Here is a 56,847-nt window from a genome sequence, read left to right on the forward strand (position 1 = left end):
CGGCCAGGAGCCCGTGCGGCACGCGCGGTTCGGACCCGAGCCGTGGAAACCGGCGGGCGGGCAGAGCCGGGGGGACGAGGAGGCGGAAGGGGCGCAGGGCAGCGGCTTCACCGCCGGCGGCATCGAGGCGGTGCCCGGCCGGCTGCGCGGCTCGGCGGGCCCGTTCAGCTGGGATCTGACCGAACAGCCGGACGGCGAACCGCTGTTCACCTTCCCGCGCTGGTCGTGGCGGCGCCCCCTGCTGCCGGCCGCGCAGATCGTCCCCGCTCCCCAGGCCACGTACAGCGGCAGCTTCACGCACGACGGCGGCGAGCTGCGGCTCGACGACGCTCCGGGCGCGACGGCCAGGATCTACGGGCACGGCAACGCGCGCCGCTGGGCCTGGCTCCACGCGCACCTGGGCGGCGGCGACGTGCTGGAGATCGTCGCGGCCGTCTCGATGCGTCCCGTCTTGCGCAGGCTGCCGCCTCTGGTCTTCCTGCGGCTGCGGAAGGACGGCCGCACGTGGCCGCGGCGCGTGGAGCGCGCCGCCGTCGGGTGGGCGGGCGTGGGGCGCTTCCGCGCCGACATCGGCCTGCCCGTGTGGACCGTCACCGGCCACTCCGGGATGCGCCGCGTCAAGGTCGTCGTCACCCAGCCCGAGGAGCGCACCCTCGCCCTGGACTACACCGACCCCGACGGCAGCGGCGCCGTGTGCCGCAACAGCGAGACGGCCGACGCGCACATCCTGCTGGAGCGGTGGTGGGGCCGGTGGCGCAAGGAGGCCGAGTGGCTTCTGGACGGTACGGCACACGCGGAGGTGGGCGGCCGATGAGCTACCGACTCGACGGCCTGGTGGGCGCGTTGCTCGCTGACGACGGCAGCGAGGCATGGCCCGGCGCCGTACCGGCGCGCGTGGAGAACGTGCTCGGCTCGATGCCGCGCGCCGCCCGCGCCGGAGTGCGGGCGGCGGCCGCGGCCGTCGACGCCTACGCGCTGCTGCGCGCCGGACGCGGCATGGGCAGGCTCACCCCCCAGGAGCGGGAGACCGTCCTGTCCTCGCTCGCCGCACGCCCCGCGCTGCTGCCGGTGCTGGATGCCCTGAAGGTGCCGGTGATGCTCGCGGCGGGCACCGAGCGGATGCTCCACAAGGAACCCGCCGCCCGTCCCGCACTCCCCCCGCCCGCCGATCCCCCGCTGGACTGCGTCCCGTCCACGGAGTGGCCGGCACGCGCCACCGCCGACGCGGTCGTCATCGGGTCCGGAGCGGGCGGAGCCGTCGCGGCGCGCACGCTGGCCCGGGCGGGCATGCGCGTCCTCGTCCTGGAGGAGGGACGCCACCACACCACCGAGGATTTCGGGCGCCGCGCCCCTCTCGACAGGTTCACGGAGCTCTACCGGGACGGCGGCGGCACCATCGCCCTCGGCAACCCGCCGGTGGTGCTGCCGGTGGGCCGCGCCGTCGGCGGCACCACGGTCGTCAACTCCGGTACGTGCTACCGCACTCCGGACCACGTGCTGGAGCGGTGGCGCGACACGTTCGGGCTGCCGCTCGCGGACGCGGACGCCTTCGGCGCGTGCCTCGACGAGGCCGAGCGCACCCTCCAGGTCGCCACGCAGCCCATGGACGTCCTCGGGCGCAACGGCCGTACGGCACTGCTCGGTGCGGAGCGGCTGGGCTGGGAGGCCGGGCCGCTGCGCCGCAACGCCCCCGGCTGCAAGGGCTCCTGCCAGTGCGTGGTCGGATGCCCCACCGGGGCCAAGCAGAGCGTCCAGCTGTCGGTGCTGCCCGACGCGTGCGGCGCGGGCGCACGCATCGTCACCGGGGCGTACGTGCGGCGCGTCCTCGTCGAGCGGGACCGGCCGGGCGGGCCGCGGGCGTGCGGTGTGGCCGTACGGCGGCCGGACGGCAGCGAGCTCGAGATCCTCAGCCCGCTGGTCGTCGTGGCGGCCGGGGCTCTCAACTCCCCTCCTCTGTTGCGGCGTTCGGGGCTCGGGGGCCACCCCCGGCTGGGCCGCAACCTGGCCGTCCACCCCGCGGCGAGCGTCGCGGGCCGGTTCGCGGAGCCGGTGACGGCGTGGCAGGGCGTGCTGCAGAGCGTCGGCGTGGAGGAGCTGCACGGCGACGGCATACTCATCGAGGCGACGGCGGGCCCGCCGGGGATGGGCTCGTTCGTGCTGCCCGGCGTGGGCCGCGGCCTGCGGGCCGAACTCGACGGCGCGAACTCCCTCGCGACGGTCGGCGCGATGATCGCCGACCTGCCCTCGGGCAGGGTGCTGGGCGCCCGCCACCCGCTGCTGCGCTACGATCTCGCTCCGCGCGACGGACGCAGGCTCATGCGCGCGGTGACGGCGATGGGCGAACTGCTCTTCGCGGCGGGGGCGGAGGAGGTCCTGACCGGCATCGCCGCCGCACCCAGTGCGCGTACGCAAGCCGAACTGGAGGAGAAGCTGAGCCGCCTGAGCGCCCGTCAGCTCCATCTGTCGGCCTTCCACCCGACGGGGACCGTCGCGCTCGGCGCCGATCCGCAGACCGCGCCCGCGGACGAGCACGGCAGGCTGCGGGGCGTACGGGGGGTGCTCGTGGCAGACGGTTCCGCGCTGCCGAGCTGCCCGGAGGTCAACCCCCAACTGACCATCATGGCCACCGCGTTGGCGGTCTCAAATGGATCACTCTAAGCCGAAAGAGCGGCACCCGGTGCCGTTTTGACCCCGAACATGCATGACCTGCCCGGAGGTTGGCAGTATGGAATTGTGCGCCGTGCCGTGACGATACGGGGAGAATGATGAAGAAGAAGAGACTGGCGGTGCGTCTCGCCGCGCCCGCCGCCATAGCCGTCGCCGCGATAGCGATACCGTCGCTGAGCGGGACGGCCCAGGCGGGGGCGATCTGCGCCGTGGTGAGCGACGGCACCCCGCTGTACGCCGAGGACAGCGTGGAGGCCAGGGTGCTCGGCACGATGGACTCCGGCGAGGAGGTGGCCGCCACCGGCCCGTTCGACCTGTGGCAGGTCTCCCGCGCCGACAACGGCGAGTTCCTCGGCTACATGCGCCAGGCGGACGTCAGCTGCAGCGGCGGCTGAGGCAGCGGCCGCTCGCATCACCCCGCCCGCCCAGGTCCCGGGCCCGTTCCGGCCCCCGCGAGCCGACGCTCCCGGGCGGGATCCGCGAGCCTCGGCCAGAGGAGAGCGCCGGGGAGGAGACCGGCCTACCCGCCCCGGAGATGCGCCAGTTGGGCCGCACCGCTGCGGGGCGAGGTGAGTACCGGGACGCCCAGCTCCCCCTCGGGGAGCTTCCCGACAGCGCCCGCCATCGATGCCTGGGCCAGCACCAGCACGTCGTGCTCCGCGGCCAGCCGCTTCGCCTCCGCGGCGATCAGCCGGTCGTGCTCCTCCCCCTCCCCCGCCTGCCGTGCCTCGTACGCGCCCGGGCATGCCGAGGTGGTGACGGTGATCCGCACGCCCTCCTCGGCCGCCCGGCGGCGGACGAGTTCCTCCGTGGGGACGAGGGTCGACTCCAGGGTCGCCAGCACGCCGATGCGCGGCCCGCGGCACACGGCTTCGGAGGCCATCGGGTCGTCCACCCGCAGTACGGGGATCCCGGCGAGCGCGCGTACCTCCTCAGCGGCGGGGCCGATGGACGAGCAGGTGACGAGCACGGCGGCCGCGCCCGCCGCCTCGGCGTGGCTCACGTACGCGGCGAGCCTGGCCGTGGTGCGGGGCAGCGGGCCGTGCTCGACGGTGTCCGCCAGCAGGCTCTCGTCCACCACGTTGTAGGCGCGCACGTGCGGGGCCGACTCCCGCAGCAGGGGCTCGAACACGGCGGGGAGCGCGGCGACCGTGTGCAGGACGCACACTCTCGGGCGGGGACCGCTGCCCGCCTCCGTGCCGGGCTCAGCCGTGTTCCGGGGGTCGGTCTCCGCGTCCGTCATGCCGCTCCCTCCTCGCCTGCCGCGTCCGCCGCGTCCCGTCCTTCCGGGGACGGTCCCGCGCCGGCGCCCGCTGCGGGCGCGTCCCACCAGGGCCTTCCGTAGGCGTCGACGGTCTCCCCCAGGCGCCGCAGCCGCTCAAGGCACGGTCCGCCGAGCCGGGCGTCCCGGTCGTGGGCGTCGAGCGCGTCGGTCCACAGGGCACGTCCGGCGAGGAATCCGGAGGCCCCCGCCCGGCACGCGGCCTCGACCGCGCGCGGGAAGGCGGACGGCTCGACGCCCTGCGAGAGCACGACCCAGGGCACCTCCACGGCCCGGTCGATCCGCTCCGCCTGGGCGGCCGTCCCGGCCACGGTGCCCGTCCCGCCGTCGGGGACCTGGCACTTGTACAACGACGGCCGCAGCGGGGCCAGTTCGCGCGCCGCCTCCACGATGGCGTCGTTCAGCCGGAAGGTGTTCGCGCTCTCCTCCTCGCGGGTGGGACGTGCCACGGGTTCGAGGACGGAGGCGAGTCCCGCGGCGCGGCACAACTCGACGAACCGGGCGGCGAGTTCGACGCGCCTCTCGCGATGGGCGTCCCTGCGCCAGACGACCAGCAGCTTCAGGCCCCGGGTTCCCTCGGCAGCGGCGGCGGCCGGATCGGCGCGCTCGTCGAGACCCGTGTCCTCGACCGGCCCGCCGGGCCGCTGATCGAGGGTGTCGACGGCGAGGATCGGTGCGCACGTCCCGGGGAGCACGGCCTCGTCCATCAGCGCGCGGTAGCCGTAGTCCCTGTCGATGAGCAGCGCGGAGGCGGCGGGGCCGAGACTGCGGGCGACCGCGAGCTTGAACTCGGTGAGCGCGGAGTCGGGCACCGCCGCCCCCGCCTCCCCGCGCCCGTCCGTCCCGGGGAGGCGCGCCGCCATCATCGTGCGAAGGGAGTCGCGCTGGTCCATGGCGACCATGGCGAAGGTGCCGGACGGCCGGGCGAGCGCGGCCGGGGCCCTCGAACCGCCTTCCAGAAGTCCTGAGGCGGGCGAGGCCCCGGCAGGGGCCGGAGCGGGGGGCGTGGTACGGGCGGGCGGCATGGCCTTCTCCTTCGTCGGTGCGGCTTGTCCGGAGGACGGTCAGCTGTCGGGGGGCGGCGGGAGGACGTGCGGCAGGAAGCGCTCCCGGTAGGCGGTCTTGTGCGCGGCGGCGCTGGAGTCGTCGACGTGGAGGGTCCGGCTGGGCGGCGTGATGCCGGCGGGGTCGAGGCCGATGGCGGCGCCGCCCCATGCGGCCGCGCCGAGGCAGGGCGCTTCCGCCTCGGTGCACACCTCGGTGGTCCAGGGGCTCACGGCGGCCTTGAGCGCCGTCCATGTGCGCTGCCGCGTCGACCCTCCGAGGAGGGTCACCGTCCGCGGGACGGCACCCGCCAACTCGGCCTGCACCTCGGCCATCCAGCGTGCGTGGTAGGAGGCGCCCTCCAGCAGCGCCAGCGCCAGGTCCGCGGGCCCGTGCCGCGAGGCCATGCCGTGCACGGCGAGCCGGGCGGCGGGGTCGGGACGGGGAGCGCTGCGTCCCTGCAGGTAGGGCTCGACGGTGATGCCGGTGGGAGGGGCGGGCAACTGCCCCTCCGCCACCGCGCTCTGCTCGACGAGACGCGCGAAGTCCCGGTAGCGGGCGGTCCGTTCGTCCGGTGAGGGAGCGCCGCCGGCAGGCCCGGCGGCGCCGCCCCCGGAGTGTGCCCGGCCGTTGTCGGCCGCCGGGGCCGCGCCCGCGGGGTGGAGGAAGCGGTCGCAGAACCATTCGACCAGCGCCCCCGAGGCCGACATGCCGGCGAGCGTCACCCAGTGGGTTCCGTCGACGTGACGGCCCCACGACATGCCCTCCGCCGCGGCACGGGCCGGATCCGGCGGCACGTCCGAGACGGTGAGGACGGCCTCGGCCGTACCCATCGAGTCGGCCGCACGGCCCGCCCCGCGCGCCCCGCTGATCCAGGCGCCGACGAGATGGTCGTGCCCGGCGACCACCACGTGCGCGCCCGCCCGCAGGCCGAGGCGGCGGGCGACGGCCCTGGTGACGGCGCCCACCGGGCGTCCCGGACCGTGGACGTGCGGCATCTGCGCGGGCGTCAGCCCGGCTTCCGCGAGAAGCTCGGCGTTCCAGCGGCCGGATGCCGTGCCCGACCCGTGCTCCCAGGCCATCGTCCGCTGCGCGAAGGTGACTTCGGTGCCGACGCGGCCCGTCAGCGACCGGGCGACGAGCTCCGCGGCCCCCGCCCACTGCCGCATGCGGCTCAGGCGCTCCGGGTGGTGCTCCCTCAGCCAGCACCAGCGCGCCAGCGGGACCTTGGCGCTGGGAAGCACGCCCGTCCGGGCGTGCAGCTCCGCCGCGCCATGGGTACGCGCGAGGCGTTCGGCATGCGGCGCGGGCGCCGGGTCGGACCACGCGAGCACGGGGCCTATCGGTGCTCCGTGCCTGTCGAGCGGCACGCCCGTCTCGGCCATGCCGGTCAGCCCTATGGTGTCGGGGGCACGTCCTGCCGCGCGTACGCAGTCCGTGAGCGCACCGATCGCGGCACTGGTCAACTCAGCGGCGTCGTAGGAGAGTCCGTCGGCGTTCCTGGGGGTCGGACGCTGGGCCCGGGCGACGACCGAGCCGGTGGGCGTGCACAGCAGGGCCTTGCAGTGGGTGCTGCCGATGTCTATGCCCGCGAGCAGCGGCTGACGGGATCTTCCGGCCGGGCGGGCGGTTCCCGACCGGGTCTCCCTGGCTCCGTCTCTTCCCCCGCCCCGTCCCGTCCCCGTGGTGTTCGCTCCGCCCGCCGTCGTTCCACCGGTGGCCGCGTTCGTCTTGCTGGTCATGGCACCTCCTCCCCGTCCTTACCCGTGCGGCGGGCCGCTGTTACCGCGACTTCCGCCACTGCGGCCCGGGCCCCGGGGCCCCACACCGGCACCCACCGGGACGTCCTACGGCATTGCGGGCACCTCACCGCTCCGGGCCACGCGGGCGTACCAGAGGCCGCTGTCCTTCACCGTCCGGCGCCGGCTGTCGCGGTCGAGATGGACGAGCCCGAAGCGCGGCCGGTAGCCCATCGCCCATTCGAAGTTGTCGATGAGCGACCAGTGGTAGTACCCCTCCACGGGTGCTCCGGCCTCCAACGCCCGGTGCACGGCGAGCAGATGGCCGTGGAGGAAGCGGACCCGGCGCTCGTCGTGCACGGCGCCGTCCGGTCCGGGGACGTCGTCGAAGACGCCGCCGTTCTCCGTGACCATCAGCGGGACTCCCGGGTAGTCCTCGTGCAACCGCAGCAGCAGCGCGGTGAGTTCGCCGGGAACGATCTCCCAGCCGAGGTCGGTGCGGGGCACTCCCGCCCTGCCCGGCTCCACCTTCCAGGGCCACGGGCCGTCCCCCGGCCCGCCGGCGGCGCTGACGACGCGGCGCGTGTAGTAGTTGACGCCGATGAAGTCGCTTCCCGCGGCGATCCTCTCCTGATCGCCGTCCCGTACGAAGTCCAGCGGCCCCGCCGCGGCCTCCCAGTGCCGCCGCATGTCCGCCGGGTAGCCGCGGCCGTGGACGGGGTCGAGGAACCAGCGGTTGACGTATCCGTCGGAGGCGTGGGCCGCCTCGCGGTCGGCGGCGCTGGCGGGGTCGGCGGGCTGATGGGGGAAGAGGCTGTAGGCGATGCCCGCACGCGCCGTGCCGCCGTGGCGGGAGGCGCGCAGCGCGGTGGCGGCGAGCCCGTGCGCGAGCAGCAGGTGGTGCATCGCCTCCACCGAGCCCCGCAGGTCCTTCTCCCCCGGTGCGTGGAGGCCGAGTTGGTGGCCGAGCAGGCCCGCGATCCAGGGCTCGTTGACGGTCACCCAGTCCTCGACGCGGTCGCCGAACGCCTCGAAGCAGACAGCTGCGTACTCGGCGAAGGCCTCCGCGGTCTCCCGTGCGCGCCAGCCGCCCCGGTCCTGGAGCGGCTGCGGCAGATCCCAGTGGTAGAGCGTGACCAGCGGTTTGATTCCCCGCTCCAGAAGTCCGTCGACGAAGCGGTCGTAGTGGGCGATGCCGCGCGGTTCCACGCGGCCCGTGCCCTCGGGGACGATGCGGGGCCACGCGAGGGAGAAGCGGTGGGCGCCGGTGCCCAGCCGGGCCATCAGGTCCAGATCGGCGGCGCCGTGCTGGAGGCGCGCGTAGAAGTCGCATGCCTCGTCGCCCGTGTCGCCGTTCTCGACGGCGCCCGGAACGCGGCAGAAGCGGTCCCAGATCGACTCCCCGCGTCCGTCGGCGGCGGTCGAGCCCTCGACCTGGAAGGCCGAAGTGGCCGTGCCCCAGCGGAATCCGGGAGGGAAGCGCACGTCGCCGGACGCCGCTCCCGCCGTCGTGCGGGCGTCGCGCTCGTTCACATCTCCTCCTGGAATTCGGGGAGTTCGCGGGCCGTCTCGCACGCGTACAGCAGCACCCCGGCCGACCAGGCGTGGGACAGGGTGAGCAGCATGCCCTTCGCCTGGAAGCACTCGGTCTGGTAGAAGCGTTCGCTGACCATGCCCCGGTAGGCGTTGAAGTCGCCGTCCGCGCGGGCGACGAACTGCCGGAAGCAGTCGAGGTTCTCGCGGGCGGAGCGCAGGTAGTACGGATCGCCGAGGTGGCGTGCCAGCCGTACGGTCTCGGGCAGGCAGATCAGCCCGAAGGCGTGCAGGTGCTGGTTGGAGGGGGACGCCTGGTCGGCTCCGCGGGTGCGGAACCCGTACTGCCCGAGGAGCGTGTGCGGGCCGAAGTGGACGTCGTACGTGTAGCGGAAGGTGAGGGTCCAGTCGGCGGCGCGACGGGCGAGGTCCAGCCAGCGGGGGTCGCCGGGGTCGGCCTCGTGGAGAAGCGTGTAGGCGATGAGGGCGTTGTAGCCGTCCTCGGAGGTGGGGGCGAGGGAGACGTCCTCCGGGGCGCCGCACAGGAACTCGGCCCGTACGTCGGCGGCGTAGTGCGCCGCGGCCCGCCGGGCGGCGTCGAGCAGGGCGGGCTCCCGGAAGACCCCGGCGGCTTCGACGAGGGCGGGTATCCAGGACAGCCCGGCTCCGCCCTCGTGGCCGAGGGGGGCGGCGGTCTCGCTGTCGTGCGCGGCGGGCAGCCGTCCGGTCTCCGGGTCCTGGCCCGCGGTCGCGGCGGCGAGATTCGAGCGCACCGCGTGCTCCCAGTCGGGGTGCTCGGCTCCACGGGCCCGTTCGGCGGTGAGCGCGCGGAGCAGGAAGAGAGTGGCGTCGCCGAGCGTGCGGGCGTGCAGCCGGCGCCTGTCCGGGTGCCAGCCCACGTTCCAGCCGCCGCGGCGGGTCCACTGGCCCCAGAACGTGCCGCCGGGTGTGAGGTTGCGCGCGATGTGGTCGAGGACGCCGGTCGCCGCGGCGGCCCGGTCCGCGTTCCCGGTGCGGCGGGCGTGCAGCAGCAGCGCGTGCGCGTAGGGGACGCCGCTGATCCACGACACGTGCATGGCCTGCCGGTCGCCTGCCTCTCCGAGCGCTTCGCGGTCGAACGCCGCGGTCTCCAGCAGGACGGGCGGGTCCGGCCGGTAGTGCCACTCGTGCAGCCCGTGGGCGGACAGCTCCGCGGCCTCGTCCAGGCCGACCCAGGCCGCGGGCCCGCGGTCGCCGGGCGCCGCCTCGTGCAGGGTGCGCAGGACCGGGGCGTACGCGTGCGGGTCCCCGTCGAGAAGGTGCAGGGTGAAGGGGAGGGTGTGCGTCTCGTCCCGCTGCCACACGTGGGCGGGTGTCTCGGCGGGACGGGGGACGTCGCTCCCGTAGTAGCTGAGCGGCTCCTCGCGGTACGGGGCGTGGAGCCGCAGCGCGGGCCGCCCGCCGGGCAGGAGCGCGAAGCCCACGCCGCTCTCGCCGAGCGCCGTACGTTCGCCGGTGAGGGCGAGGGCGGCGCCGCCCCGGCCGTCGCGAGCGAAGACGGCGGGGGTGGCGCACCGGTCCGCGCGGAACGACCAGGCGTCGGACGTCATGCTCGCCACGTCGCGGGTGCCGGGCTGGTAACGGGGGTAGGGGCGGGTGCAGTCGGGGAGCCGGTTCTCCCCGTAGAACAGGCCGGGTATCAGCCAGCCCGGTGCCTGGCCCTCGTCCAGGGGGCCGAGTCGCAGTTCGACGCGTATCCCGGCGCTCGCGGGTCCGGGCGCGACGCGGCGGACCGTCACCGATCCGTCCCACGCGGCGTGTGCGGTGGCGGTGGCGGTGGCGGTGGCGGTGGCGGTGGCGGTGGAAGAGTCCCCTTCCGGCGGCCCCGGCGCGGTGAGCCGCAGTGCCGCTTCGAAGCCGTGGGCCGTGCCGTGGGCGCACACGCCGCCGTCGGCGTGCCGTTCGACGGTGCGGGCGGGGACGGGCAGGTGCTCGCCGTCCTCCGTCAGCAGCGTGACGACGGCGGTCAGTTCGGCGGCACCCTCGGCAGGACCGCGCAGCAGCAGGCTCCCCCGCGCGCCCCGCACGAGCAGCGGACCCTCTCCGGGCGGCGTGCCGTCGGGGGGAGGCGCGAACTCGCCGTGGGTATCAGACGAGTTGTCGGTCACGGACGTTCCAGCCTTCCAGTCGTACGGTCCGGTCCTCCGGGGGCGCCGCCCGCCAGGCCACCTCCACCTCGGCGCACTCCCCAGGCGCCAGATCGAGCATGTTGTCCGAGAAGACGGCCCAGCCCTCGGACTCGTACGGCCGGGCATCGGCCAGATACAGCCCCAGAGCGGCCGGACCGCCCATGTGCCGGAACCGCACCAGCCCGGCGCGCTCGCGGGCGACGGTCTCCAGCCGGGCCTCCACGTGTGCTTCGGGCAGATCGATCAGCGGGGAGAGGTCGGCGGTGCGGCTGTGCAGCCAGCGTGAGCGGGCGAGCACGCGGTCTCCGCGTCCCCGCAGCTCCAGGTCCAGCAGGAAGAGCGGGCCCGGCAGGGCGGCGAGCGAGGCGGTGAAGTCGCCTGCCCGCGCGGCCGGTACGGAGGTGGGAGGACCGTCCCCGGCGGGTTCGCCCGCGGGCAGCACCTCCTCGGCGTGGACCGTGCCGCCGGTGTCCAGCAGGCGGACGGTGACGGTGCTGCCCTCCTGGCTCGGCGCCTCCTGCTGCCAGGACCACACCTCGGCCTCGAACCGCTCCCGCCCCTGCCAGACCTGCGTGTCGAACCGGGCGCAGACGTGGGCGGGCCTGTAGGCGCGGCGCACCGCGTGGTACCCGGACTTGGGGTCGCCGCGGTGGTCGACGGCCGCCGTGCACCAGGCGTTGGGGAAGGGCTCGTTGAACTGCCACGGGATGCTCCCGGCAGCGCGCGGCGCCCGGCGCAGCGTGGCCTCGACGGCGTACCGCAGCCCGTCGTACTGGAGTTGCCGGCTCGCCCGTCTCATCGTGGCGACGTCCGCGGGCCGTTCGCCGAAGGCGGCGCGCACGAGCGGGGTGTTGTTCCACCACGCGCCGAGGTGTTCCATGACGAAGTTGTCGCGGCCCGTGGGCCATTGCGCGTCCGGCGGTACGACGTGCTCCCAGGTGCGGGCGTTCGCCATGCCCTCCACGCCGAACTCGCTGTGGAGCAGGCAGGTCTGGGCGTCGTAGAGCTCCTGCTGGGCGCCGGGCCCCTGGTGCTCCCAGGGGCCGTGCACGTCGTGCTGCGCGTCGGGGCCGCCAGGGCCGCGCTCGCCCCGCGCGGGCCGGTACAGGAAGTCGCGTCCGGAGGGCGATCCCGGCAACCAGGCGCGGGACGGGTCGACTTCGGCCACCGCTGCCGCCAGTGCCGCGATGGCGGGGCTGTCGCGTTCCGCCAGCGGACGGGCCGTGGCCGTCTCGTGGAGCTCGTTGCCCGGCCCCCACACCGCGAGTGCAGGGTGGTGCCGCAGCGGCGGCAGCAGGGCGCGCGCCTCACGCTCCAGCAGCCGCACGTAGGACGCGTCGTCGCCGGGGACGCTGTCGATGCCGGAGCTGGAGAGGCTGAACTCCTGCCACACCAGGATGCCGAGGCGGTCGCAGAGCCGGTAGAAGTCCTCGCTCTCGACGAGCCCGCCGCCCCAGACGCGCAGCAGCGTCACGTGGGCGTCGGCGGCGAGGCGGAGCAGATGCCCGAGGCGCTGCGGGCGCGGCACCCCGTACTGGGCGTCCACCGGAACCCAGTTCCATCCCTTGGTGTGGATGCGGCGGCCGTTGACCTCCAGGGTGTAGGGCAGCGCGCCGGCGGGACCGCCCGGGTTGGGCACGAGCCGCAGCCGCCGGAAGCCCGTCGCGGCGCGGTGCGTCCCGGCGACACCGCCCTCCTCGTCGAGAAGCGTCAACTCAACGCTGTACAGGGGCTGTTCACCGTGCCCGTTCGGCCACCACAGGGCCGGTCCCGGGACGCTCAGCTCCACGCCGGTGCGGGCGCTCCCCCCGTCCGTCGTCCGCCGTCCCTGCGCGACGACCGCTCCCGACGGGTCCCGCACGGTCGCCGTCAGCGTGCCGGGGCCCCCGTCGGTGACGGCGTCGGCTCGTACGAGACCGGCCCCGCCCTCGTCGACGCTCGCGCCGACGGCGGCGGAGACGAGCCGCAGCGGGCCGGCGACCTCGAGGGTGACGGGACGCCAGATCCCCTGGTGGACCATCCGGGGGCAGAAGTCCCAGCCGTAGCCCATGCGGGCCTTGTGCTCGCGGACGCGGTCCGTGCGCCCCACCTGCGGCTCGGACGGCGGAGCCGGGTGGACGGCGACGGCGAGCAAGTGTGTGCCGGCGTCCGCGAGTTGCTCCGTCACGTCCACGTCGAAGGCGAGGAACATGCCTTTGTGCACGGCGACTTCACGTCCGTCGAGCAGGACGGTGCACTCGTGGTCGACGCCGCCGAAGCGCAGCAGGGCACGCTCGCCGTCTTCGAGCGGGGCCGGCAGCCGCAGCTCGCGGCGGTAGAGCCAGGTGCGCTGCGGAACCCATTCGCAGGCGAGGCTCTGCGTGCCCCGGTACGGGTCGGGCACCTGCCCCGCCCGGTGCAGGTCGTCCAGCACCGAGCCGGGAACACGGGCCTCGAACCAGCCTGGTTCGCCCGGCGGGCGGCCTGGGCCGCACTGCCAGCGCCATACGTCGCCGAGGCAGCCGCGCAGCTGCCAGCCGTCCGTGAGCGGCACGGTGTGCCTCATCCGCCTGCCGCTCCGCCGTCCCGTTCCTTGCCGGAGGCGCTGTCCTGGCCCGCGCCGGAGGCACCGTCCTGGTCCGGCCCGCCCGCGGGCGGGCCGGCCGGGGGCTCCGGGTCCTCCTGCGTGTCCTCTTCGAGCGGCAGCTCCAGCAAGTCCGTCTCGGTGACCGGCAGTCGCGGATCCCGGGGGACGCGGAACGTCTTGATCTCGCAGGGCCCGAAGGCGGCTTCGAAGGACCGCTCCCCGAGCATGGGCAGCGCGATGCGCGCGGTCGCGGCCCGTCCCGCAGACTCGCAGGCGCGCACGACGACGTCGCCGGTTCCGTCCTCGTCCCCCTTGACCACGGTGACGAGCACGCTGCCGCCGCCGTCGTCGGCGTACGCCGCACGCTGCGGCAGCGGCCCCTCGTGGAAGGTCTCCAGCAGGGCGAACGCGGGCTGGTTGAGCTCCGCCGCCCGGCGTACGGGGTCGGCCGCCCGCCAGTCCTCACCGTGCGGGATCAGCAGCATGCGGAACTCCTGCCGCCCCTGGTCGAGATACTCGTAGACGCCGTCGGGGTCGAGCTGCTGCGGCTCGTGCCAGGCGTAGACGGGGCTGCGCAGCGCGGTCATGCCGATCTCGCCGCCGTGCACGTCGTGCCCGTACTTGCCGTCGTTGGCGACGGCGAGTCCCGCCCGGCGCCCGTCGGGCAGGGTGCCGGTCACGTCCACCCAGGCCTGCGCCGGCTCCTCCGTGCCGTCCGGAGTGCGCTCCAGATGCCCGTAGGGGATCTCGTGGGTGGCGGTGACGTCCGAAAGGGCCGTCGGGAAGCGGAGCTTGAGCAGCTTGAGCTTCTCCTGCCAGTCGACCGTGGTCCGCACCTCCACGTGCCGGGAACCGGCGGAGAGGACGAACTCCTCGGCCAGCAGCGAACGCCGGTAGCTGCTCTCCACCCGCAGCACGGCCCGCACCGGCCCGCTCTCGACGAGCCGCACGCGCGTGCAGCCGAAGGCGCCTTCGGCCTTGTCGTACGCGCGCACCCGGTGCCCCCAGGTGTCGGAGGGGTCGTCGACGACGACGGCGTGCGGTCCGGGACGTTCGGGCAGCAGCTCCGTCCCCGCGTCCTTGTCGTACAGCGAGCTGAGCCACCCCGTCGACGGGTCGATCTCCAGCCGCAGATGCGCGTTCTCCAGTCCCGTACCGGTGGCGTGCACCGGAGCGCACCCGGCCGCGGGGTCCTGCCGGCTGCCGGGCAGCAGGTGGTACACGCGGTGGCCCAGCGGAGGGACGGTCGCCGGGAAGGTGATGCGGGCGCGGCTGCCGGCCATGGCGACCTCGGAGCGCGTGTGCTGCACGGGTACGGGGGTGCCCTCGTCGTCGGTGAGGGCGGCGCCGGCGGCGTGCAGGTACTCCGCCTCGATGTCGGCGCGCAGCTCCCACGGGTGGGGGTTGAAGACCACCAGCGGCTGCGTCCGCTCGCGGAGCGGGATGTCGATACGGCGGGCGACGGCCTGGACGGAGCGGTTGAAGACCTCGGCGGCGATGGAGCGGGCACGGCCGTAGTCGTCGCGGGCGTCCTCGTAGGCGGAGCGGATCGAGGTGCCGGCCAGGATGTCGTGGAACTGGTTGAAGAGCACCAGCTTCCAGGCTTCCGCGAACTTCTCCAGGGGATACGCCTCGCCCGTCACGGTTCCCGCCACGGCCGCCCACTTCTCGGCGCGCTGCAGCTCGTTCTCGGCGCGGCGGTTCCACTGCTTGACGCCCGAGTGCGAGGAGTAGCAGCCGGGACCGTGGTGCTGGAGCTCTCCCGCGTGCACGGGTACGTCCTCCCGGCCGCGGATGCGCTCGAAGTACGCCTCGGGGTGGCTGAGCCGCAGAGCGGGGAGCCCGCCGAGCGCGTCCAGCCTGCGGATGCTCTCGATGTTGGCCTTCGTCGGGCCTCCGCCGTGGTTGCCGACGCCGTAGAAGACCATCAGCTCCGGCTCGTCGGGCGGCATCAGGGCCAGCGACTTGTCGAGGTGGCCGCCGATGTCCTGCCCGGGGCTGCAGTACTCGTTCGGCAGGCGGTAGGCCAGCACGCGGGAGCCGTCCGGGGCCTCCCAGTGGAAGAACTGCCCCGGCAGCACCTGCTCGTGAGGTCCGGGACGCAGGAACATGTAGCCGTCCATGCCGGCTTTCCGCAGGAGCTGGGGCAGCATCGCGTTGTGACCGAAGGGGTCGAGGTTGCAGCCCACGGTCGAGGCGGTGCCGAACTTCTCCAGCAGGTACCGCTGCCCGTACAGCGCCTGCCGCACGAACGACTCGCCCGACGGGATGTTGCAGTCCGGCTCGATCCACCAGCCGCCGACGACCTGCCAGCGCCCCTCCGCGACGCGCTTCCTGATGGTGGAGAACAGCTGCGGGTCGTGGCGCTCGATCCACTCCAGGTACATCACGGAGTCGCAGGTGAAGACGAAGTCGGGGTACTCGTCCATGCGGTCGGCTGCGGACTGGAAGGTGGCGCGGATCTCCTGAAGCCCCTCCGGCCAGCGCCACAGCCACACGGGGTCGATGTGGGCGTTGCCCACCATGTGCAGGGTCCGGGAGCGGGAGGCGGGACGGGACGCGGTCATGCTGAGGTCTCCAGCCGGTCGGTGTCGTCGGCCGCGGCGTCCGCGGCCCGGTCCGCGCGGGGGGTGGCGGCTGCGCCGGCGCCGGCCGCCCAGGCGTCCACCTGCTCGCTGAGCAGGTGGAGCAGCGTCAGATGCATCTCCTGGATGCGGGCGGTGGCCGTCGCCGGTACGACGAGGCTGTGGTCGGCGTGTTCGGCGGCGGGCATGCCGTGCTGCTCTCCCCCGCAGAACAGCACGGTCGCGGCTCCCGCCGTCCGCGCCTCGGCCAGGCCGCGCACCACGTTGGGCGAGCGTCCGGAGGTGGTGAAGCCGATCACCATGTCGCCCGGACGTGCCAGGGCCCGCACCTGCCGGGCGAACAGCTCCTCGAAGGAGTAGTCGTTGGCGATGCAGGAGACCACGGAGGAGTCGGTCGTCAGGGCCACCGCGGGCAGCGGCCGGCGTTCGCGGAGGTAGCGGCCGATGAGTTCGGCCGCCAAGTGCTGGGCGTCCGCGGCGCTTCCGCCGTTGCCGAACGTCCAGAGGCGGCCGCCCGAGCGGAACACCTCGATCAACTCGCCGGCGACGGCGTGCAGTCGAGGCATCAGTTCGCGGGTGCGTTGGGCCACGGCGAGGTGGTCGTCGAGCTGCTGGGCCGGCGTTTCTGGCATCTTGCGGTATCGCTCCAGGTCAGGGCGTGCACGGGTCTGCTCGTACGCGTCGCGGGTCATGCGGGTGCCTTCGAGGACGGGGCGAGCGTGCCGTCCTCCGGGCGGGCCCCGGGCGCCGGCAGCCGCTCGAAGCCGATGGCGGCGGCGCCCAGAACGCCCGCCCGCTCCTCCCCCGCAGCGGTGACGACGCGCGCGGCGCCGGCCGCGGGCCCCATCGCGAGGCGGGCGACGTTCTCACGGACGGGAGGCAGCAGCAGATCGGCGGAGCGCGTCACGCCGCCTCCCAGCACGACCAACTCGGGTTCGTAGAGGTTGACGATGGTGGTGAGGCCGCTGCTCAGGGCGTCGGTCGTCTCGTCCCAGACCCTGCGGGCGAGCGGGTCGCCCTCGCGGGCCGCGGCGGCGACGTCCTCGGCGGTCAGTGGATCGGCTTCCCCGAGCAGCGTCGGCTCGCCCTCCCGGTGCGCGCGCGCCACCGCTTCGCGGGCCCGCTCGGCGATGGACGTGCCCGAGGCGTACGCCTCCAGGCAGCCCGCACGCCCGCATCCCGCGCAGCGGCGTCCGTCCGGGCGGACGGTGACGTGGCCGGGCTCCCCGCCGTTGCCGGCGGCGCCCCGGTACGTGCGGCCGTCGATGACCATGCCGCCCCCGATGCCGGTGGAGACCGTCAGGTACAGCAGGTGGCGGGTGCCGCGTCCGGCGCCGAAGCGCCACTGCCCGGCCGCGCCGGCTGTGCCGTCGTTGTCCAGGACGGCGGGCAGCCCGTACGCCTCCTCGGCCAGCCGCGTGACGGGCACGTCGCGCCAGCCGGGCAGGTGGGGCGGTGCGATCAGCGTGCCCTCGGACGAGTCGAGCGGGCCGCCGCAGCCGATGCCGGTGCCCAGCAGCCGCACGGACTCGCTCTCCGCCGCGGCCAGGACGCCCCGGCCCAGCTCCAGCAGCCGCTCCAGCCCGGCCCAGGCGCCGTCCGCCACGCCGGTGGGGCACGTGTCGTAGGAGAGCACGGTCCCGTCGGCGCGTACGACGCCGGCGGCGAGTTTGGTGCCGCCGATGTCCAGGGCGAGTACGGCATCGTCCGTGCCCTGCCCGTCGGTTCCGGCGTGGTCGTCCGGTCTCATCAGCCTTTCCGTCCTTGGGTCGCGATGCCTTCCACGAAGTGCTTCTGGCAGAGGAAGAACGCGATGATCATGGGAACGGTGACGATGACGCTCGCGGCCGCGACGATCTCCCAGCGCATCTCGCCGCCCTCGCCGAACTGGTCCAGCACCGCCTTCAGCCCGCGGGGGACGGTGTAGAGCTCCGGATCGCGCAGGTACACCAGCGGCCGCACCAGGTCCGTCCACGAGGCGTGCACCTCGAAGATGAAGGTCACCACGAGCGCCGGCCGGCACAGGGGTACGGCGATCCTCCAGAACATTCCCCAGTAGCTGGCCCCGTCGATGCGCGCCGCCTCGAAGAGTTCACGCGGCAGCCCGAGGAAGAACTGGCGCAGCAGGAAGATGTAGAAGGCGCTGCCGAACAGGTTCGGCGCCCACAGCGGTATCTGGCTGCTGGCCAGGTGGAGTTCGTTCCACACCAGGTACTGCGGGATCATCAGGACCACCGCGGGCAGCATCATCGTGGAGATGACGAGGGCGAACAGCGCGTTCCTGCCGGGGAACCGGAAGTAGGCGAAGCCGAAGGCCACGATCGCGCTGCTGACCGTGACGGCCACAGCGGCGGCCAGGGTGACCACGGCGCTGTTCCACACCCAGGTCAGCAGCGGGACCTCGCCCCAGATGTCGGCGTAGTTCCCCCACTGGACGGCCTTCGGGATCAGCGCGTTGTCGAAGACGTCCTCCGACGGCTTCAGGGAGGCGCTGACCAGCCACAGGAACGGATAGATGAAGATGACGGAGGTCGCGGTGAGCGCGGCGATCCGCAGCGCCCTGCCCAGCGGTCCGGCCTTCTCCCGCGGGTGCCGCAGCTGCTTGGTCCGTACGGGCGCCCCTCCGGGCTGACGGGCGGGCGTGGGCTCCGGTGCCGGCGGACCGGCGGGCGGCGTCGTCAGCTGAGTCATGGCTGGTCACCCTCGTAGTAGACGAACCGCTTGCTGAACTTCGCCTGGAGCAGGGTGATCACGAGGATCACGAGGAAGAGCAGCCAGGCGAGTGCGGAGGCGTATCCGAGGTGCATGTACTGGAACGCCTGCTGGAAGAGGTGGACGACGTAGAACAGCGCGGCGTCGTTGCTGTAGGTCTGGGAGTTGGCCGACCCGAAGAAGGCCGTGTACGCCTCGGTGAAGGTCTGGAGCGAGGCGATGGTGTTGACGATGAGGGTGAAGAAGAGCGCTCCGGAGATCTGCGGCAGCGTCACGTGGACGAACGCCTGCCAGCGGCCCACGCCGTCGATCTCCGCCGCCTCGTACAGGTCCTGCGGGACGTTCTTCAGCGCGGCCAGGTAGATGATGACCGTCGAGCCCACCGACCAGAGCTGGGTGAGGACGAGTCCCGGTTTGATCCAGTCCCCGTCGGTCGTCCAGCTCGGACCGTCGATGCCGACGGAGCCCAGGACGGTGTTGATCAGACCGACGTTGCCGTTGAACAGCAGCAGGAACAGGATGCCGACGGCGACCGACGGCGTCATCACCGGCAGGTAGAAGAGGGTGCGGAAGAGGCCCGTCGCCCGCCCCACCCTCACCAGCAGCACGGCGAGGGCCAGCGCGATCGCCATGGAGAGCGGCACCCTCAGCACCGTGAACAGCAGCGTGTTCATCAGGGACTTGGCGACGGCCGGGTCCTCGAAGAGCTGCTGGTAGTTCGCGGTGCCCACGCCCTGCGGGGCGGTGATGCCGTCGTAGTTGGTGAAGGAGAGGTAGAGGGTGGCGAGCATCGGCCCCGCGGTGAGCACGACGAAGCCGAAGATCCACGGCGAGAGGAAACCGTAGGCGGCGCGCGTCTCGCGGCGGCGCCAGGACGCGCGCCAGCGGCGGGCGCGCTCGCGCCGGCCGGCGGCCCGGTCCGCAGCCGGGCGGGCGTGCGGCGTGCGCTCCGTTCCGGGGGCCTTCGCCGTGCCGTGGCCGGCTGCGGCCGGCTCCGCGCCTGAGGGCGGGCTCGCGGTCTTGTCGGGCACAGCCATCACTTCCGCCCCTGGTTGGCGATGTCGAGGGCGCTCTGCGCCTCCCGCTGGGCCTGTTCGAGCGCCTGCCCGGGCGTCTGCTCGCCCGAGAGGACCCGGTTGCAGGCGTCCTGCCACGCCTGCTTGAACTCGGTGCCGGCGGCGTTGGCGGGGACGGCGAAGCCGGACTCCTGGATGTCGTAGAGGCGGCGGGTCGCCTCGTCGAAGGACTTCTCACCCGTCGGCTTCCACACCTCGGACTCGATGATCCTGTCCGCCTCGCGGTTCCCGCTGAAGTCGCCCGTGTAGTAGGCGTCGCGGCCGCGGGTCTCCTTCGCCTTGGCCTTCGCCGCCTTCACCCAGGAACGCGTCGACGTCATCGACTTGATGAAGGTGCAGGCCTCCTCCACGTGCCTGCTGCCCTTGGGGATGGCCCAGCCCGTTCCGGAGACGTAGTTGACGGGTTCGCCGTCGCGGTCCTTGAAGTAGCCGCTGCCCAGGTCGACTTCGGGCGAGGTGTCGCCGAGGACGGAGAGGTACCAGTCCTCCATGGGGTAGGCGCCCACCTGGTGCTCGGCGATCTGGTTGGCCCGGCCGAACTGGTCGAAGGAGTCGCGCAGCGCCTTGAACTTCCCCCAGCCGCCCTGCACGTCGATCAGCCCGGACGTGTAGGTCAGGGCTTCGACGACGCGGGGGCTGTCGAGACGAGCCGTCCGCCCGTCGTCGCTGATGAGGGAGCCGCCGTTGGCCTTCACCCACAGCGGGAAGAACTCGGGGATCTTCGGGTCGAAGCCGATCCGGGTGAGCTTCCGCCCCTGGCGCTCCTGGAGTTCGGCGGTGAGGCGGCGCAGCCCCTTCCAGTCGGAGGTGTCCACGTCGGACGGGCTGTGGCCGGCCTTCTTCAGCACCGAGGCGTCCATGAGCAGGATGCGGTTGTCGAAGCTGTCGGGCATGGCGTAGACGGCGCCGTCCAGCGTCGCCTCCTCGATCGCGGAGGGCTGGTACTTGTCCAGGTCGATGTCCTCCCGGCGCAGGCAGTCGGTCAGCGGCAGCAGCGCCCCGCGTGCCGCGTAGCCGCCGATGAGCGTGCGGTCCATGTTGACCACGTCGGGAGGGTCCCCGGCGGCGACCGCGGAGAGGAACTGCTGCTCGTCGAAGGCGCCCTCGTTGACCTGGAGTTCGACTCCGCCGAGCGCCTTGCGCGCATCGTCGACGCGGGACGTGGCGATGGCGTCGCCGAGTCCGAAGCCCATGGTGATGAAGGTGTCGGAGGAGCCGCCGGCGACGCTCACACCGCCGCACGCGCTGACCGGCAGCAGCCCGAGGACGGCGGCGAGTGTGCACGCGGCGCGGCGTGTTCGCCCTGGTGGTGCCGCCATATCTCTCTCCTTCGGGCAACTGGCCGACACGGCACGGTGGTTGGGGAGGCGGAGCGGCACGGACGCGCTGCGGATGGCCCGGGGGACCCCGTCCAGGCATGTGGCATCGATGCCATGTGAGAACGTAACCACACGGGGTGGAGGCGTCAATGCATCGGACGCACTCCCTTGACCGGCTCCCCGGCCCGGCCCTCGCGGCCGCTTCCCGGCGCGGGACGTGCCCGCCCGCACACACGTCGGGGGCGGCCGGACGGCCGCCCCCAGTGACCCCCGCGCTCAGCCTCGGTCGCCGCTCCCGCCGGCGAGAAGCCGCCAGGTCACGTCGATTCCCGTCTCGGCGGGGGCCGTCGGCCCTCCCTGGACCGGCGCCCGTCCCGCCTCGGTGAAGCCCAGACGGCGCGGGACGGCCGCGCTGGCGGTGTTCGCGGCGTCGTGGTGGATCTCCACACGGTCGATGCCGGGCAGTTCGAACGCCCAGCGGACGAGGGCCGCCGCGGACGTCGTGGCCAGGCCGCGTCCCGTCCAGGCGGGGTGGAGCCAGTAGCCGATGTCCAGTCCGCCGGGACCGATGCGGCGCATCAGCCCGCAGCTGCCGGCCAGTTCACCGTCGCGGAGGATGGCGTACTCGTACGCCTCGCCGCTCCGCCAGCTCTCCTCGCTCGCGGCCAGGAAGGCGGCCGTTCCCGCCAGGTCCTGCCCGGAGGCCCACGGCATCCAGGGCGCGAGATGCTCGCGCGCATCGTCGACGACCGCGTACAGGACGGCGGCGTCGTCCACGCGGAGGCGACGCAGTTCTACCTGTCCGGAAATCCCGCTCTCAGGTGGCTGCTCCATGCACAGATGCTGGCGCGGGCCCTGCGGGAGCGCCACGCAATTTCGGTCCGGACGGGCCGTGGCGGGGCGTCAACCGCGCCCTGCGGGCCGGGACGTCGACCCCCGTACGACGAGTTCCGGCTGGAGGATCAGCGTCTCGGCCCTGCCACTGCCCCGCCGCAGGCGGTCCAGCAGCAGCGCCGCCGCCCTGCTGCCCATCTCGAAGACGGGCTGGCGTACCGCGGTCAGCTGGGGCTCGACCATCCGCATCCACGTCTCGTCGTCGAAGGAGACCACCGAGCAGTCGCCCGGCACCGTCAGGCCCCGCCGGCTCAGTTCCTGCCAGACGAGTTCTGCGACGACGTTGTTGGCGGCGAAGACCGCTGTCGTCCCGGGGTTGGCGTCCAGCAGCGCGGGCAGCGCACCCCCCGCAGCGCTGTCCCGGCCGCGCAGCCCCAGGTCCAGCACCCGGCGGCGCGCGTACGGGACGCCCGCGTGCCGCAGCGCCGCGCGGTAGCCCTTCACCCGGTCCTTGCCCGTCGCCCACTCCGTCTCGTCGACGACCACGGCGATCTCCCGGTGGCCCAGGCCGAGCAGGTGCTCGACGGCGTCGCGTGCGCCGCTCCCGCTGTCGATCGCCACGGCGTCGCAGCCGCGCACACCGGAGCGCCGGTCGACCTCGACGACGGGAGTCCCGTGCTCGGCGAGGAGTTCGGTCGCCGTACGCCCCACCGGCGCCAGGAGCACCCCGTCCGCGCGCATCGCCACGAACGCCCGCGCCCCGTCGGCCGCCCGCTCCTCGCTGCCGTGGTCGTCGACGAGGACGACCTGGTAGCCGGCGTCGGAGAGGGTCTGCTCCACGCCGGCGGCGAGCTGTGCGTAGAACTGGTTGCGCAGGTCGGAGACGAGCAGCCCGATCACCTTGCTGGAGCGGCCCTTGAGCGTGCGGGCGGAGACGTCCGGCACGTATCCGAGCCGGTCGGCGGCCTGGCGCACGCGCTCCTTGATGTGGCCGGCCACGTAGCCGTGGCCGCCGAGCGCGCGCGAAGCCGTCGAACGCGACGTGCCCGCCTCCTGGGCGACCTCGTGCAGCGTGACGCGGGCACGCCTGCCCCTGGACGCACCGCCGCCGCTCCCGGCGGCCCCCTGCTTGGCCATGTGCTCTTCTCTCGTCAGGCGTCGTGCGCCGCTCCGTGGCGGGCGTCCGGCCGGTCAGCCGCGCGGGCCGCCCCGGCCTCCCGGGAGGTCGCCGCCCCCGCACGCCTCCCGCCAGCGGGCCCAGGACGCGCCCACCGCCGCGTAGTCGGCCTCCTCCAGGGGCTCGCCCGTACGGTCCAGGTGCGTCGCCACGTACAGGGCCGGAACTCCCAGCTCGTGCTTCACGGCGCAGTATTCCCGCCACTGCTCGCGGTCCGGTGCGCACCAGTCGTCGGTGTCGAGCAGCAGCCCGGGGCAGGACGCCCTTGCGACGGCGGCTCGTTGACGCATCTGGGGCACGACGGGGGCGTACGGATCCGGGTCGTCGAGGCGCAGCATGTCGTTCAGCCGGATCATATCGGTCACGTCCGCGAACGCCGGATGGGGCGTGTGGGTGATGACCAGGGCGTCCGGCTTCGCTTCCTTGGCCGCGGCGTGAATGATCGCCAACTGCCGGTGCAGGAGGGCGATTCCCCAGTGGGGGCCGTGCGAGGTGAGGCAGGCGCCCGACGGGGTGTCGGCGGTGAAGTCGATCTTCAGGCCGTCCGCGTCGAGACCTTTCGGGCCGAGCATGCGGGCGATGTTGTCCGCCAGCAGGGCCTGCGCTCCGGGGTGGTCGGGGTCGAGGGCCACGGGCCTTCCGTCCGGGGTCCGCACGCACATCTCGTCCGGCACGCCCTCGGTGGCCCAGGCACGCCACCACAGCAGCACCTTCCGGCCGTCGGCGTGACGCTCGTCGATCCAGCCCCGCAGATCGGGCCACTTGACGGTGTCCGGTTCCCAACTGCCGTAGGCGCGCTGCCACTTGTCGTCGATGACGACCGTGCCCGGCCTGAGTCCGTACTCCGCGAGACGGGCGAGGTAGGCGTCGTAGTTCGCGGCGGTGCTCAGCTCCGGCGCGGAGGCCGCCGTCCCGGCCGCGTCGGCGCTCTGCGCGCCCCAGCCGCAGAACATCGGCTCGGACCACCAGCCGGGCCGGGAGGGGTGAGCGTCGGACGGGCCCGACCGGCCAGGTCGGCCAGGCTGATCTGGCCGACCGGACACACCCTCTCCGGCGCTCCAGCCGCGTGCCGTGAGCCAGCGGCGGTGTGCCCGCAGCCCCTCGTACGGGTCCGGGTGGCCGGGCGAGACGAGCAGCGCCGGAGTGGTGAAGGAGCCCTCCACACGGGTGTGGCCCTCGTAGTCCAGCCGCAGGTGGAAGCCGCCTTCGGACGGCACGTACGCCATCTCGGCGAAGCTCATCTCGCGTACGGGCGCGCCCGCTCCGAGCGTCCACCAGCCGTGCTGCGCGTGCCCGGCTGCGGGGTCGGCGCCGTCCGGCAGCCCGTCCTGGGTGAGTGCGAGGCACAGGGGCGCGGGCGTGAAGAACCAGTGCCCGCGGCCCGGACGGGCGTCCCCCGAAGCGCCGATGACGGCACTCTCCCCCGCGCCGCGGGAAAGCCTGCGCGGGGGCCCGGGGTTGGGCGTGAAGAGCGTCCGCCAGGCGTGGCCGCTGGGGCGCAGCCCGCCGCCCCTTCCGCCGAGGGCGGCGCGCGCCGCGAACGGCAGGACGGCCGTCAACGCACCGCTGCCGGCGGCCTCCCAGTGGAACTGCGGCCCCTCGGGCGTGCACTCGATGCGCGTACGGGCCTGCTCCCACGCGGTGCTGCGGCGCTCGACGGTCACGAGGGGACGGCCCTCGGGGCCGGTGCCCAGTCGTGGCACCGAGACCGAGAGCGTCTCGTCGGGGACTTCCGAGCGGTCCAGGGCGCCGGGAAGCTGGAGCAGCACGGGATGGTGGACGGCGCCGTGCGGCGTATCGGGGCGGGCACCGCCGGAGCCGGATTCATGGTGGCGCAGTACCGCGGTGAGCCCGTCGGCGCCGACCGTCATCCGGTAGCGCGCCGCGGTGACTTCGATCGCGCCGTCCGGCGTCCGGCGGGCCTCCGGTGCTCCCGCCGCTGCCGCCCCGGTGTCGCTCGTCGGATCGCTCGTCGGATCGCTCATCGGACGCTCACCAGCGCCTCGGCCTGCTGCCCGAACCGCATCCGGCCCACCGTCACGTCGACGGCCAGGCGCAGCCGTTCGGCCGGGGCCGTGCCGGGCGGCACATGCAGCTCGAACGCCGCGGTCCCCTCACCGTGCCCGGCGATGTCCACGCGCCGCAGGGCGGGTTCGGCGATCCAGCCCCGCGGCGCGCACAGGGTGACCTCGGCCGTCTCCCGCGACGGGAACGGGTTGAGGACGGCCGCCTCGATCCGCAGCCGTCCGCCCGGGCGGACGGCGCTGCGGTACGGGTCGATGCGCGCGGCGAAGCCCTCGGCGCCGAAGTCCACCTCGCGCGGCAGCAGTTCGCGGTGGAGCCGGGCCAGCCTCCGGCCCTCCTCCAGGAGCATGTCCAGGTAGGCGTCCGTGACGTCGAAGGGCTGCCAGTGCCCGCTGATCATCAACTCCGGCCGCACCGCCCGGTACAGCTCGGCGCTCGCGGTGAAGTCGTCGACGCGGAATCGGTTGCGGTACTGGTAGTTGAGCAGCTCCGGGGTGATGCCCGGTTCCCACGCGGTGTCCTGCTGGTCCCCGGTGGCCATGACGGCCCGGCCGTCCACGGTGAAGGAGTAGGCGGCGGCGTAGAGCGTGTGGCCCGGAAGTTCGTGGACCCCGATCTCGTACTCGCGCCACCGCACCGGTTCTCCGGCCGGCAGCTCCCGGTCGACGGGGATCGGGTCGTACCACAGGCACGGCAGGTCCCAGCGTTCGGGCGAGTGCAGCACCGGTGCGATGTGGGAGGGCGACCACACCTCGGTGCCGTACACCTCGCGCAGCAGGTTGAACCCCGCCACGTGATCGTCGTGGTAGTGGGTGGGCAGGGCCACCTCGACGCGGTCCACGCCGTGCTCGCGGCGCAGCGCCTCGACGGAGGCGAGCAGCGGCCTGCGGGAGGAGCGGTCGTGTCCGCCGGGCAGGCCGGTGGACAGGTCGTAGCCGAAGTCGAGGAGCAGCGCCGTGCCGTGGTCGGAGAGCAGGGCGTAGGTGTTGGCCATGCTGGTGGTGTTGCGCAGCAGGTGCGGAGTGATCTCGCGCCACGGCCGGTAGAGCTTCTCCTCGGGCTCCCACGGCGTGCGGCGGCGCATGTCCAGCAGCTCCTGGAGGGCGGAGCGTACGCGCGCGACCGCGGCCGGCGGGTCGGTGACGATCTCCCCGTGCGAGGGAAGCAGCAGGTCGGGGCCGCGGTCGAGGACCTGCATGCAGGACAGGACGGTCGCGGCGACGCCCTCCATACCGGCCGTCTCGTGGAATCCGGTGTAGGCCCACTGGGTGGCGGCGAGCGACCACACGCGGCCTTCGCCGTGCACGAGGTCGCCGGTGAAGGCGAGGCGGCGCCCCGAGACGTCGGCGAAATAGCCGACGGAGCCCACGGTGTGGCCGGGGAGAGGGTGCGTGTAGACGTCGTACGCGCCGTAGCGGCGTGTGCGGTACTCCTCGACGGTGCCGGCCACGGGCACCTGCTCCAGCAGCGAGTAGCGGTCCTGGCGCACGTCGTAGTCGTTGTCGAGGGGACGGGTGCGCCAGTGCTCGTCGACGCGGGCGATCAGGTCGTGCTCGACCGGCGGCACCCAGATCCGGGCCCCCGCGGCCGCGGCACGGGCGAGACCCTGGACCTGGTCGCGGTGGTGGTGGGTCACCAGCACGTCGGTGACCTCGTCGACGCCGTACTCCTCCAGGTGGTCGAGAACGTCGCCGCTGCCGAAGTCGACGAGGACGGCGGCTCTGCGCCCGGGGTCCCTCAGGACGTAGACGTGGCAGGTGTCGGCGTGCAGGAAGACGTCGTCACAGATGCGCACCGGGTGTCCCCTTCCGGGCCTGCGTCGTCATGGCATCGATCCCATGTGGGAACGATGCCACCCGCCGCGAAACAGCGTCAACAGGCCCGGCGCGGAGGCCGGGGACCGACGGCCGGGCTCCGGGTCCGGCCGGTCGGCCGGGCCCCCGGGCGCCGGTACGGCCGGGGCGCCGGTCAGATCACGCGGGGGTCCAGTCGGGCCGCCGGCCGCCCAGGCCCACCGCACGGTCGAGCAGCGGCGCGTCCGGCGGAACCTCCACGACGGGGCCGAAGATCGAGTCGCGCTGCTCCAGCGCGGCCGGGTCCGAGAGCATCTCCACCGAGACCCGCAGGCTGCCGGGGTCGCCGGAGTAGGGCTGCCCCGTCGCCCGCGCCAAGTCCCAGCCGTGCAGCACCAGTTCGTTCAGGGCGACCGTCCCCGCGACGGCGCCGGGCAGCGTGATGCCCCCTGCCTGCGTCTCCCCCTCCCACGCGTCCTCGCTGCGCCACGCGGCGGCGAGCTCGTCCAGCTGCCGTGCGAGCCGGTTGCGCCAGTCGGCGGGCAGCCGCGGGGTGCCTTCCTGCGGGGGCGTGCCGGTCGCGGGGCCCGGCTCCTTGCGCGCGGCGTCCCGGAAGGCCGCGGTCAGGCCCAGCATGTGGACCAGCAGGTCGGCCACCGCGTAGGACTCGCACGGTGTCGGGAGGCCGAGCTGCCCGTCCGAGACTCCGTCCAGCAGAGCCCTCACGTGGCGGGCCTGCGGTTCGAGATCGATCATGGTCGTCACTGCATACACCTCGTCCTTCTGGGTCCTCGGTCCTTCCACGGGCGGCGGCGGCCGGTTCCGGTCCTCCGCGGCCGTCCGCCCACCTGTAGGGACTGCCGGGGCGCGGGGAAGTCATCGCGGGACCGGGCGGAACAACAGCCGGTCAGGGTGCGTTGTGGTGACATCGGCTGACGAAGAACGGGAGATTTCGCATGAGCGGCCTTCTCAGAGGATTGAGACCCCTGGCCTTCGGCGCCGAGCCGGCGGGCGAAAGGCTCGCACGCATCGAGCGCTCGCCGCACTACGACAAGGAGGCCGGCCAGTTCCGCAATCCGGTGGCGGCCTCGATCCGCCCCCGGCCCACCCACGGCCGGAGCGCCCTGATGCGCGCCCTGCTGCGCAGCGAGGGCCGCAAGCCCGCCGGTGCCGTCCCGCTGGCGCGCCCCGATCTCGGCTCGCCGCCAGCGTCCGGGCTGCGCCTGACCTGGCTGGGGCACTCCACGGTGCTGGCCGAAGTGGACGGCAGGCGCGTGCTGTTCGACCCGGTGTGGGGCATGCGCTGCTCGCCCTTCTCCTTCGCCGGGCCGCGACGGCTGCATCCGGCTCCCGTCCCGCTGGAGGCGCTGGGCAGGCTCGACGCGGTGGTCGTCTCGCACGACCACTACGACCACCTCGACATGCCCACCATCCGCGAACTGGCCGCGAGCGACGCGCACTTCGCGGTGCCCCTTGGGGTCGGCGCGCATCTGGAGCGGTGGGGCGTCGAGCCGGCGCGCTTCAGCGAGCTGGACTGGCACGAGACGGCCGAGGTCGCGGGTCTGCGCCTCACGGCGACGCCCGCACGCCACTTCTGCGGCCGCGGCCTGCGCAACAAGCAGCGCACCCTGTGGGCCTCCTGGGTGGTGGCAGGCCCCGAGCACCGGGTCTTCCACAGCGGCGACACGGGGTACTTCCCCGGCTTCGCCGAAATCGGCGCGCAGCACGGACCGTTCGACGCGACGATGATCCAGATCGGCGCCTACAGCGAGTTCTGGCCGGACATCCACATGACGCCGGAGGAGGGCCTGCGGGCGCATCTGGATCTCACGGGCACCTCGGGGGCGCTCCTGCCGATCCACTGGGGGACCTTCAACCTCGCGCCGCATCCGTGGGCGGAGCCGGGCGAGCGCACCCTCACGGCCGCGAAGGAGGCAGGCGTACGGGCGGCGGTCCCGGTTCCGGGCGGCTCCTTCGAGCCGTCCGCGGAGGACCTCCCCGGCCACCCCTGGTGGCGCGAGCCGGGCACGCGGCCGCCTGAGGCGGACACCCCGCCCGAGGCCGCGCCGGGGCCCCTGAAGCTGGACAGGGCCTGACGGCCGGACGCCGGGAACGTCGCCGCCGCGGCGGTTCCGGCGTACCGCCGGAGCGGGTCAGGAGTACTGCATCTCCTCGAGCATGCCGAGCAGGAGGGAGCGCGTCTGCCGCGCCGGCGCGGCGTCCGTCACGAGACGGTCGACGACGTGCCGGTAGTGGTCGACCTCCTCCCGCTCGGCGGGGTAGGTGGCGCCGATCAGCTGCTCCAGGTAGATCAGGTCTGGCAGCTCGCGCTCGGGCATCCGGATGAGCGTGACCGGGCCTCCGGCGGCGGCGTGACCGCCGGCTTCGAACGGCATCAAGTGCACGGTGACGTGCGGGAGATCGCACATCGCGACGAGGTGCTGGATCTGGCCGCGCATCGTCTCGGGGCCCCCGACGGGCCGCCGCAGCGCCGCCTCGTCGATCACGGCCCACAGGTGCGGCGGCTGCTTGCTGTGCAGCACGCGCTGCCGCTGCATGCGCAGTTCGACGCGGCGGCTGATCCGCGCGCCGGGAGCGCCGGGGTGGCCGAGAGCGATCACCGCGCGGGCGTACTGCGGGGTCTGGAGCAGCCCGGGGACGAACTGCACCTCGTAGGTGCGGATGACGTCGGCGGCCTGTTCCAGCCCCAGGTACGTGCGGAACCAGTCGGGCACCGCGTCGCTGTAGGCGTTCCACCAGCCGGGCTGGTTGCTCTGCGCGGCCAGAACCTGCATGGTGGCGCGTTCCGCCTCGTCGGAGACGCCGTAGATGGTGAGCAGGTCGGCGACGTCCCGCTCCGTGAACCCCCTGTGGCCGCCCTCGAGTTGGGCGATGTTCTCGTCGGAGACGCGTATGGCGTCCCCCGCCTCGCGCCTGGAGATGTACTGCGCCTCGCGCAGCTTTCGCAACCGCTCGCCCAGCACGAGCCTGGGCACTGCGGGTCCGCTGGGACGGTCCGGGATTCTGCGGTCGGGCGGCCCGCCCGACACCTCAGTGATGCGCATGATGAAGCTCCCCGTGCAGTGACCGGGTCGGTCTCGCCACAGTGAATACGTCTCCGCTCAGGTCCACCCCGCCTCGCCCGCAGCGAGGCGCGAAATGCCACGACACTGCTCGTCCTCATTCCCGCACATGCCCCTGTCCAGTCTCCGCCACCATGACCATCGGGCCGGGACTGTTGCGCAAGTTGCACAAGGGACGGAATGTACGGCCTGTGGCGCCAATCGGCCAATGCCAGGGGCCGAAAATACTCCCTCACAACGGAGGGTGGCGCAACCTGCGGGTTTCCAGGCGCATATTAGGCTCGTACGCGTCCCCCCGAAGGTCCTGATCCCCACGTTCCCGCAGGCACCGCAAGCCTCCACCTCTCAGGAGCGCCCATGACCACCTCCGGCGCACCGGCGAAGAACTGGGCGGGCAACACCGTCTTCCACGCCCGCCGCACCCACCGTCCCTCCTCCGTCGAGGAGTTGCGGGACATCGTCGCCTCGGCGGACCGGATACGGGCGCTGGGCAGCGGCCACTCCTTCAACCGGATCGCCGACACCGACGGCGACCTGGTGCGGCTCGACGGACTCCCCCCTCTCGTGGAGCCCGGGACCACGGCCGGAGAGGGGCGCACGGTCACCGTGGGCGCCGGAATGCGGTACGGCGAGGTGGCCGGCGTGCTGCACGAGGCGGGACTCGCTCTGGCCAACCTCGCGTCCCTGCCGCACATTTCGGTCGCCGGCTGCTGCGCGACCGCGACGCACGGATCGGGTGACTCCGAGAAGTGCCTCGCCGCGGCGGTGACAGCGCTGGAGTACGTCGGCCCGGGAGGCGAGTTGGTCGAGGTCCGCCGCGGCAGCGACCCGGAGACCTTCCCCGGCATGGTCGTCTCCCTCGGCGCCCTCGGCATCGTCACCCGGCTGACCCTGTCGGTGGAGCCCTCCTTCGAGGTCTCCCAGCACGTCTTCACGGGCGTTCCGCTAGCGCGGCTCGCCTCGGACTTCGACGAGATCTTCGGATGCGCCTACAGCGTCAGCGCGTTCACCGGCTACGCCGACGGCCTGGCGCGAGTGTGGGTCAAGCGCCGCGTCACGGAACGGGACGCCGGTACGCGCCGCTCCGGCTGGGAGGGCACGACCCCCGCGGACTGCGCCCACCATCCGATTCCGGGTATCGAACCCACGCACTGCACCGAGCAGTTGGGCGTCCCCGGGCCGTGGCACGAGCGGCTGCCGCACTTCAGGCCCGACTTCACCCCGAGCAACGGTGAGGAACTCCAGTCGGAGCTGCTGCTGCCCCGCTCGGCCGCGCCCGCTGCGCTCGCCGCGCTGCGGGAACTCGGCGGCCGCGTCGCGCCCGTGCTCCAGATCTCCGAGGTCCGCACCGTCGCGGCGGACGACCTGTGGCTGAGCCCCGCCCACCGGCAGGACTGCGTCGCCTTCCACTTCACCTGGGTCAAGGACGCCGACGCCGTGCTGCCCGTCATCGAGGCCGTCGAGGAGCGGCTGCTGCCCCTCGGCGCCCGCCCCCACTGGGGGAAGCTCACCGCCCTGCCGCACGAGGAGATCGCGGGCCTGTACGAACAGGCAGGCGCGTTCCGGCAGTTGCTGTCCGAGCGGGACCCGCACGGCAAGTTCCGCAACCCCTTCGTCGACGAGGTCTTCGCCCCGGCGTACAGCGGCTGAGACGCGGCGGACGAGGAGCCCGGCCGGGGCCGGCCCGCCTTCCCGCCGCCCTTGGACGGCGCCTGCCGGGGAACCCGGAGCTGTGTCGTGCAGTCCGCCGATGCATCCGAGGGGACGGGAAGAATGTCTTCGAAGCAGTCCGCCGTCGTCGTCAACGCCCGCAAGCGTCCGCCCTGGTGGGTCGCCCTTCCCGCCACGCTGGCCGTGCTGCTGCTCCTGCTGCTGCTCGCGCGGACGCTCAACGTCCTGCCGCAGCTGAGCAACCCCTTCGGCACGGAGACCAAGGACCGCACCGGGCCCGTGCTGCTGAAGTCCATCCAGGACATGAGCCGTTACGAGGCGGCCTCGGGCAGCTTCCAGGTCGTCGTCGACCTGGACAAGGACGCCGAGTTCCTGCCGGACGCGGTGCGGGGCAACCGCACGCTCTTCGTCGGGAAGGGAAGCGTCGGCGCGTACGTGGACCTCGGCGATGTGGGCGAGGACGCCGTGAAGGTCGGCAAGGACCGCAAGTCGGCGTCGGTGACGCTGCCGCCCGCCGCGCTGGAGAAGCCCGCCCTGGACGCCGACCGCTCCTACGCGGTGACGAAGGAGCGCGGCATCCTCGACCGGCTCGGGGACGTCTTCTCCGACAACCCGGGCGACGAGCGCGAGGTGCACAAGCTCGCCGTCCGGCACATCGGGGACGCGGCCCGGCAGAGCGACCTGGAGGACCGGGCGGAGAAGAACACCAGGAACATGCTGCGCGAGCTGCTGCGTTCACTCGGCTACGAGAAGGTGACGGTGCGCTTCACCGACGGCGGCGGGAAGAGCTGACGCGGAAGCGGTGCCACCAGTGGCGGCGGCGCGGGTGCACGGCCAGGCCCAGCCGCCGCCCGATGATCAGGTAACCCAGCATGGCGCCCGTGGTGTTGAGGATGACGTCGTCGATGTCGAAGGCGCGGCCCGTGACCAGCGCCCCCTGCACCAGCTCGACGAGCAGCATGACCACGGCCGTCGCCGTCATCACCCGCAGCAGGCCACGGGTGCGGGGCACCAGCGCGGGCAGCAGCGCGCCGAAGGGCATGCCGAGCACCACGTTGCCGCCCAACTGCTTGAGCGTGTCGCGCATCTGGGGCTGCGAGAGGTAGTCGCGGATGGAGTCGCCGGGCCGCAGGTTGCTGTGCGTGAGGGACTCCGATGCGGCGGAGGGCCCCAGCGTCAGCTTGGAGAGGACCACCGCGAAGCCCACCATCGCGGCGAACGCCACGACGAGGATCACGATGCGGGCCGCCAGGGGCAGCTGCTTGCGGGTCAGCGCGTCGGCCTGACGGGCGCCCGCCGAACCCCCCTTGCGGCTCTTGCCGGTACGGGCCGGGCGCTTGGCGGAGCCGCCCGCACCGCCCTTGGCGGCTGCTTTCCCGCCCGTGGCAGCTGCTTTCCCGCCCGTGGCAGCTGCTTTCCCGCCCTTGGCAGCTGCTTTCCCGCCCTTGGCGGGCTTCGCCGCTCCCGTCTTCGCCGGTTGCGCCGCCTTCCCCGTTGCGGCTGATTTCGCCGACTTCGACTGCTTCGCGGTTCCCTGCCCGCTCTTCCCCTTCGTCGCCGTGGTCGTCTTCGTGTTCGCCTCGTTGCCGAACATGCGCACGCGCAAGCACCTCCAGAGCACCCGGGCACTGTCTGGCCAGCAGTTACCCCCGGTGTGTCCAAGCATGCGCCGGCTGCGGCGTGCGGCCCGGGCGCGCCCGCCCGTCAGGGCTTGCGCGCGACACCGCCGTAGACGGGGAACTCCGCGTCGGTGATGTCCGGTTGGGGCTCGCCGCCCTCGGGCCGCCAGCGGTGGGCGACGACGACTCCGGGATCGAGGAGTTCGAGTCCGTCGAAGAAGCGGCTCACCTCGGAACTGGACCGGATCTGCCCCTCCGCCACGGACGACTGGTACGCCTCGGCGACCCGCGTCAGCAGGTCCGGGTCGAAGTCGGCCGTGGCGTGCGAGACGACGAGGTAACTCCCCGAGGGCAGCGCGTTCATGAGCTTGCCGACGATCTCGTACGCGCCGCGCTCGTCCGTGATGAAGTGCAGGAGCGCGATGAGGGAGAGCGCGACGGGCTGCTGGAGGTCGAGGGTCTCGCGCAGCTCGGGCGAGTTGAGGATGCCGTCCGGGTCGGTGAAGTCGGCGTGCACGTACGCCGTACGGCCTTCGGGCGTGCCGCTGAGCAGTCCCTGCGCATGGTGCAGGACTATCGGGTCGTTGTCGGCGTAGAGGACGCGGGTCTCCGGCGCGATCGCCTGCGCGACCTGGTGCAGGTTCGGTTCGGTGGGGATGCCCGCACCGATGTCCAGGAACTGCCGCACCCCCGCCTCACGGACGAGCCAGCGCGTCGCCCTGTGCATGAACGCCCGGTTGAGCTGGGCGCCGAGGACCACGCCGGGCCACACCCGGACGACCTGCTCGGCAGCCGCGGCGTCGGCCTCGTAGTGGTTGTCGCCGTCCAGCCAGTAGTCGTAGACGCGAGCCGGATGCGGTCTGCTGCTGTCGATGTCGTCTCTCGCGGTCACTGTTCTCTCCCAGGCTCACGGTCTGTGGCGACACACTGTCTCACCGGACCGGGCACCGACAGCCCAGAACCGGCCAGCCGTCATGTCATCGCGTCGACACCCGTCAGGGCGTGCCCGATGATCAGCTTCTGCACCTGGCTCGTGCCCTCGTAAAGGGTGAGCACCCGCGCGTCCCGCAGGTACTTGCCCACGGGGTACTCGTCGATGAAGCCGTAACCGCCGAAGGTCTGAAGGCAGTTGTTGCTGACGCGTACGGCGGTCTCGCTCGCGTGGTACTTGGCGACGGAGGCGTCCGTGGCGTACTCCTTCGGCGTGGCGCCCGCGTCGGCCATCCTGGCCACCTGGTGGGTGAGCAGCCGGGACGCACGGATGTCCACCTCGGAGTCGGCCAGCAGCTCCTGGACCAGCTGGAAGGACGCGATCGGCCTGCCGAACTGCTCACGCTCCCCCGCGTACCCCAGGGCCGCGTCCAGTGCCGCCTGCGCCACCCCCACCGCGCCCGCGGCCACGGAGATGCGCCCCCGCGAGAGCGCACCGAGCGCGATGCCCAGCCCCCGGTCCCGCTCGCCCAGACGTGCCGAGTCCGGCACCCGTACGCCGTCGAAGGCGAGTTCCGCGGTGGCCTGGCCCCGCAGGCCCAGCTTGCCCTTGATCTCGGTGGCGGTCAGACCGGGGCTGTCGGTGGGCACCAGGAAGGCCGTGACGCCGGACTCGCTCGTGCGGGCGAAGGTGAGCGCGACCTTCGCGACAGTGCCGTTCGTGATGAACATCTTGCCGCCGTCGATGATCCAGTCGTCGCCGTCGCGCCGGGCCCGCGTCGTCAGGGACCCGGCGTCGGAGCCGGTGCCGGGCTCGGTCAGCGCGAAGCAGCCCAGCGCCTCCCCGCTGGTCAACCGCGGTACCCACTCCTCGCGTTGGGCGTCGGTCCCGTGCGCGACGATGGTCTTGGTCACCAGGCCGAGGGAGACGGAGACGATGCCCCTGACCGCCGAGTCGCCGCGTCCGAGCTCCTCGGTGGCCAGCACGTAGGAGAGGAGGTCGCACTCCACTCCCCCGTACCTCTCGGGAACGGTCAGCCCCAGGAAGCCCAGGTCGCCGAGGCGCTTCGCGACGGCGGGGTCGACCTGTTCCGCGCGGTCCCACTCGCGGGCGTGCGGCGCGATCTCCGCGTCCGCGAAACCGGCCGCCATCGCGCGGATGTCGCGCTGCGTCTCGGTGAGTCCGAAATCGCGTGAACTCATGGGCTGCTCTCCTGGTCGGTCGCGCGGTCGAGCCCCTGCGAAGGCCCGCACCGCGGGGCGTGTTCGGCTTACGGGAGGGGGGCGTCCGGCGCGGTGAGGGGCAGGCCGAGCTGGGCGCGCTCGGTGACCCAGCGGGTGGGCCGGTAGCGCGGGTCTCCGGTCGAGGCGTGCAGGGCGCGCTGCAGGCCGAGCATCCGGCTCGCGCCGATCCGTTCACCCCAGGCCAGCGGGCCGTGCGGGTAGCCCAGGCCGGCCGTGACCGCGAGGTCGATGTCGGCGGGGGCGGCGATGTGGCGCTCCGCGATGGACGCGGCCACGGAGACGATGGACGCGAGCAGCCGCTGCGCGACCGAACCGGGCGTGTCGCGTACGACGGTCACTGCCGTGCCGGATGAGGCGAGGACGGCGGCGGCGTCCCGTACGGCGTCCGGCGCGGTCGCCGGGGTCACGGCGAGGACGCGGCGGGAGGCGGCGAGCGAGAGCGGGTCGACGCCGACGGTCTCTGCTGCGGGAAGGCCCTGGTCGGCGACTGCCGCGGCCACCGTTCCGCCCCAGGTGACCACGAGGTTGAGCGCGCCGTCCCCGGCGGGGCGGTCGCCGTCGGCGCCGAGCGCGCGTTGCAGCTCCCGCGCCTCGGGGCTCTGCCCCACCACGCGCACCGGCCGGGCGGCGTCGCCCCCGGACGGCGGGGCGGCCGGTGCGGCGGCGTCGGCGGGCGCGTCGGGCCCGTACGGGTAGAAGCCGCGTCCGGTCTTGCGTCCGTGCAGCCCGGCGGTGACGCGGTTGGCGGTCAGATACGACGGGCGGAGGCGGTCGGAGTGGCGGAAGCCCCGCCAGATGGTGTCGATGACGGAGGCGGTGACGTCGAGCCCCGTGAGGTCCATCAGCTCGAAGGGGCCCATGCGCAGGCCCAGCACGTCGCGGGCGACGGCGTCGAGGTCGGCGGGGGCGGCGACGGCCTCCTCCAGCAGCGCCAGCGCCTCGGTGGCCAGACCGCGCCCGGCGTGGTTCACGAGGAAGCCGGGTGTGTCGGCGACAGTGACCGCCCGGTGCCCGCACCCCTCGACGAAGGCGGTGAGCGCGGCGGGGATGTCCTCGCGGGTCGACGCGCCGGGCACGACCTCGGCGATCTTCATCAGCGGCACCGGGTTGAAGAAGTGCAGACCGGCCAGGCGGCTCGGATCGGGCAGACGCGACGCGATCTCGGTCACCGAGAGGGAGGAGGTGTTGGTGGCGAGGACTGTCCGCTCGGGCAGCACCGCCGCCAGCTCCGTGAAGAGGGCGGCCTTGGTCTCCAGGTCCTCACGTACCGCCTCGATGACGAGTTCCGGCGCGCTGCCCTCGCCCTCCGGGGCCGCGCAGGGAGAAGGCAGCGGTACGAGCCGCTCCGCCGCGGCGTCGGCGTCGGCCCGGCTCATCCGGCCCTTCTCCACTGCCCGTTCCAGCATGCCGCGCACGAACTCGACGGCTTCCGTCACCGACTCGGGCCGTGCGTCGGCGAGTTCGACCGTGTGACCTGCCGTCGCCGCCAGCTGCGCGATGCCGCGTCCCATGACTCCGGTACCGACGATTCTCGTGCGCATCTCTTCTCCACCCTCGGCTCGGCGGGCCCGACCGGGCCCGCACCGTTCACTCCGCGTTCCGGCGACGTCCACCGCTGACGGCCGGGAGCGACGTCCCGGCCCCTCACCGTCAGCGCAGGTAGACGCGCTCAGGGTCGACATCCTCGCGCAGCAGGGCGAGTTCGGCCTCCGTGGGTGGCTCGACGACGGTCAGGTCGCCGGCGGTCTCCAGCTCCCAGCCGGTGGCGGCCCGCACGTCGTCGGCGCTGACACCCGGGTGCACGGCGGCCAGCCGCAGCTCCTCGCCGGCGCCTTCACGCGCCAGGATGCCCAACTCGGTGATGACACGCGTCACTCCGGCGCCCAGGGGACGGATGCCGTCGGCCAGCGCGCGGTCCGGGCCGGGCGAGGTGCAGAAGTCGAGCCGCTCCGTGAAGGACCGCGGGTCGTGCCGGCGCATCACGACGAACACCTCGCGGGCGTTGGCCATCACCTCGTTGGCGCCGCCCGACCCGGGGAGCCGCGCCTTGGGATGGTGCCAGTCGCCGATGACGGAGGAGTTGAGGTTGCCCCACTTGTCGATCTGCGCCGCTCCGAGGAAGCCCACGTCGATGTGGCCGCCCTGCAGCACGGAGCCGAACAGGGTGGGCATCGGCAGCACCGCCTCGGCGCCGGTGATGAGCACGGCGTCGGCGATCGTCTCGGGCAGGTGGGAGGGGTGCGCCCCGCACACCCCCGACTCGTAGACGATCTCCAGCTCCGGCGCGACGGTCAGATGGGCCAGCGACGCGGCCAGCGTGGGCAGGCCGATACCGGCGAAGACCGTGCGCCTGGCGGCCAGTTCGCGGGCGGCGACGACGGAGAGCAGTTCGGAGGAGCTGGCGGCGGCAGTCATGCGCGGCTCACTTTCGGGTCGCGGGGCGGCGGGCGGCTGAGCGGCGGGAGCCGGCCTCACAGCCGCCGCCCGTAGTTGACGGGCAGGCTCATCGCCTCGCCGACGGCGAGCCCGTCCCAGAACTCCTCGCCGAGCTTGTCCACGTATTCGGCGTGGTCGCGGGTTCCGTGCACCCACTCCGCGAGCCAGGCCGTCAGCCGCTCCTTGTCCTTGCTGATGGCGGACCACGAGCGGTAGAAGGCGTTGTCGCGGTCGTAGTAGCCCTGGGCGAAGGAGGGGTGGGCGCCGCGCGGGCACTCGACAACGGCGTCCACGGCGTGCGCGGGGACGACCGTGCGGTTGGGGTCGGAGCGTACGACTTCGCCGTCGACGACCTCCTCCACGACGACGACGGCCTTGCGCGCGGCGTAGACGGCCTCGGCCTGCACTCCGGTGAGTCCCCAGATCTGGGTGTTGCCGCTGCGGTCGGCGCGCTGGGCGTGCACGATCGTCACGTCCGGGTTGACGGGCGGCACGACGTAGATCTGCTCGGTCTCGCCGTCCGGACCGGGGTAGGGCGAAGTCACCTTGCGCAGCGAGGAGTTCACCTCGGGGAGGTCGCTGCCGCCGTAGCTGCGCAGCGGGTAGAACGGCAGCCGCTGCGCGCCTGCCAGGTAGCGGCAGATCATGCCGTAGTGGCTGTACTCCTCGAACTCCAGGGGCTCGGGCTGTGCGCTCTCCACTCGTCGGCGCAGCTCTCCGAGCGACCCCGCCGAGGAGTTGCCGACGAAGGAGGAGACGAGCTTCGAGACGCATCCGGCGGCGAGCATCTGGTCCACGACGATGTCGGCCGTCATGCGGATCACGGTCAGATCGCGGCGTCCCTGCCGGATGATCTCGTGCCCGGCGGCGGTGGGTATCAGGTGCGTGAAGCCTTCGAGGGAGACGGTGTCGCCGTCGTGCACGTGGGCGGCTACGGCCTCCCGCATCGTCATCGTCTTGTCCACTGCGCTCATAGCGGCGTCTCCACGGCGTCTCGGTGCATCCTTCGGGCCCTGGGCGTCCGTGCCCCGGACCCGGGCATCGGCTCGCACTACGTTCCCACCCCATATTGATTGGCGTCCAATACCGAATTAAGGTCAGTTTGAGACGGAAAACTGATAACCGGTGGCGGGCGGACGGCTCGCCGCCACTGACTCCGGGACCCCCGTGGAACTGCGCCACCTCTCCTCCTTCATCGCCGTCGCGGAAGAGCTGCACTTCGGCCGCGCCGCCAGGCGCCTGCAGATGGCGCAGCCCCCGCTCAGCCAGCAGATCCGGCAGCTGGAGAAGGAGCTCGGGGTGCAGCTCTTCGAGCGCAGCACCCGTTCCGTACGCCTCACCAGCGCCGGGGAGGCATTCCTCAAGCCCGTCCGCACCGTGCTGGAGGACCTCGACATCGCGCAGCGCGTCGCCAAGGCCGCGGGCCGCGGCGAGTACGGGCGGGTGACCGTCGGTTTCGCCGGCGCCTCCAGCCACGCGACACTGCCCCGGCTCACGCGGGCCGTGCGCGCCGCGCACCCCGGCATCGAGCTCGTCATGCGCGGCCAGACCTACGCCAACCGCGCCCTCGCCGGCGTCGCGGACGGCACCCTCGATCTGGGCTTCGTACGTCTCCCGATCACGCAGCACGGCGTGGAGCACCGCGTGATCGGCGAGGAGGAACTCGTCTGCGCGCTGCCCTCCGACCACCCGCTGGCGCGGCAGAGCAGCATCACCGTCGCGGACCTCGCCGACGAGCCGTTCGTCAGCTTTCCCGCGCGCACGGGCTCCAGCCTGCGGGACGTGACGCTCCAGACGTGCGAGGCGGCCGGCCACCACCCGCGGATCGTGCAGGAGGCCCCGGACTCGTACACGATCCTGGCGCTGGTGGCGATGGGGGTCGGCGTGACGCTGACCCTCACCTCGTGCATGCACATCCAGCAGACGGGCCTCGTCTACCGGCCGCTGAGCGGGACGCCGGTCGTGCTCCAGGCGGCGATCGCGTGGCGCGCGGACAACCCGTCGGCGGCGCTGCACAGCGTTCTGGACGTCGCGACCGAGGCTCTGCCCACGCCGGGGGACGAACCGCGCGGGGACGATTAGGTGGCAGGACGTCTCAGTCGCGGGCGGATCGGATATTGGACCGGGTCAGTACCGGATGGAAGGGTCGTCGGCGGCGTACGCCGTCCGCCCGGCCGGAAGGCCCGGACCGGCCGGCCCTGCGCATAGCCGAACCGCCTCAACCGCCTCAACCGCAACCAGCAAGTCGCCAGTCAACCCGCCAGCCAGGGAGGACCTCGCCCATGTCAGCCCAGTCCGATGTCGTCGTCTGCCAGCCGCTGCGCACCCCGATCGGACGCTTCGGCGGGGCCCTCGCCGGCCTGCGTCCCGCCGCGCTGGCCGCACGCGTCATCTCCGAGATCGTCGCGCGCAGCGGCATCGGGGGCGAGCAGATCGACGAGGTGATCCTCGGCCACGCCTACCCCAGCTCCGAGGCGCCGGCGATCGGCAGGGTCGCCGCGCTCGACGCCGGACTCCCCCAGTCGGTCACGGGCATCCAGATCGACCGGCGCTGCGGCTCCGGCCTTCAGGCGGTCCTCGACGCCGCGATGCAGATACGGGCGGGCTTCAGCGACGTCGTCGTCGCGGGCGGCGTGGACGTGATGAGCGCCGCTCCGTACTACACGCACGAGGGCAGGTGGGGCATCAAGGGCCCCGGCCTGCAACTGCACGACTCCCTGGCACGCGGCCGCGTGACCGCCGGCGGCGAGAACCACCCGGTGCCGGGCGGCATGATCGAGACGGCGGAGAACCTGCGCCGCGAGTACGGCATCGGCCGCGAGGAGCAGGACGCGCTCGCGCTGCGTTCGCAGCGGCGGGCGGCACGCGCGATGGAGGCGGGCTGGTTCGCGGAGGAGATCGTGCCGGTCACCGTCCGGGGACGTAAGGGCGACACGGTCGTCGAGGTGGACGAGCACCCGCGGCCCGACACCACCGCCGAGCAACTCGCGGGCCTGCGCCCGGTGATGGGCAAGAGCGACCCCGGGGCGACGGTGACCGCCGGCAACGCCAGCGGCCAGAACGACGCCGCTGCCGCCTGCCTGGTCACCACCGCCGGGACGGCGGAGCGTCTCGGGCTCACGCCGCTGGTGCGCCTGGTCTCCTTCGCGCGTACGGGCGTTCCGGCGCAGACGATGGGCATCGGGCCGGTGGCCGCGACGAACGCCGCCCTGGAGAGGGCCGGGCTCTCGCTCGCGGACCTGGACCTCATCGAGCTGAACGAGGCGTTCGCCGCCCAGGTCCTGGCCTGCACGCGGGAGTTGGGCCTGACGGAGACCGACCACGAGCAGCGGATCAACGTGTGCGGCTCGGGCATCTCGCTCGGGCATCCCGTCGGCGCGACCGGGGCGCGCATCCTCACCACGCTGACGCACCACATGCACCGCGCCGACGCCCGGTACGGCCTGGAGACCATGTGCATCGGCGGAGGGCAGGGCCTGGCCGCGGTCTTCGAACGCGTCGCCGCCTGACGCCGCCGTCGCGCACGGAGGACACCGAGGGGACCGTCCGCCCAGCTCACCGCTGGGGGCGGTCCCCTCGGCATGCCCCGCACGCGGGGTGGCGTACCCCGCCCCTCACCGCCCCGCGCCGCAGCGGCGAGACGCATTGAGAGCAGGACCGTCTCACTGTGCCAGTGATTCGGTATTGGACCTGTCTCGGTACCGGCTGGCAGCGTTACCGCCGTCCCGCCGTCCCCCGGCCCCGGAACGCGAGCGCACCCGGATACCCGCGCCCCGTTCCCCGTACGTCCAGCACACCCGGAGCCGCCGCATGAGTGCGCCCCTCGCGCAGGAGCACAGGAAGACCGCGAACCGCGCGGGAATCGGAGCCTTCATCGGCTCGACGATCGAGTGGTTCGACTTCTACATCTACGGGACCGCTTCGGCCCTGGTCTTCGACAAGGTCTTCTTCCCCGAACTCGAAGGCGCCGTCGGCACCCTCGTCGCCTTCGCCACGTTCTGGGTCGGCTTCCTCGCCCGCCCGCTGGGCGGCATCGTCTTCGGGCACTTCGGCGACCGCCTGGGCCGCAAGAAGACCCTGATCATCACCCTGCTGATGATGGGGATCTCCACCACGCTGATCGGCGTGCTCCCCGGCTACGACACCCTCGGCGTCGCGGCACCCGTCATCCTCGTCGCCATCCGGATGATCCAGGGAATCGGCCTGGGCGGCGAATGGGGCGGCTCGGTGCTCATCGCCTCCGAGCACGCGCCCAAGGGCAAGTCGATCCTCTACGGCGCGTTCGCGCAGCAGGGCTCCCCCGTCGGCAACACCCTCGCCACCGTCTCGTTCCTGGCCATCAGCCAGCTCCCCGACGACGACTTCATCGGCTGGGCCTGGCGGATCCCCTTCCTGGCCTCCGCCGCTCTCGTCGTCGTCGGGCTCTTCCTCCGCCTGAAGGTCACCGAATCGCCCGCGATGGCGCGGCTGATCGAGAAGAAGAAGGTCGCGAAGCTGCCGCTGACGGAGGTGCTGCGCTCGTACCCCGGGCTCATCGCCCTGGGGATCGGCGCCTGCACCATCGGACTGTCCGCCACGTACTTCAAGTCGACGTTCGCGCTCTCCTGGGCGACGTCCAGCCTCGACTTCGACCGGAGTTCGTTCCTGACGATCATCCTCGTCGCGAACATCACGCAGATCATCGTCCAGCCCTTCGGGGCCGTCCTCGCCACGAGGATGCGGAACTGGTCCAGGGCCGTGAGTGTGATGCTGCTGCCCGAACTGCTGCTGATGCCGCTGATGTTCGTGCTGATCAGCACCGAGAACTACGGCCTCGCGATGCTCGGCGTCTCCGTCGCCACCGTCCCGCACTGCCTCTACTACGCCGCACTCGCGGGGATCCTGGCGAGCCGCTTCCCGGCACACGTCCGCTACACGGGCATCTCCCTGTGCTACCAGCTGTGCGGCACCCTGCTCGGCGGTACGACACCGGTCATCGGGCAGTTCCTGCTGAACCGCACGGGATCGATCGCGGCGGTCATCTGCTACGCCGTCTTCCAGGTGGCACTCACCCTGGGCTGCATGCTGCTGCTGCTCAAGAGGCCCAACCACGACCGGCTCGCGCCGGGCGACGCGGGTGGGGTCGCGGAGGCCGGGGACGAGGAGGCCGCGGACGAGGAGGCAGCGCCCGTCAGGGCCGGGTAGTCCGCCGACGGCACGCGGGCCCGGCAGCCGGATCGTCGGCTGCCGGGCCCGCGTACGTAACGAGGGGTCCCGTGCGGTGCCCGGCCGGAGCCGGGCAGCGGCGGGATCAGCTCAGTTCTGCGCGCTGCGGCGCTTGCGCGAGACCATCACCAGGCCCGCACCCGCGACCAGGACGACACCGGCGGCGCCGGCGATCATCGGGGTGGCGCTGGAGGCACCGGTCTCGGCCAGGTCGTCGCCGCCGCCTTCGGGCTTGGGCGCGGAGCTGGGCTCCTCCGAGGGCGCCGGGGCCTCGCTGGTGGACTCGCTGGGCGAGGGGGTGGGCTCGGGCGAAGGCGTCTCCTCGCACACGGGAGACATCTTGCGCTCGTCGCGCGAGTGCTGGTCGCCGTCGCCGGCCTTGACGACCAGGTGGACCTCGAGCGGCTCGCTGTGCTTGGGCAGATCGAGCTTCTTGTTGAACTCGGAGGCGAACTTCTCCTGCTTGAGCAGTTCCTTGCCGCCGGCCTCGATCTTGATGGTGTTCTCGACACCCGGGTTGTAGTTGGTCAGATTGACCGACACCGAGTAGCAGTCGACCTCCCAGCCCGGCTTGTGGGCCTGGGCGGGGCCGGCGGCGAATATCCCGGCGCCGACGAAAGCGGCGACGCCGGTCGCGACGACTGCGGCGGAGCGGTGCCATCTCTGGCGAATAGCGGTCATGATCTCCCTCTGATGACGCAGAAGCTTTGCAGAGCGGATGTGTCGTGCGAGGACAGCACGGTACTCCCCGGTACACCATTCGTCGCGCCCGACCCCGGATTCACCAACTTGCGTCGTGAAAAGGGCAGTTCAGGCGTGTCCGCGTGATCTGAATCCCCCCGTGCGGTCCGGTGGCTGCCCGCCCGTTCACCGCTGGAACCCGCTGACTCTACCGCCCCAGTCGTAACCGCGGTGGAAACTCACGGAGATTGAGCGGTCCTAACACCGAATCGCAACAAGCGAGTACCAATTTCGTGGCGTGCCACTGCGCCGGGCCGGCATCAGGGGCCGGTCCACCACCCAGGGGAGGTCAGTGAGTTGAGCCATCGACGCAAGGACAAGAAGCGAGCGTATGTGATAGCCGGCGCAGGCGTTGCGGCACTGGCCACCGCGGCCGTCCTGCTCCCGTACGCGAGTGCGGGTGAGGACTCGCAGCCGGGGCCGCAGCTCCGCACTGCCAAGGCCGCGGCCCTGATGGGTTCGAAGCTGGCGGACGAGAACGGCGACCGCACGGCGGGCTGGTTCCTCGACGGCAAGTCGAAGAACCGACTTGTCATGAACGTGCTCGACCAGGAGACCGCCGAGCGCGTCGAGCAGAGCGGGGCGACGGCGAGAATCGTCCAGAACTCCAAGGCGGAGCTGAAGAAGGTCTCCGACACGCTCGCGGGCGGCGCCTCCGTGGCCGGTACGGCCTGGTCGGTCGACCCCCGCACCAACAAGGTCTCGGTGCTCGCCGACCGCACGGTCGACGCCGAGGGCTGGAGCAGCCTCAACCGGACCGCCGCCGGCATGGACGGCATGATGTCCGTGAAGCGCTCCAGCGGCGAGTTCAAGCCCTTCCACGGCGGTGACCAGTCCGGTGGCGGCGGCATGGACGACGACGGCGCCGGCATGGGCGACGACGGATCGGGCGCCGGAGACGGTGCCGGCGATGGTGCTGGTGACGGCGCGGGCGACGGTGCCGGCGACGGCGCGGGCGACGGTGCCGGCGACGACGGGTCGGGCGCCGGAGACGGTCAGGCGGCCGAGGGCGTCCTCGGCGGCGACGCCATCTTCGCGGCCGGCAGCCGCTGCTCCCTCGGCTTCAACGTCGAGGTGGACGGCGCCCCCGCCTTCCTGACCGCCGGCCACTGCGGCAACGCGGCGGAGCAGTGGACGTCCGACGAGGCCGGCGCCGAGGCGCTGGGCACGGTCGCCGACTCGCAGTTCCCCGAGTCCGACTTCGCGATCCTCAACTACGACGACGCGCAGGCCCAGCCCGTCAGCGCCGTCAACCTCGACCCGCTGGGTCAGGGCCAGGGCGGCACGCAGGAGATCACCGGCGCCGCAGAGGCCGCCGTGGGCATGCAGGTGCAGCGCAGCGGAAGCACCACCGGCGTGACCGACGGTGAGGTCACCGGCCTGGACGCCACCGTCAACTACGGCGGCGGCGACATCGTCAACGGCCTGATCCAGACGAACGTCTGCGCCGAGCCCGGCGACAGCGGCGGTGCCATGTTCTCCGAGGACAAGGCCGTGGGCCTCACCTCCGGCGGCAGCGGCGACTGCACGCAGGGCGGCGAGACCTTCTTCCAGCCCGTCACCGACGCGCTGGAGGCCACCGGCGCCGAGATCCCGGCCGCCGGCGGCGGCCAGGCCGAACAGCAGTAAGCCGCACGACCCGGCCGCCCGCGGGCGACCCGTCAGCCGCTCACGGTGAAACCAGGACTGGTACCGGAGATGGCTCGCGGGTCGCCCGCCAGCGGTTTGGCGTCGCCCTCGTACCTCAGCCGGTACTCGCCTGCTTCCGTCCCCTCGGGGATGTCCCAGGTGAGCGTCACCTTGGAGGCGGCGACGCCGTAGCGTTCCCAGCGGAAAGTGGTGGACCAGTCGCCGTCGTCGGCGACGGTCCGCCATTCGCCGTTCCGGTGGTGCTCCACCCGCAGGTACGTCCCGCCCCGGTGCAGCACATTGCCCGGGTGGGCGCCCGCGAAGACCACGCTCACCCGTTCCCCGGCGCGGTAGTTGGCGCGCGGCGCCGTCAGCACGTCGCCGAACTCCTTCTGCAGCGGCGGCGCGTCGACGACGATGGGCGGCTGAAGCGAGATCGTCTTGCCGGAGATGTCCGGCGCGACCGGCCCCAGGGGAAGGTCCTCGCCGTCCCGCATGGCGCTCGCGAGCCGTGCCGCCGTCTGCTGGAGCGCGGGGAGCTGCCAGCGCCCGAAGAGGGTGCTTCCGCCCTCGTACTGCTGGGAGTCGTACTCCTCGGGCGTGGTCAGGTAGTGGAAGTAGGAGTTGGCGTATCCCGCGACGAGGACGTCCTGCACGTCCGCTCCCACCACCTCGGCGACCGTCCGCCGCAGCCGCAGCCCGGCACCGATCGTCACCTCGCCCGGCACGCCGATCAGGTAGAGCTGGCCGATGCGCAGCAGCTGGACGGGCACCTGCTCCTGGACCCAGGGGTAGATCCCGTTCATCACGCCGACCGGGGCGAAGATGTCCTTCGGGGACTGCGCTTCACGCAGCTCGGGTGAGGCCTCGTAGATGATCGAGTCCGAGATGGCGTCCCAGAAGGGGTTCTCGCCCTCTTCGAACCCCGGGAACGCGGGGCCGTCCTCGACGCTTCCGGCCGCCATCGACGCGCCGATGGACGCCTTGGACGTCTTGTGGGACTTGCCGTCTCCGGTGTACTCGGCGTCGACAGTCGTGTCGGACAGGTCGATGTAGACCAGCCGCGAGTCCACGCCGCCGGTCATCTGCTTGCCGCGCGCGTCGAGTTGGCGTGCGGCGGCCTCGTACTGGCGAAGGCCGTTGGCCCGGGTGTTCTCGAAGTCGGCGGGCGTGGTCGGCGGTTCGAGGTCGAGGTTGGGGGACATGTCACCCGCGTTGGTCTGCGCGAAGGCGGCGACGAAGTCCGGGGCGGCGTCCGCGAGGTAGTCGGCGCCCTCCACCTCCCGCTCCCAGTGGTAGGCGGCGTAGCCCTTGTTGTCCGCGCTGATGAGCTTGTTCTCGCCGGACATGCTCGTGCCGTGCGTCGCGAACCAGTTGACCGCACCGGCGACGCTCCCGTCCCGCTCGATGCGCAGCAGGGACGTCTGCGTGTCCACCGCGTCGGGGAAGTGGCTGCGGATGTCGCCGGGGTTGCGCTCGAAGGCGTCCCGCGACCTGTTGGCGTTCGCCCCCTTCAACTCGCCGTGGGTGAGGGTGAGTTCAGCAGGCGAGGCGTCCTCGTGCGCACGTTCGGCCGCCTCCACGATGCCGTCCGTGAGCGCCTCGAAGGTCTTCTTGTGGAAGCCCAGCGTGGTGACGTTGTAGAGCAGATGGTGCGAGGACCCGCCAGGCCCGCAGTGGGTGTGCGTGGCGGTGAGCATGACGTTGCGGTGCGTGTAGAGGTCGCCGTACTTCTCGCCGAGCCTTTTCAGGACGGCCTGGTGGACGCTCTCGAAGATCATCGCCGTGTCGACGACGACGAGGAGCACGCGCTCCTTCGTCGCCTCGTCGGCGAAGACGAACGCCCGGGCGCGCAGCCGGGTGTGCAGGCCCTGGGCCTGCTGGTCGACGCGCCCGTAGCCCATCATGCCGACCTCGGCGATCTCGCCGGTGGCGTCGGAGAGGCCCCGGCCCACGACGTAGGTCGCGGCGGCCTCGGCGGCGGCCCGGGGCGCGAGAGCGCCCGTGCCGCGCTGCGCGGCTCCGGCGGTGGACCCGACGCCTGCCAGGCCGAGCCCCGCCGCCGCGGCACCGGCCCGCAGCACGGTGCGGCGAGTGCTGCGCAAGACGGACGGGCTTCCGCCGGAGTCGCCGGCCGCGGCGCTGTCGGACCCGCCGAAGGGAGGTTCGTGGGAGTGGGTGTGGGGGGTGCTGCTCACGGGCGCTCCTCGGTAAGGCTACTTCCCGGTAACGGTTCCGTGAGCATGTCACCCCGTACCACCGGCCACAATGCGCCGGAGAGTATTGCTCGGATTGCGCCAACGACCGCGCCAGGCGGGCGAGCGGACCCCGGGGCGGCCCAACCTCCCTGTGGCGCCGGGCACTTGGCGCGGACGCGCTCAGCCCCGCTCCCCCGGCCCCGCGGACGTCCCGCAGGTTCAGCCCGCTTCCGGTCCCGCCGCCCCCGAGGGGACCGCGTCCGCGGCGCCGCCGGCCGCGGCATCGCGCCGTCCGGCCAGGGAAGCGTGCGTCGGCGCGCCGGGAACCGTTTCCGGACGCCCCTTCGCGAACTCCCGCCGCAGCACCGGGACGACCTCCTCGCCGAGCATGTCCAGCTGCTCCAGCACCGTCTTCAGGGGCAGCCCCGCGTGGTCCATGAGGAACAGCTGGCGCTGGTAGTCGCCGAAGGCCTCGCGGAAGGTGAGCGTCTTCTCGACGACCTCCTGCGGGCTGCCCACCGTCAGCGGCGTCTGCTCGGTGAACTCCTCCAGCGACGGCCCGTGGCCGTAGACGGGGGCGACGTCGAAGTAGGGGCGGAACTCCCGCACCGCGTCCTGGGAGTTCCTGCGCATGAACGCCTGGCCGCCGAGGCCGACGATCGCCTGCTCCGGAGTGCCGTGCCCGTGGTGGGCGAAGCGCTCGCGGTACAGGTCGATGAGCCGCATGTAGTGCTCCTTCGGCCAGAAGATGTTGTTGGCGAAGAAGCCGTCCCCGTAGTACGCGGCCTGTTCGGCGATCTCCGGGCTGCGGATCGAGCCGTGCCACACGAAGGGCGGCACGCCGTCGAGCGGACGCGGTGTCGCGGTGAAGCCCTGAAGGGGCGTGCGGAAGCGGCCCTCCCAGTCCACGACGTCCTTGCGCCACAGTTCGTGCAGGAGGGCGTAGTTCTCGATGGCGAGCGGGATGCCCTGGCGGATGTCCTGCCCGAACCAGGGGTAGACGGGGGCCGTGTTGCCGCGGCCCAGCATCAAGTCGACGCGTCCGTCCGCGAGGTGCTGGAGCATCGCGTAGTCCTCGGCGATCTTCACCGGGTCGTTGGTGGTGATCAGCGTCGTCGAGGTCGACAGGACCAGCCGCTCCGTGCGGGCCGCGATGAAGCCGAGCATCGTCGTGGGCGAGGACGGCACGAACGGCGGGTTGTGGTGCTCGCCGGTGGCGAAGACGTCGAGGCCGACCTCCTCGGCCTTCTGCGCGATGGCCACCATCGCCTTGATCCGCTCGTGCTCGGTGGGCGTGCGGCCGGTCGTGGGATCGGTCGTGACGTCCCCGACGGTGAAGATCCCGAACTGCACCACTCTCACCCCTTCGAGGTTTAGTTGCCTCTTGAACTACCTAGGGCAACAGTCTCACACGCGCCTCTCTTCCATGGTGCGCGCGGGCGGGGGCGCCGCGGCAAGGCGGGGCACCTGCGGGGGAGGGTGGACGCGCGGACGCGGCAGCGCCGCCGGAGGCGTCTCCGGCGGCGCTGCGGCGGTGCGGGGTGCGGCACTCCCGCGGAAGGGCCGCAGGCGCGAAGGGGCCGGAGTCGCTCGGGCGAGCACCGCCCCTCGTCAGGGATCCGTGCGGGCCCGCGCGTCCACGGGCCCGCGGAGGTCCGGAAGGCAGGTCCTAACCGCCGATGTTGACGTCCACGCAGGCGTAGAAGGCGTTCGCGGTGTCGGCGATGTTCCACACGGCGAGCACCTTCTTCTGGCCGCTCAGCCCGCCGAAGTCGACCTGGTGCGTCACGGTCTCGCCCGGCTGGGCGCCCCCGTCGTCGAACTCCGCGATCTTCGAGCCGTCCACGAAGTACTGCCACGTGCTCGTCGAATGCCGTGCGGTCAGCTTCCACTCGAAGCTCTGGGAGCTTCCGACGGGCGTGACCGCCCACCCCTTGCTGTCGTCGTCGAGCTCGGCGAACTGCTCGTTGCCGCCGCTGCAGCTCGTGAGGCCCTTCGGGCCCTCGACGCTCTGCGGCTCCCACTTGATGGCCCCGCACTCGACCGTGCCGGCGGCGCACTGCGCCTGCCTGCTGGGCGGCGAGTTCACGTAGCCGTGCGCGCTGGCCGGGGACGCTGGCAGCGTGAGCACGAGCAGGGGCGCGATTCCGGCGCCGATACCGGCGGCGAGCTTCCTCTTGAAGTCCATGCCACTCCTTGACGGTCGGGGCCGTCGCGCGGCGGGGGCAGGGCGGGCACGTACGCACGCGCCGCACACCCTCGAGGACGGCCTCTTCGAACGCGGAGGCAGCGCGAAGACCCGCTCCACCAGCGGCGAGGCCAGCCGCCCGCGGACAGGCCGACGGCTGCGAGCTGGGGGACCCGGTATCACGCTCGCCATTAGTCTAGACCTTATAGATTGTCTGCCCTCGGTCAAGAGAGTGGGCGGAACGAACCGTCCCGCTCCAGGCCCGGCGAAACCCGGAAGGACCCGGCGAGACCGGGCGAGACCCCGCCGAAGCCGCAGAGAGCGGCCCGGCCCGGAGCCCGCACGGAGCCGGACGCGGGGCGCGAGGGCGCGGAACCGGCCCCGCCGGAACATCGGAGCGGCACAGGCGGTTTACGCCGTGCGGCACGGTGGGAACGCGGTCCCAGACCCCCGGTGCCCGCCGCCGGGAACGATGCGGACCGCTGGTCCCTGACTGCCGCCGACAGCAGGAGAAGAAATGAGCACGATGGAGCTCACCAAGGACAACTTCGACGAGATCGTCGCCGACGACGGCTTCGTGCTCATCGATTTCTGGGCGGACTGGTGCGGTCCCTGCCGGCAGTTCGCCCCCGTCTACGAGGCCGCCGCGGAGAGGCACTCCGATCTGACCTTCGCCAAGGTGGACACGGAGGCCCAGCAGGAGCTGGCCGCCGCGTTCGAGATCCAGTCCATCCCGACGCTGATGATCGTGCGCGAGCGCATCGTGGTGTTCGCGCAGCCGGGCGCGCTGCCCGAGGCGGCGCTGGAGGACCTCATCGGGCAGGCACGCCAGCTCGACATGCAGGAGGTGCGCGCGTCCGCCACCACGCCGGACGACGCGGCTCAGGCGGCGGAGCCCACCACGCCCTCCGATCCCCCGGCCTCCTCCGGACCGGCCTCCTCCGCCTGAGCCCGCAGCCGCCGCGAGATCACCGCGGACGCGGCGGCCGCCGCGACGGAGAAGGTCACCGCCACCATCCACGGGCGGTTGAGCCGGTGCCCGAGGAGGTGGTCGAGGGAGTACCGTCCCGGTCCCGCGGCCGCGAGCGCGGACCCGGCCAGGGCCAGGTAGGCGGGGAATTCGATACCGCCCTGCTCGTTGAAGAACCCGGCCGGCGCGTGTACGGAGGCGGCTCCCGCCATGGCCGCCGCCACCGCCGCACCCGCCCCGGGCGAGGCGAGGCCCAGCGCCAGCAGCGCCCCTCCCCCGGCCTCTCCCAGGCCGGAGGCCAGCGCGTGCCGGCGGCCGGGCCTGAAGCCGATCTGCGCCATCGACTGGCCGGTGGCCTCCAGGCCCCCGCCGCCGAACCAGCCGAACAGCTTCTGCGTCCCGTGGCTGATGAGCACGCCCCCGGTGCCCAGGCGCAGGGCGAGCAGACCGAGGTCGGTGCGGTGGCCGTGGCTGTGGCCGGAACCGTGCCGGTGGCTGTGGCTGTGCACGTGGCTGTGGCTGTGGCGTTTCGTGCGGCACATCGTGCGGCCCATGGAAGGTCCCTTCTCAAGTGGCGCTGGGGGTCGTCGAGTCGGGGCGGGGTCCTGCCGTCATGCTGTGTCGTCCGTACCGGTGAGCATCCGGCGCAGGTCGTAGCTCACGGGCTCCTCGAGCTGCGCGTACGTGCAGCTGCGGGGGTCGCGGTCGGGGCGCCATCTGCGGAACTGCGTGGTGTGGCGGAAGCGGTCTCCCTCCATGTGGTCGTACGCCACCTCGCACACGCGCTCGGGCCGCAGGGGCAGCCAGGAAAGGTCCTTGGTCCCGGTCCACCGGCTCGGTGCTCCCGGCATGCGGCTCTCCGCGTGTGCCTCCTCGCGCTGCCAGTGCGCCCACGGATGCCCTTCGGGCGTCTCCATGCGCAGCGGCTCCAGCTCGGACATCAGCTCGCGGCGCCGGCTCATCGTGAACGAGGCGCACACGCCCACGTGCTGGAGCGTGCCGGAGCCGTCGTAGAGGCCCAGCAGCAGCGAGCCGACACCCTCACCGCTCTTGTGCGGACGCAGCCCCGCCAGTACGCAGTCCGCCGTCCGCTCGTGCTTGACCTTCACCATGATCCGCTCGTCGGGCCGGTAGGGCGAGTCGAGCCGCTTGGCGACGACGCCGTCGAGACCCGCGCCTTCGAACTGGTCGAACCACTGGCTCGCCAGCTCCTCGTCCTGGGTGGCGGGGGCGACGAAGACCGGGTCCCGGGCGTGACGGAGCGCGTCCACCAGCGACCGCCGGCGTTCGGTCAGGGGCGTGTCCATCAGCGATTCGTCGCCCAGTGCCAGGACGTCGAAGGCGATGAAGCTCGCCGGCGTCCGCTCGGCCAGCAGGCGTACCCGGGACTCGGCGGGGTGGATGCGCTGCTGGAGCGCCTCGAACTGCAGCCGGCCGTCCTGGGCGATGACGATCTCCCCGTCCAGGACGCACCGCTCGGGCAGGTTCTCCCGCAGCGCGGCGTCCAGTTCGGGGAAGTAGCGCTTGAGCGACTTGCCGGTACGGCTGCCGATCTCGGTCTCGTCGCCGTCGCGGAAGACGATGGCGCGGAAGCCGTCCCACTTGGCCTCGTAGTGCATGCCGGCCGGGATCCTCGCCGCGAGCTTGGCGAGCATGGGTTTCACGGGCGGCATCACCGGCAGCTCCATGGCTGGAACTCTATTGCCGGGCGCCCGCTCCCGCCTGCCGAGGGCGCGACGCTCCCTCAGGAGCACGACGGCACGGCCGCCCATGCCGTCGTTCGCGAAGATTTCCGGTGTCCGCCGGGAGGCGCCGCGGCCCGCGCACGCATAGCGTGGCCGCATGGGAGAGGCAGTGGAGCTGACCGTCGGCGACCAGCGGGTGAGGCTCTCCAACCCGGACAAGGTCTACTTCCCGGAGAGCGGCTTCACCAAGCTCGACGTCGCCCGGTACTACATGTCGGTGGGTGAAGGGATCACCCGCGCTCTGTTCGAGCGGCCGACCACGCTGGAGCGCTATCCCGACGGAGTGAACGGCGAGTCCTTCTTCCAGAAGCGAGCGCCGAAGAACCTGCCCGGCTGGATCCCCACGGCCCGCATCAGCTTCCCCAGCGGTCGCCACGCGGACGAGATCTGCCCCACCACTCCCGCGGCCGTGGTGTGGGCGGCGAACCTCGGCTGCATCACGTTCCATCCGTGGCCGGTGCGCCGTGCCGACACGGACCGCCCCGACGAGCTGCGCATCGACCTCGACCCGCAGCCGGGCACGGACTTCGCGGACGCCGTCCGCGCCGCGGAGCAACTGCGGCCGCTGCTGGAGGAGTTGGGCCTGCACGGTTGGCCGAAGACCTCCGGCGGCCGGGGTCTGCACGTCTTCGTTCCGATCGCGCCCGAGTGGAACTTCGCGCAGGTGCGGCGCGCGGCCATCGCCGTGGGCCGGGAGCTGGAGCGCCGCGACCCCTCCCGCGTCACGACGAAGTGGTGGAAGGAGGAGCGCGGCGAGCGCATCTTCGTCGACTACAACCAGACGGCGCGCGACCGCACCATCGCCAGCGCCTACTCGGTCCGCCCCAACGCCCGCGCGACCGTCTCCGCTCCCCTGCGCTGGGAGGAGCTGGCCGACGTTCACCCGGACGACTTCACCGTCGGGACGATGCCCGCCCGTTACGCCGAAGTCGGCGACGTGCACGCGGAGATGGACGAGCACCCCTGCCGCCTGGACGCGGCCCTGGAACTCGCGGCACGCGACGAGAGCGAGCACGGACTCGGCGACCTTCCCTACCCGCCCGAACACCCGAAGGTGAAGGGCGAGCCCAAGCGCGTACAGCCCAGCAGGGCCAGGAAGACGGCGGACTAGAGGGTGCCCCGTGAACGGTCTGCGGAGTGCTCGCCGCCGGTGCCGTCAGTCCGGGTTCATTCCTCCCAGACCGGCACGGAGGGCAGGCCGCGGGCGGCACGTTCAGCGTCGACGACACGTTGGATCAGCTCGGTCTTGCGCTGGGTGTACGCGAGCCCGTCGTCTTCCTCGGCAGCGGCACACCGCTTCAACTCGGCGTACTCCGCTGCCACTTGGGGATGTGTCCGCAGGTGGTCACGGAAGAGCCGCTCGTTGCGCGTGTCCCAGGTGTCGGCCGTGACGACATGCAGGTGGTGGGTGCGCCGCCCGTCGTCGCTGCTTCGGAAGTAGAACAGCCGCCCGGGCATCCCCGTCTCCTGCAGCCGGTATCCCAGCAGTTTCAGCGAGGCTTCCCGGCCGGGGGTGACATCGTCCAGCGTGGCCACCGACGCCATCAGGTCGATCACCGGCTTGGCGGCCAGGCCCGGCACAGACGTGCTGCCCACGTGCTCGACGTCGAGAAACAGTCCGGGTATCGCATCGATCAGCTCCGTGCCGGCCTGTCTGCCCTGCGTGGGCCAGGACGGGTCGTACTCCACGATGTCAACGGTCATCCGCGCATTCTACGGACGGCCCGTAGCTGCTGTTCAGAAGCGTGTTGATCTCGCATGTGGCTGGTGCGGTCACGGCTCCGGAACCGTCCCTCTGGACAGCCCCGTACACCGGGTCGGGTCCTCGTTGCCTCGGCAGCCTTCAGCCGCCGTGGCCACCCGCGACGACCTCCAAGACCGTTCACGGGGCAAGCCTCAGCCTGCACGCGCGGCGATCGGTGTCCGGGTACGAGTACGGATGCGGGTACGGATGCGCCCGTCACAACCGGGCCGAGGGGGACTAGGGTTCGACTCCGAACGGGGTGCGTACCAGGGGGAGCGGAGAGACCGAGGTGACCGACCAGGACCGGCTGCTGGCCGGCAGATACAGGCTGGATGGGGAGCTCGGCCGGGGCGGCATGGGGACCGTCTGGCTCGCGCAGGACACGCTCCTGGACCGGCGCGTCGCCGTCAAGAAGCTGCACGTTCCGCCGCAGTTGGAGGACGACGAGCGGACGCGCCTGTACGAGCGGACACGCCGCGAGGCCAGAAGCGCGGCGCGTATCAGCCATCCCGGCGTGATCGTCGTGCATGACGTGGTGGAGGAGGACGGGCTCCCGTGCATCGTGATGGAGTACGTGCCCTCCCGCTCGCTGAGTGAACTCGTCCGCGAGGACGGGCCGTTGACGTCGGCGGAGGCCGCGCGCACCGGACTCGCGATGGCGTCCGCGCTGCAGGCCGCGCATTCCGCGGGTGTGCTCCACCGGGACGTGAAACCCGCCAACGTGCTGCTGCAAGAGGGGTCGGAGCGCGTCGTCCTCACCGACTTCGGCATCGCCGCCGCATCCGGTACGGAGACGCTGACGCGTACCGGGGAGTTCGTCGGCTCCATCGACTACGCCGCCCCGGAGCGCATGCTGGGCCGCGAGGCCGGGCCGGCCGCGGACGCATGGGCCCTGGGCGCGACGCTCTACGAGGCGGTGGAGGGCGTACCGCCCTTCCGCCGGGGCAGCTGGGTGGAGACGGCCTACGCGGCCTCCAGCGAACCGCCGCGCACGATGGAACGGGCCGGCGAGCTGGGCGAGTTGATCGAAGGGCTGCTGCACAAGGACGCCGACGGGCGGCTCACCCTCGAGCAGGCGGAGGCCTGGCTGCGGGGCGAGGCCGGTACGGTCCGGGTGCCCGCGCCACGCGAGGAGCCGCCCCCGGCCGCCGAGCCGCAGACGCGTGTGGAGCCGCCCCGGCAGCAGGGGCACAGCGAGCCGGGCGAGGCGACCGCGCGGGCCCCCGTACCGCCGCCGTCCGGCTCCGCTCCGCCGACGGCACGCTCGGCGCCCGGCAGGGGCCGCGGTGCCCGCGCGCTGGCCTGGGCCCTGTGCTCCGCGCTGGCCGCGGCGGCCGTCGCGGGCGGCCTCTGGTGGCAGTCGAGGAACGGCAGCGGGGATCCCGGCCCGCCCGGCCCGTCCGCTTCGCACTCCGGTCCCTCCCACTCCTCGCCGCCCAAGCTGCCGCCGGTGGCGGACGGATACGAACGGGTGCGGGACGAGCTGGGTTTCTCCGTGGACGTACCCGAAGGCTGGAAGCGCGCGGGTCGGCCCGGAGGGCAGCAGGTGGACTACCTCTCGCCCTCCCGCAGGACGGGGCTGAGGTTCAGCGTCGTGGACTTCGCGGGTGACAGCCCGATCCAGCACTGGCGCCAACTGGAGCCGGAGGTACGGGAGAAGTCGCCGGGATACGAGCGGCTGCGCATGAACGCCACCGCGTACCAGGGACGGGACGCCGCGATCTGGGAGTACAAGTGGCAGGGCAGAGCCCGTCCTTACCACGCCATCGACCTCGGCTTCGGCAGCGAGGGCCAGGCCCACTACGCCCTCTACCTCTCCGCCCCCGACGCCGAATGGGACACGGCCAAACCGTACTTCGACATGGCGGTCAAGACCTTCCGCATACGGGCCCGGGACTGAGCGGCCCAGGCCACGCCACTTGCCCAACACTCCGCCGCCCGGGGCGTGTTCGCGTGGGGCGCACGCCGCGCGCGCCGGAACTGTGGGGTCGCTGATTGCGGGTCCCCGTAGACACCTGGGATGCATCCTGGGTCGTCTACGGGGTTTCGTGTGTCGCGGACCTATCCGAGATACGGAGCCGTTCGCTGCTCAAGGAAGTGAGTCAGCCGGAGTCGCTGAGTGTGGTGCACGGGCAGCGCGTCGATGTCTTCCGGCGCGACGAACCGCAGTTCTTCGGACTCGTCAGAAATGGACAGCTCTCCGCCGACCACTCGCGCCGTGAAGCAGACGTTGAACTGCCGCCGCACTTCACCGTCGCTGTAGGCAATGACGTGTCGCGGGTCCGTGTACGTGCCGACAAGTCCCGTGATCTCTACATCAAGGCCGGTCTCTTCCTTCGTCTCCCGCACGGCCGCACCGGGCAACGAGTCGGTCATTTCCATTCCACCCCCGGGCAGCGCCCACAGGTCGTTGTCTGTCCGCCGCTGCAACAGAATGCGGCCCTCTTCGTCCGTCACGACAGCGGAAGCGGCGACGACCAAACTGTTCGGCTCCGGCGCGTCGGGGTCGTCGTAGAACTCTGCGCGAGTCACTGAGTGCCTTCCTGTACCGGCTGTGCTGTGTCCCAGACGGCTTCGAAGCTCTGCGCGTAGCTGTCGAACATGCTGCCTTCGCTGTGCCACCGAAGGTGCCAAACCGGCGCCCCATAGGCGTTCACGCCCCACACATGCGCGTTCACCAACATCTGATCGTCAGCGCGATAGATCGAGTTGTAGAGCGAGGTTCCGTGCGTGCGCAGTTCAACACCGGGGACGCTGAGCAACGTCCGGTAGTGCATGAGCGCGAGTCGGCAGCGAGATTCAATGCCGTGCCCGAACCGCTCTTCCTTCCCGCGTTGTTGCACGTTCTCACTGTCCGCGTCTCCTACGGCGATACGCACGGAACACCCTTCGGCAGCGCGCTCGCGGAGAAGGTCATTCAGTC

General features: G+C 72.6%; 46 protein-coding genes (2 of these 46 only partly in view). 13 read left to right on the forward strand and 33 right to left on the reverse strand.

What is annotated here, in order from left to right; genetic code table 11:
- From H181DRAFT_RS12830 to H181DRAFT_RS12840, 3 genes are all read left to right on the forward strand, one after another.
- Positions 1-814 carry the 3' portion of a hypothetical protein gene (locus H181DRAFT_RS12830; RefSeq protein WP_078895706.1) on the forward strand. 644 nt of this gene lie to the left of the window's left edge, so 814 of the gene's 1,458 nt are visible here — the last part of the coding sequence; the start codon falls outside the window, past its left edge; it ends in the stop codon at positions 812-814.
- On the forward strand, positions 811-2,658 hold the full coding sequence (locus tag H181DRAFT_RS12835) for a GMC family oxidoreductase (protein ID WP_045864521.1): 1,848 nt from the start codon (positions 811-813) through the stop codon (positions 2,656-2,658). Before H181DRAFT_RS12830 ends, H181DRAFT_RS12835 begins: the two co-directional genes overlap by 4 nt.
- A 107-nt stretch (positions 2,659-2,765) precedes the next feature.
- Positions 2,766-3,062 (forward strand): hypothetical protein, encoded by a 297-nt coding sequence (locus tag H181DRAFT_RS12840; RefSeq protein ID WP_139131701.1) that lies wholly within the window; start codon positions 2,766-2,768, stop codon positions 3,060-3,062.
- Between the two features lie 125 nt (positions 3,063-3,187).
- On the opposite strand, the gene H181DRAFT_RS12845 is transcribed toward H181DRAFT_RS12840, so the two are convergent.
- The 17 genes from H181DRAFT_RS12845 to H181DRAFT_RS12925 all read right to left on the reverse strand — a co-directional run bounded on the left by H181DRAFT_RS12845 (position 3,188) and on the right by H181DRAFT_RS12925 (position 27,276).
- On the reverse strand, positions 3,188-3,910 hold the full coding sequence (locus H181DRAFT_RS12845) for an aspartate/glutamate racemase family protein (protein ID WP_052708571.1): 723 nt from the start codon (positions 3,908-3,910) through the stop codon (positions 3,188-3,190).
- Positions 3,907-4,974 carry a hypothetical protein gene (locus tag H181DRAFT_RS12850; protein WP_074467840.1) on the reverse strand — a complete coding sequence of 356 codons (1,068 nt, stop codon included), beginning with the start codon at positions 4,972-4,974 and terminating at the stop codon, positions 3,907-3,909. The genes H181DRAFT_RS12845 and H181DRAFT_RS12850 overlap by 4 nt, the downstream gene beginning before the upstream one ends.
- A 39-nt stretch (positions 4,975-5,013) precedes the next feature.
- Positions 5,014-6,735, reverse strand: a complete 1,722-nt coding sequence (locus H181DRAFT_RS12855; protein ID WP_045864523.1) for an FGGY-family carbohydrate kinase — start codon at positions 6,733-6,735, stop codon at positions 5,014-5,016.
- A 105-nt stretch (positions 6,736-6,840) separates the two neighbouring features.
- A complete protein-coding gene (locus tag H181DRAFT_RS12860; RefSeq protein ID WP_045864524.1) occupies positions 6,841-8,265 on the reverse strand; it encodes a GH1 family beta-glucosidase in 1,425 nt (474 codons plus the stop codon).
- On the reverse strand, positions 8,262-10,412 hold the full coding sequence (locus H181DRAFT_RS12865; RefSeq protein WP_052708572.1) for a hypothetical protein: 2,151 nt from the start codon (positions 10,410-10,412) through the stop codon (positions 8,262-8,264). Before H181DRAFT_RS12865 ends, H181DRAFT_RS12860 begins: the two co-directional genes overlap by 4 nt.
- Positions 10,393-12,978, reverse strand: coding sequence for a glycoside hydrolase family 2 protein (locus H181DRAFT_RS12870; protein WP_052708573.1), 2,586 nt, complete (start codon positions 12,976-12,978; stop codon positions 10,393-10,395). The genes H181DRAFT_RS12865 and H181DRAFT_RS12870 overlap by 20 nt, the downstream gene beginning before the upstream one ends.
- Positions 12,975-15,566 (reverse strand): alpha-mannosidase, encoded by a 2,592-nt coding sequence (locus H181DRAFT_RS12875; RefSeq protein ID WP_074467841.1) that lies wholly within the window; start codon positions 15,564-15,566, stop codon positions 12,975-12,977. Before H181DRAFT_RS12875 ends, H181DRAFT_RS12870 begins: the two co-directional genes overlap by 4 nt.
- Positions 15,563-16,276 (reverse strand): D-sedoheptulose-7-phosphate isomerase, encoded by a 714-nt coding sequence (locus H181DRAFT_RS12880; protein WP_074467842.1) that lies wholly within the window; start codon positions 16,274-16,276, stop codon positions 15,563-15,565. Before H181DRAFT_RS12880 ends, H181DRAFT_RS12875 begins: the two co-directional genes overlap by 4 nt.
- On the reverse strand, positions 16,273-17,334 hold the full coding sequence (locus H181DRAFT_RS12885; RefSeq protein ID WP_045864525.1) for an ROK family protein: 1,062 nt from the start codon (positions 17,332-17,334) through the stop codon (positions 16,273-16,275). Before H181DRAFT_RS12885 ends, H181DRAFT_RS12880 begins: the two co-directional genes overlap by 4 nt.
- Positions 17,334-18,275 carry a carbohydrate ABC transporter permease gene (locus H181DRAFT_RS12890; protein ID WP_078895707.1) on the reverse strand — a complete coding sequence of 314 codons (942 nt, stop codon included), beginning with the start codon at positions 18,273-18,275 and terminating at the stop codon, positions 17,334-17,336. The genes H181DRAFT_RS12885 and H181DRAFT_RS12890 overlap by 1 nt, the downstream gene beginning before the upstream one ends.
- On the reverse strand, positions 18,272-19,333 hold the full coding sequence (locus tag H181DRAFT_RS12895; protein ID WP_078895708.1) for a carbohydrate ABC transporter permease: 1,062 nt from the start codon (positions 19,331-19,333) through the stop codon (positions 18,272-18,274). Before H181DRAFT_RS12895 ends, H181DRAFT_RS12890 begins: the two co-directional genes overlap by 4 nt.
- Positions 19,333-20,691 carry an ABC transporter substrate-binding protein gene (locus tag H181DRAFT_RS12900; RefSeq protein WP_045864526.1) on the reverse strand — a complete coding sequence of 453 codons (1,359 nt, stop codon included), beginning with the start codon at positions 20,689-20,691 and terminating at the stop codon, positions 19,333-19,335. Before H181DRAFT_RS12900 ends, H181DRAFT_RS12895 begins: the two co-directional genes overlap by 1 nt.
- A gap of 276 nt (positions 20,692-20,967) precedes the next feature.
- Complete coding sequence (locus H181DRAFT_RS12905) at positions 20,968-21,525, reverse strand: GNAT family N-acetyltransferase (RefSeq protein ID WP_045864768.1); 558 nt, start codon at positions 21,523-21,525, stop codon at positions 20,968-20,970.
- Positions 21,526-21,594: 69 nt separating this feature from the next.
- Entirely contained in the window at positions 21,595-22,662 is a 1,068-nt protein-coding gene (locus H181DRAFT_RS12910; RefSeq protein WP_045864527.1) for a LacI family DNA-binding transcriptional regulator, read from the reverse strand.
- Positions 22,663-22,716: 54 nt separating this feature from the next.
- Complete coding sequence (locus H181DRAFT_RS12915; protein WP_045864528.1) at positions 22,717-24,687, reverse strand: alpha-amylase family protein; 1,971 nt, start codon at positions 24,685-24,687, stop codon at positions 22,717-22,719.
- Positions 24,684-26,522: an MBL fold metallo-hydrolase gene (locus tag H181DRAFT_RS12920; protein WP_045864529.1), complete on the reverse strand. Its 1,839-nt coding sequence runs from the start codon at positions 26,520-26,522 to the stop codon at positions 24,684-24,686. Before H181DRAFT_RS12920 ends, H181DRAFT_RS12915 begins: the two co-directional genes overlap by 4 nt.
- 178 nt (positions 26,523-26,700) lie before the next feature.
- The gene (locus tag H181DRAFT_RS12925) at positions 26,701-27,276 is read right to left on the reverse strand and encodes a TIGR03086 family metal-binding protein (protein ID WP_045864769.1); all 576 of its coding nucleotides are present in this window, start codon (positions 27,274-27,276) and stop codon (positions 26,701-26,703) included.
- A gap of 200 nt (positions 27,277-27,476) precedes the next feature.
- Here H181DRAFT_RS12925 and H181DRAFT_RS12930 point away from each other — a divergent pair, with 200 nt between their 5' ends.
- Positions 27,477-28,616 (forward strand): MBL fold metallo-hydrolase, encoded by a 1,140-nt coding sequence (locus H181DRAFT_RS12930; RefSeq protein ID WP_078895709.1) that lies wholly within the window; start codon positions 27,477-27,479, stop codon positions 28,614-28,616.
- 57 nt (positions 28,617-28,673) lie between these two features.
- Here H181DRAFT_RS12930 and H181DRAFT_RS12935 read toward each other — a convergent pair whose 3' ends face one another.
- The gene (locus H181DRAFT_RS12935; RefSeq protein WP_045864530.1) at positions 28,674-29,585 is read right to left on the reverse strand and encodes a helix-turn-helix domain-containing protein; all 912 of its coding nucleotides are present in this window, start codon (positions 29,583-29,585) and stop codon (positions 28,674-28,676) included.
- 375 nt (positions 29,586-29,960) lie between these two features.
- On the opposite strand from H181DRAFT_RS12935, the gene H181DRAFT_RS12940 reads away from it, so the two are divergent.
- Together H181DRAFT_RS12940 and H181DRAFT_RS12945 are read left to right on the forward strand one after the other, a co-directional pair.
- Positions 29,961-31,253: a D-arabinono-1,4-lactone oxidase gene (locus H181DRAFT_RS12940; RefSeq protein WP_045864531.1), complete on the forward strand. Its 1,293-nt coding sequence runs from the start codon at positions 29,961-29,963 to the stop codon at positions 31,251-31,253.
- 123 nt (positions 31,254-31,376) lie between these two features.
- Positions 31,377-32,066: a DUF4230 domain-containing protein gene (locus H181DRAFT_RS12945; protein WP_045864532.1), complete on the forward strand. Its 690-nt coding sequence runs from the start codon at positions 31,377-31,379 to the stop codon at positions 32,064-32,066.
- On the opposite strand, the gene H181DRAFT_RS29910 is transcribed toward H181DRAFT_RS12945, so the two are convergent.
- The 6 genes from H181DRAFT_RS29910 to H181DRAFT_RS12975 form a co-directional block, all read right to left on the reverse strand.
- Positions 32,041-32,547: a VanZ family protein gene (locus tag H181DRAFT_RS29910; RefSeq protein ID WP_254666837.1), complete on the reverse strand. Its 507-nt coding sequence runs from the start codon at positions 32,545-32,547 to the stop codon at positions 32,041-32,043. The two genes, H181DRAFT_RS12945 and H181DRAFT_RS29910, sit on opposite strands and share 26 nt — an antisense overlap.
- 431 nt (positions 32,548-32,978) lie before the next feature.
- Positions 32,979-33,785 carry an SAM-dependent methyltransferase gene (locus H181DRAFT_RS12955; protein WP_045864533.1) on the reverse strand — a complete coding sequence of 269 codons (807 nt, stop codon included), beginning with the start codon at positions 33,783-33,785 and terminating at the stop codon, positions 32,979-32,981.
- A gap of 80 nt (positions 33,786-33,865) precedes the next feature.
- On the reverse strand, positions 33,866-35,026 hold the full coding sequence (locus H181DRAFT_RS12960) for an acyl-CoA dehydrogenase family protein (protein WP_045864534.1): 1,161 nt from the start codon (positions 35,024-35,026) through the stop codon (positions 33,866-33,868).
- Positions 35,027-35,094: 68 nt separating this feature from the next.
- On the reverse strand, positions 35,095-36,609 hold the full coding sequence (locus H181DRAFT_RS12965) for a 3-hydroxyacyl-CoA dehydrogenase (protein WP_045864535.1): 1,515 nt from the start codon (positions 36,607-36,609) through the stop codon (positions 35,095-35,097).
- A 109-nt stretch (positions 36,610-36,718) separates the two neighbouring features.
- Positions 36,719-37,483 (reverse strand): CoA-transferase subunit beta, encoded by a 765-nt coding sequence (locus tag H181DRAFT_RS12970; RefSeq protein ID WP_045864536.1) that lies wholly within the window; start codon positions 37,481-37,483, stop codon positions 36,719-36,721.
- A 56-nt stretch (positions 37,484-37,539) separates the two neighbouring features.
- Positions 37,540-38,478: a CoA transferase subunit A gene (locus H181DRAFT_RS12975; protein WP_045864537.1), complete on the reverse strand. Its 939-nt coding sequence runs from the start codon at positions 38,476-38,478 to the stop codon at positions 37,540-37,542.
- Positions 38,479-38,671: 193 nt separating this feature from the next.
- On the opposite strand from H181DRAFT_RS12975, the gene H181DRAFT_RS12980 reads away from it, so the two are divergent.
- The 3 genes from H181DRAFT_RS12980 (at position 38,672) to H181DRAFT_RS12990 (ending at position 42,688) form a co-directional block, all read left to right on the forward strand.
- The gene (locus tag H181DRAFT_RS12980) at positions 38,672-39,586 is read left to right on the forward strand and encodes a LysR family transcriptional regulator (RefSeq protein ID WP_045864772.1); all 915 of its coding nucleotides are present in this window, start codon (positions 38,672-38,674) and stop codon (positions 39,584-39,586) included.
- A gap of 200 nt (positions 39,587-39,786) precedes the next feature.
- Positions 39,787-41,013 (forward strand): acetyl-CoA C-acetyltransferase, encoded by a 1,227-nt coding sequence (locus tag H181DRAFT_RS12985; protein ID WP_045864538.1) that lies wholly within the window; start codon positions 39,787-39,789, stop codon positions 41,011-41,013.
- Positions 41,014-41,314: 301 nt separating this feature from the next.
- The gene (locus tag H181DRAFT_RS12990; RefSeq protein WP_045864539.1) at positions 41,315-42,688 is read left to right on the forward strand and encodes an MFS transporter; all 1,374 of its coding nucleotides are present in this window, start codon (positions 41,315-41,317) and stop codon (positions 42,686-42,688) included.
- A gap of 111 nt (positions 42,689-42,799) precedes the next feature.
- Here H181DRAFT_RS12990 and H181DRAFT_RS12995 read toward each other — a convergent pair whose 3' ends face one another.
- Positions 42,800-43,390: an LAETG motif-containing sortase-dependent surface protein gene (locus H181DRAFT_RS12995; RefSeq protein ID WP_107068750.1), complete on the reverse strand. Its 591-nt coding sequence runs from the start codon at positions 43,388-43,390 to the stop codon at positions 42,800-42,802.
- A gap of 393 nt (positions 43,391-43,783) precedes the next feature.
- Here H181DRAFT_RS12995 and H181DRAFT_RS13000 point away from each other — a divergent pair, with 393 nt between their 5' ends.
- Positions 43,784-45,079 (forward strand): S1 family peptidase, encoded by a 1,296-nt coding sequence (locus H181DRAFT_RS13000; protein ID WP_254666821.1) that lies wholly within the window; start codon positions 43,784-43,786, stop codon positions 45,077-45,079.
- Between the two features lie 32 nt (positions 45,080-45,111).
- Here the strand turns inward: H181DRAFT_RS13000 and H181DRAFT_RS13005 are convergent, their stop codons facing one another.
- The 3 genes from H181DRAFT_RS13005 to H181DRAFT_RS13015 form a co-directional block, all read right to left on the reverse strand.
- Positions 45,112-47,277, reverse strand: coding sequence for a neutral/alkaline ceramidase (locus H181DRAFT_RS13005; RefSeq protein ID WP_368073265.1), 2,166 nt, complete (start codon positions 47,275-47,277; stop codon positions 45,112-45,114).
- A gap of 219 nt (positions 47,278-47,496) precedes the next feature.
- Positions 47,497-48,630 carry an LLM class flavin-dependent oxidoreductase gene (locus H181DRAFT_RS13010; protein WP_045864775.1) on the reverse strand — a complete coding sequence of 378 codons (1,134 nt, stop codon included), beginning with the start codon at positions 48,628-48,630 and terminating at the stop codon, positions 47,497-47,499.
- 316 nt (positions 48,631-48,946) lie between these two features.
- Positions 48,947-49,465 (reverse strand): lytic polysaccharide monooxygenase auxiliary activity family 9 protein, encoded by a 519-nt coding sequence (locus H181DRAFT_RS13015; RefSeq protein WP_045864541.1) that lies wholly within the window; start codon positions 49,463-49,465, stop codon positions 48,947-48,949.
- A 517-nt stretch (positions 49,466-49,982) separates the two neighbouring features.
- Here H181DRAFT_RS13015 and trxA point away from each other — a divergent pair.
- A complete protein-coding gene (gene trxA / locus H181DRAFT_RS13020; RefSeq protein ID WP_045864542.1) occupies positions 49,983-50,414 on the forward strand; it encodes a thioredoxin in 432 nt (143 codons plus the stop codon).
- Here trxA and H181DRAFT_RS13025 read toward each other — a convergent pair.
- Together H181DRAFT_RS13025 and H181DRAFT_RS13030 are read right to left on the reverse strand one after the other, a co-directional pair.
- On the reverse strand, positions 50,348-50,989 hold the full coding sequence (locus H181DRAFT_RS13025; protein ID WP_254666822.1) for a DoxX family membrane protein: 642 nt from the start codon (positions 50,987-50,989) through the stop codon (positions 50,348-50,350). The two genes, trxA and H181DRAFT_RS13025, sit on opposite strands and share 67 nt — an antisense overlap.
- Before the next feature lie 57 nt (positions 50,990-51,046).
- The gene (locus H181DRAFT_RS13030) at positions 51,047-52,123 is read right to left on the reverse strand and encodes an ATP-dependent DNA ligase (RefSeq protein WP_045864543.1); all 1,077 of its coding nucleotides are present in this window, start codon (positions 52,121-52,123) and stop codon (positions 51,047-51,049) included.
- 154 nt (positions 52,124-52,277) lie between these two features.
- Here H181DRAFT_RS13030 and ligD point away from each other — a divergent pair, with 154 nt between their 5' ends.
- Positions 52,278-53,291, forward strand: a complete 1,014-nt coding sequence (gene ligD, locus H181DRAFT_RS13035) for a non-homologous end-joining DNA ligase (protein WP_045864544.1) — start codon at positions 52,278-52,280, stop codon at positions 53,289-53,291.
- A 56-nt stretch (positions 53,292-53,347) separates the two neighbouring features.
- Here the strand turns inward: ligD and H181DRAFT_RS13040 are convergent, their stop codons facing one another.
- Positions 53,348-53,884 carry a GrpB family protein gene (locus H181DRAFT_RS13040; RefSeq protein ID WP_045864545.1) on the reverse strand — a complete coding sequence of 179 codons (537 nt, stop codon included), beginning with the start codon at positions 53,882-53,884 and terminating at the stop codon, positions 53,348-53,350.
- A 329-nt stretch (positions 53,885-54,213) separates the two neighbouring features.
- Between H181DRAFT_RS13040 and H181DRAFT_RS13045 the strand changes: the two genes are divergently transcribed.
- Positions 54,214-55,824 carry a serine/threonine-protein kinase gene (locus H181DRAFT_RS13045; protein WP_045864546.1) on the forward strand — a complete coding sequence of 537 codons (1,611 nt, stop codon included), beginning with the start codon at positions 54,214-54,216 and terminating at the stop codon, positions 55,822-55,824.
- A gap of 161 nt (positions 55,825-55,985) precedes the next feature.
- Here the strand turns inward: H181DRAFT_RS13045 and H181DRAFT_RS13050 are convergent, their stop codons facing one another.
- Complete coding sequence (locus H181DRAFT_RS13050; RefSeq protein WP_045864547.1) at positions 55,986-56,456, reverse strand: NUDIX domain-containing protein; 471 nt, start codon at positions 56,454-56,456, stop codon at positions 55,986-55,988.
- Positions 56,453-56,847, reverse strand: the 3' portion of a protein-coding gene (locus tag H181DRAFT_RS13055) for a helix-turn-helix domain-containing protein (protein ID WP_045864548.1). 355 nt of this gene lie beyond the right edge of the window; only the last 395 of its 750 coding nucleotides appear in the window; its start codon lies off the right edge, out of view — the gene reads right to left on this strand; its stop codon occupies positions 56,453-56,455. The genes H181DRAFT_RS13050 and H181DRAFT_RS13055 overlap by 4 nt, the downstream gene beginning before the upstream one ends.

It is taken from the genome of Streptomyces sp. WMMB 714 (assembly GCF_900090125.1).
GTDB lineage: Bacteria > Actinomycetota > Actinomycetes > Streptomycetales > Streptomycetaceae > Streptomyces > Streptomyces daqingensis.

Coding starts and splice junctions, on each gene's coding strand:
- H181DRAFT_RS12900 (WP_045864526.1), bottom strand. CDS start 20,691: ATGGCGGCACCACCAGGGCGAACACGCCGCGCCGCGTGCACACTCGCC.
- H181DRAFT_RS12915 (WP_045864528.1), bottom strand. CDS start 24,687: ATGAGCGATCCGACGAGCGATCCGACGAGCGACACCGGGGCGGCAGCG.
- ligD (WP_045864544.1), top strand. CDS start 52,278: ATGGGAGAGGCAGTGGAGCTGACCGTCGGCGACCAGCGGGTGAGGCTC.
- H181DRAFT_RS12935 (WP_045864530.1), bottom strand. CDS start 29,585: ATGCGCATCACTGAGGTGTCGGGCGGGCCGCCCGACCGCAGAATCCCG.
- H181DRAFT_RS12995 (WP_107068750.1), bottom strand. CDS start 43,390: ATGACCGCTATTCGCCAGAGATGGCACCGCTCCGCCGCAGTCGTCGCG.
- H181DRAFT_RS12885 (WP_045864525.1), bottom strand. CDS start 17,334: ATGAGACCGGACGACCACGCCGGAACCGACGGGCAGGGCACGGACGAT.
- H181DRAFT_RS12910 (WP_045864527.1), bottom strand. CDS start 22,662: ATGGCCAAGCAGGGGGCCGCCGGGAGCGGCGGCGGTGCGTCCAGGGGC.
- H181DRAFT_RS12840 (WP_139131701.1), top strand. CDS start 2,766: ATGAAGAAGAAGAGACTGGCGGTGCGTCTCGCCGCGCCCGCCGCCATA.
- H181DRAFT_RS12845 (WP_052708571.1), bottom strand. CDS start 3,910: ATGACGGACGCGGAGACCGACCCCCGGAACACGGCTGAGCCCGGCACG.
- H181DRAFT_RS12850 (WP_074467840.1), bottom strand. CDS start 4,974: ATGCCGCCCGCCCGTACCACGCCCCCCGCTCCGGCCCCTGCCGGGGCC.
- H181DRAFT_RS12875 (WP_074467841.1), bottom strand. CDS start 15,566: ATGACCGCGTCCCGTCCCGCCTCCCGCTCCCGGACCCTGCACATGGTG.
- H181DRAFT_RS12975 (WP_045864537.1), bottom strand. CDS start 38,478: ATGAGCGCAGTGGACAAGACGATGACGATGCGGGAGGCCGTAGCCGCC.
- H181DRAFT_RS12940 (WP_045864531.1), top strand. CDS start 29,961: ATGACCACCTCCGGCGCACCGGCGAAGAACTGGGCGGGCAACACCGTC.
- H181DRAFT_RS13040 (WP_045864545.1), bottom strand. CDS start 53,884: ATGACCGTTGACATCGTGGAGTACGACCCGTCCTGGCCCACGCAGGGC.
- H181DRAFT_RS12880 (WP_074467842.1), bottom strand. CDS start 16,276: ATGACCCGCGACGCGTACGAGCAGACCCGTGCACGCCCTGACCTGGAG.
- trxA (WP_045864542.1), top strand. CDS start 49,983: ATGAGCACGATGGAGCTCACCAAGGACAACTTCGACGAGATCGTCGCC.
- H181DRAFT_RS12985 (WP_045864538.1), top strand. CDS start 39,787: ATGTCAGCCCAGTCCGATGTCGTCGTCTGCCAGCCGCTGCGCACCCCG.
- H181DRAFT_RS12965 (WP_045864535.1), bottom strand. CDS start 36,609: ATGCGCACGAGAATCGTCGGTACCGGAGTCATGGGACGCGGCATCGCG.
- H181DRAFT_RS12925 (WP_045864769.1), bottom strand. CDS start 27,276: ATGATCGATCTCGAACCGCAGGCCCGCCACGTGAGGGCTCTGCTGGAC.
- H181DRAFT_RS12905 (WP_045864768.1), bottom strand. CDS start 21,525: ATGGAGCAGCCACCTGAGAGCGGGATTTCCGGACAGGTAGAACTGCGT.
- H181DRAFT_RS12890 (WP_078895707.1), bottom strand. CDS start 18,275: ATGACTCAGCTGACGACGCCGCCCGCCGGTCCGCCGGCACCGGAGCCC.
- H181DRAFT_RS12945 (WP_045864532.1), top strand. CDS start 31,377: ATGTCTTCGAAGCAGTCCGCCGTCGTCGTCAACGCCCGCAAGCGTCCG.
- H181DRAFT_RS12835 (WP_045864521.1), top strand. CDS start 811: ATGAGCTACCGACTCGACGGCCTGGTGGGCGCGTTGCTCGCTGACGAC.
- H181DRAFT_RS13025 (WP_254666822.1), bottom strand. CDS start 50,989: ATGGGCCGCACGATGTGCCGCACGAAACGCCACAGCCACAGCCACGTG.
- H181DRAFT_RS12870 (WP_052708573.1), bottom strand. CDS start 12,978: ATGAGGCACACCGTGCCGCTCACGGACGGCTGGCAGCTGCGCGGCTGC.
- H181DRAFT_RS13015 (WP_045864541.1), bottom strand. CDS start 49,465: ATGGACTTCAAGAGGAAGCTCGCCGCCGGTATCGGCGCCGGAATCGCG.
- H181DRAFT_RS12990 (WP_045864539.1), top strand. CDS start 41,315: ATGAGTGCGCCCCTCGCGCAGGAGCACAGGAAGACCGCGAACCGCGCG.
- H181DRAFT_RS13030 (WP_045864543.1), bottom strand. CDS start 52,123: ATGGAGCTGCCGGTGATGCCGCCCGTGAAACCCATGCTCGCCAAGCTC.
- H181DRAFT_RS12855 (WP_045864523.1), bottom strand. CDS start 6,735: ATGACCAGCAAGACGAACGCGGCCACCGGTGGAACGACGGCGGGCGGA.
- H181DRAFT_RS12930 (WP_078895709.1), top strand. CDS start 27,477: ATGAGCGGCCTTCTCAGAGGATTGAGACCCCTGGCCTTCGGCGCCGAG.
- H181DRAFT_RS12960 (WP_045864534.1), bottom strand. CDS start 35,026: ATGAGTTCACGCGATTTCGGACTCACCGAGACGCAGCGCGACATCCGC.
- H181DRAFT_RS12895 (WP_078895708.1), bottom strand. CDS start 19,333: ATGGCTGTGCCCGACAAGACCGCGAGCCCGCCCTCAGGCGCGGAGCCG.
- H181DRAFT_RS12970 (WP_045864536.1), bottom strand. CDS start 37,483: ATGACTGCCGCCGCCAGCTCCTCCGAACTGCTCTCCGTCGTCGCCGCC.